The sequence below is a fragment of the Pseudoflavonifractor sp. SW1122 genome (genome assembly GCF_012027765.1).
Taxonomy (GTDB): domain Bacteria; phylum Bacillota; class Clostridia; order Oscillospirales; family Oscillospiraceae; genus Enterenecus; species Enterenecus faecium.
Window position 1 is genome coordinate 1 of the sequence record NZ_SJOS01000014.1, and the last position, 51,399, is coordinate 51,399.

Genomic DNA, 51,399 nt, shown 5'->3' on the forward strand with positions numbered 1-51,399 from the left:
CCGCCTGCTGCTCATAAGGGGTTGGTGCAGGGGTCGCCGTTGCCTCCGGTTCCTCCTCTGCGGCCCCACCGTGACCACTTATGTAGGACTGCCCCAGGTCCTGCTGCTGGCTCAGAAGGGTCACCTGCTGACCGGCTGCGCTCCCGCTCCCCTGGTTGGTTCCCTCCACCAGCTGCTCCAGCCATGCCGCTCCGGGCAATTTCTCCCCTGCCCAGGCCGCTGCCTGCTGCATCCAGCTCCCCAGGTCCATGTCCGCTTGCAGCATCTGGCGCACCGCCTCTGCCTGGCCGGGAAACACTCCTCGCCCGATAAACACCAACAAAAATAGCATACCGCTGGCCATCAGCTGAATCCCCCAGCGGGCCGCTCCCGGCGCGGCCGCAGGCTTTCCCCGCCGCGCCCCCGCCGGAGTGGAACGCCGTCTCACCCCTGTGTCCATACGCTCCCTCCCTTGTCCAAATCAACCTAATGCACCCTATGCTCCGGTGAGCTGGAATATTCCCCCGGTGATTTTGTCGATTTTGTGAACTTTTTGAAAAGCCATTGACAACCGGGAGTGACGCGCCTATAATTCCTTATGTTTCTTAATTATGTTACTTAACCTTTTTGAGGGTTCAGTATCAAGATGGGAGGTTATAACAGTGAAGGATCAGCAATACCCACGTGCGCTGGAGCTGCTGCGGGAGATGGACCTGCTGCGCCGCACCTGGAAGCTGGCCATCCCCAACACCGGAATCAACAAGTCGGAATTTTTCACCCTGTACACCCTGCGCTGTCCCAATGGCCAGGCTCTGTCCTGGGGTGAAGACTGCTCCCAAGAGCCCGCCCCCATGACCCTGTCCACCCTGGCCAAGGCCATGAAGCAGAGTATGCCGGCGGTGAGTCAGCGCATCACCAAGCTGGAGGAACTGGGCTATGTCCGGCGGGAGCCGGACCAGCGGGACCGCCGCACGGTGTGGATTCACCTGACGAGCGCAGGCAATGAGCTGCTCCAGACCACTGGCTCTGAGATGTTGGGAAAGCTGGAGCGTGTGCTCCACCGCCTAGATACCCAGGACGGGGTCAACGCCCAGCTGCTCATCCAAGCCTTCCACTGCCTGGCCCTGGCAGTGCAAGAGGAATTTTCCCAGGGCAAACCGTAACTTCTAGGAGGGAACCAGATTTTATGCTGAAACTCAAGCGTTATTTGAAGCCGTATGCCGTTCTGTTGCTGATGGGCATTGTGTTTCTCTTTGGCCAGGCCATGCTGGAGCTGTCCCTGCCCAACTACATGAGCGACATCGTCAATGTGGGCCTGCAACAGGGAGGCATCACCTCCCCCGCTCCCCAGGTGATCTCCGCCGACGCCTTTGGCCTCATGGAGCAGTTCATGTCCCAGGAGGACCGGGATGTGGTGGAGGAGGCCTACGTGGCCCTGGCAGACCACCCGGACTATGAGGACCTGTCTGCCACCTTCCCCCAGGCTGCAGACACCGACCTGGCTCTGAACACCCAGGACACCCAGGCCGTGGAAACCGCCTTTGGCCGGGCCAGCTACGCCTTGACCCAGGTCATGAGCCAGGCCTCTGGCTCCAACGAGGACGACCAGGCCTCCATGGCCGAGGGATTCCAGGCCCTGGGGCAGATGTTGGCCCAGCCCCAGGCTCAGGCGCTCATCCAGCAAGCCATTGACGTGGCAGCTCAGACCCCTGACACCATGCTGGAGCAGACAGGTGTGGCCATGGTCAAGGCCTTCTATCAGCAGCTGGGCGCTGACACCGACGCCATTCAGACCCACTACATTCTCACCACGGGTGGACGCATGGCTGTGTTGGCGGTGCTGCTGACTCTGTGCGCCGTGGCCGCTGGCTACTGCATGGCCCGGATGGGCGCCGGGGTCGCTCGGGACCTGCGCCGGGATGTGTTCACCAAGGTCACCTACTTCAACAACGATGAGATGGACCGCTTCTCCGGGGCCACCCTCATCACCCGTTCCACCAACGACATCACCCAGGTGCAGAATTTCCTGAGTATGGGTCTTCGGCTGCTGTGCTTTGCCCCCATCATGGGCATTGGTGGCCTCATCATGGGCCTGTCCACCTGCGTCAACCTGGCCTGGGTGCTGGCTCTGGCCCTCATCGTCATGCTGGGCCTGCTGCTGGTGCTCTTTGCCGTGGCCATGCCCCGCTTTAAGAAGATGCAGGCCCTGGTGGACCGGCTCAACCTGGTCAGCCGAGAAGAGATCGGCGGCCTGATGGTGGTGCGCGCCTTCTCCAATCAGAAGTTCATGCAGGATCGGTTTGAGAAGGCCAATGACGACCTCACCTCCAACACCCTCTTCGTCAACCGGGCCATGGCCACCATGATGCCCGCCATGACCCTGGTGATGAACGGCCTGTCCCTGCTCATCGTGTGGTTCGGCGGCAAGCAGATCGCCGCCAGCAACTTGCAGGTAGGCGACATGATGGCCTTCATCCAGTACGCCATGCACGTGATCATGAGTTTCTTGTTCATCAGCATGATGTTTATCATGGTGCCCCGGGCCTCCGTGTCCACCGAGCGTATCAACGAGATTCTCCAGACGGAGGTGCAGGTCAAGGACAGCGACCACCCCACCCACCTGAGCCAGCCTGTGAAGGGCGTGGTGGAGTTCCGGGATGTGTCCTTCCGCTACCCCGGTGCCGACGCCGATGTGTTGGAGCACGTGAGCTTCGTGGCCCGGCCCGGACAGACCACCGCTTTCATCGGCTCCACGGGTTCGGGCAAATCCACCCTCATCAACCTCATCCCCCGCTTCCACGACGTCAGCGAGGGCAGCATCACCCTGGATGGAGTGGACATCCGAGATCTACCCCAGAAGGAACTGCGGGACGCCATCGGCTACGTCCCCCAGAAGGGTCTGCTGCTCCGGGGCACCGTGGAGAGCAACCTGCGGTACGGCAATCCCGACGCCTCCCAGGACACCATCGACACCAGCGCCCGCATCGCCCAGGCCTCCGAGTTCATCTCCCACCTGGACCAGGGTATGCAGACCCCCATCAGCCAGGGCGGCACCAACGTCTCCGGCGGACAGCGGCAGCGTCTGTCCATTGCCCGGGCTCTGGCCAAAGAGGCCCCGGTGTATATCTTCGACGACACCTTCTCCGCTCTGGACTTTAAGACCGACGCCCAGCTCCGGGCCGCTCTGAAGGAGTACACCACCCAGGCCACCGTCCTCATCGTGGCCCAGCGGGTATCCACCATTCTGGACGCCGACCAGATTCTGGTGCTGGACCAGGGCAAGGTGGTGGGCTGCGGCACCCATCAGGAGCTGATGCGCACCTGCAAGACCTATCAGGAGATTGCCCAAAGTCAGCTTTCAAAGGAGGAATTGGCATAATGGCAGGACCTATGAGACACGGCCCCATGGGCGGCCGTAACCCGATGGGAGAAAAGGCAGCCGATTTCAAGGGCACCATGATCAAGCTGCTGGGCTACATGAAGCGCTATCTCCCCATGCTCATCATCGCTCTGGTGTGCGCCATTGCGGGCACCGCATTTTCCATCCTTGGTCCTAAGATTCTGGGCCAAGCCACCACCAAGCTGTTTGAAGGCTTGATGGCTATGATCGCCGGCACGGGCTCCATTGACTTTGACGCTCTGGCCCAGATTTTGCTGTTCCTGGGCGGTCTGTACCTGTTCAGCGCCTTGCTCAACTACGTCCAGGGCTGGCTCATGGCGGGTATCGCCACCAAAGTCAGCTACACCATGCGCACCGACATCAGCCAGAAGATCGACCGTCTGCCCATGTCCTACTTTGACAAGGTGTCCCACGGCGAAGTGCTCAGCCGTATCACCAATGACGTGGACTCCGTCACCCAGACTCTGAACCAGAGCCTGTCCCAGGTGGTCACCCAGGTGACCCTGCTGCTGGGCGTGCTCATCATGATGCTGTCCATCAGCCCCTGGATGACCCTGGTTGCCCTGTGCATCCTCCCAGTGTGCCTGATCATCGTCACCAGCGTCATTCGCCACAGCCAGAAGTTCTTCCGCAGCCAGCAGGAATATCTGGGCCATGTCAACGGCCACGTGGAGGAGATGTACGGCGCCCATGTGGTGGTCACCGCCTTCAACGGCCAGGAGGACTCCATCCGAGACTTCAACGAGATGAACGAGAAGCTCTACCACAGCGCATGGAAGAGCCAGTTCCTCAGCGGTCTGATGATGCCTTTGATGAACTTTGCCAGCAACCTGGGCTATGTGGCTATCTGCGTGCTGGGCGGCTTCCTGGCTCTGAACCAGGCCATCACCGTGGGTGACATTCAGGCCTTCATCCAGTACGTGCGCCAGTTCACCCAGCCCATCAACCAGCTGGCCAACATCTCCAACCAGCTCCAGCTCACCGCTGCCGCCGCCGAACGGGTGTTCCTCTTCCTGGAGGAGCCGGAAGAGGAGGCCGACCCGGTGCCTGCTGTAGACCCTGAATCCATCGACGGCTCGGTGCAGTTTGCCCACGTAAACTTTGGCTATCTGCCGGATAAGACCATCATCCACGACTTCTCCGCCTCCATTCAGCCTGGCACCAAGGTGGCCATCGTAGGTCCCACCGGAGCCGGTAAGACCACCATCGTCAAGCTGCTTATGCGCTTCTATGACGTCAATCAGGGAGCCATTCTCCTCAGCGGCTACGACGTGCGCCAGTTCGCCCGGGGTGAGATGCGGGACGCCTTCGGCATGGTGCTCCAGGATACCTGGCTGTACAACGACACCATCATGGAGAACATCCGCTTTGGCCGTCTGTCCGCCACCGACGAAGAGGTGCTCCAGGCCGCCAAAGCCGCCCAGGTGGACCACTTTGTGCGCACCCTCCCCCACGGCTATGACACGGTGCTCAACGAGGACGCCAGCAACATCAGCCAGGGCCAGAAGCAGCTGCTCACCATCGCCCGCACCATCCTCTCGGACCCCAAGATTCTCATTTTGGACGAGGCTACGTCCAGTGTGGACACCCGCACCGAGGTGGCCATCCAGACCGCCATGGACCGCCTCACCCAGGGCCGCACCAGCTTCATCATCGCCCACCGGCTGTCCACCATCCGCAACGCCGACGTCATCCTGGTGATGAAGGACGGTGACATCGTGGAGACTGGTACCCACCAGCAGCTGCTGGATCAGAACGGCTTCTACGCCAATCTGTACAACAGCCAGTTTGCCACCACCTAACCCAAGCAAAAAAGAACGGCACAGGTTTTCTCAAAGAAACCTGTGCCGTTCTTTGTATCCATCAATATCCCAGTTCCTCGCCCACCAGGATCACCTTGATGCGGCCGGGCACCCGCTGCTGGCGGTGAATCACCGTGGTGCAGCAGATGCGGTCCGGGCTGTGGCAGTCCTCACAGCGTCCGGTGACGGTGCAGGGGGTCTTTCTGTGCAGCCGTACCGCGTTGGCCGGAGCGGCCACCTGCTCCACCCGGGCCACTGCCGCTTCCAGATCGGGCACAATCTTGTTGTACCCCACCACACAGATGACGCTCTTGGGACCATAGGTCATGGCGGCTACCCGGTTGGCGTTGCCGTCCACATTGTACAGCTCTCCCTGCTCGGTTACGGCGTTACAGCTGGTGAGATAACAGTCGGCAAAAAAGGCCTTGCGCAGGACCAGGTCGATCTCCTCCTGGGGCACCGCCTCCCGGTCATAGAACTCGTAGTCACCGCTGCGCAGAAGGTCCATGATGCCCGCCTCACTCAACGTCATGCTGCCTCCACAGGCAACCGTGCACCCCTTGGGCAACAGCTCCTGCACCAGCTTTCGGGCATCCTCCAGGGTAGGCACATAGTAGGCAGTCATCTGGTTCTCTTCCAGCTTCTTGGCAGTGCGCTCAATGAGCTTCTCCCGCACCAGAGCCATAGGTTCGTGATTGGTCATGGCGGCCTCTCTCCTTTTTGTCAAATAGATAGTTCTATTGTACTCCATTTCCCCCAGGGTGTACAGGGTCTTTTCTTCTCCGCTCGTCTTTCAAAATTCTTAATAAAACCTTGATGATATTCTCAATCCCCCATGGTATACTCAGGGAGAATTTGATAAACCTGCTTTCTTTTTGGAGGTGGCAGCCATGACGGATTCCTTCACCTTTTCTCTCTCCCCCCTGGACACCGAAGCCCTGCTCCCCCAGCTCGCCGCGGCGCTGGAAAAGCGAGTGGAGCTCCACTCCCGTCAGCGACTTCCCGGCCTGTGGCAGGTCACCGACAAGCTCTCGAACGCAGAGCGTGGCTCCCAGCCTGTGGCAAACCATCGCAAACGTCTGCGCCAGTTTTTAGGGCTCCTACTCTGGGTGCTGGGCCTACTGATGTTGGCCCCCGGGCTCATCGACCCCCAGGAACTGTTTGTCCCGCTGATAGCAGGAGCCTGTGCCTTTTTCTTGGGCCAGCTGACCCTCTGGCTCTACCAGCGCACCCTGCTGGCCATTCTGGACTTGGCCTGCGGTCTCTTCCTGTGCATGTCTGCCCTGGGCGCTCCCAATCAGATGCTGGGTTTGCTGTGGGCAGCGGTTCCCTGCCTACTGGTAAGTGTCGCCGTCCTGCCCTCTCGGCGGCGTCAACGCACCACCCCCTTTGAGAAAGAGGCACGGAACCTTCTTGCCAAGTACCAGGACCTCAAGCCCCACACCATCCAAGCCGTGTTTGACCATCAGGGCCTCACCGTGTCTCTGCCAGAGGGCGACCCCAGCGTATACCCCTATTCCACTGTGTCCTTCTTTGTGGAGACCCCCGATCTGCTTCTCCCCTTTTTCCAGGATACAGTGCTTCTCCTGCCCAAGTACGATCTGACCACTGGGACCATGAACCAGCTGCGCACCCTGCTGGCCCAACAGACCCCCTATGAAATTCTGGAATAATCCCTGGATTTTTGGCTCTCTCCCTAGAGCAATTGGAGCAAGGACACGCAGAGCCATCCATGGACTATGCATATTACTTTTCCGTGGTCTTCTCATAATGATCATACACGTTTTCAAGCCACCTGCCCTTCTCTCTGGGGCAGGTGGCTCGTTCTATTTTTCTATCTACTCTCTCCCCTGATACTCGCTTTTCACAATTTCAAACATCTCCTCTGGGGTCTCCTGGCATCCCCCTTCCAGCCACAGCTTGATGATACTGGTCAGACCGCTTTTGAAAAACTCCATGTGATAGCGAATAAAGCGGTTTTGGAAATGTCTTTTTGCCAGCTCCATATCATAGGCAATGATTTTATAGTTATTGTCATACCCCAGTTTAAAATAGGTGCGGTAGAAAATCTGGTTGGCCTGAATGTGGCGGAACAGTTTGAGATAGTCATTGCTGTTGACACCTGAGGTAATCTCCTCTTGATACAACTCGGCCAAGTTGGTCTCCAGTTTGTCCCGGATGGAGTCTGCCAGGGCGTAGATGTCCGCAAAATTGGCATAGAAGGTAGTGCGGTTCACCCCTGCCCGCTTGCACAGCTCAGAGACGGTGATCTGGCCCAGTTCCTTGGTCTGTAACAGGTCCAGGAACACCTTCTCCATGCGTTCCACCGACTCCCGCCTGCGCTTATTGTTGGGTGTATTCATATGCCCTCCTTTATCTCAACACTTGTTGTGACATTGATGATTGTTTTCTCCTCTGGCGGAAATTATACTACACTTAGACCGAGGCAACAACTGTTGTGTTAATGATTTTTGGAGGTGCGAACCATGAAGAAAAGTACTTTTGTGGCCATGCTGCTGGGAACCATAAGCGGCGTACTCTTTGCCCTTGGCATGTGCATGGCGCTCATTCCAGACTGGTATTCCTTTGGCCCCGGTGTGGCTCTGGGTTGTGCCGGCATTGTGCTTGGACTGGTCACCGTGGCGGTATGGCAGCACATGGAGCACAAACAGCCCATCCAGATTTCCCGGAAAGCAGTGGCATCCGTGGCCGTGGGCATTGTGGGGGCCTTGACCCTGGGAGTGGGTATGTGCTTTACCATGGTATGGAATCAGCTGGTTCTGGGGATTGGCATCGGCCTTGTGGGTATTGTGGTGCTGCTCTGCCTGCTCCCCCTGACCAAGGGCATCCGGGCTTGAGACCCCTACGTCATCGTTTCTATACGGCCCCCTTTTTTCGTTCCGCCGTGCTCCCTCTGGTGGGAAACTGCCTGTATGCCCTGTACCACGGTATCTTGGGCTTTGTCTATGCCTCGCTTTGGTATCGGTCGATGTGTACCTTCTACAGCATCTTGGCTGTGGCTCGGTTCTGTGCTCTGTTAACCGGACGGGCAAGTGCAGGAAGAAATTGCATCGTATCCTGGCGATTTGTGATGGTGGTATGCGGTATTCTGCTCCTTGTACTCAGTGGCAGCCTGACCTGGATCATAGAGATCAGCCTCTCTCAGCACATTGCCACCGCCTATGACACGGTGACGATGATTACTATAGCCACCTATACCTTCTATAAAATTACGGTGGCCGCGGTCCAAAGGGTTCGGCATTGGGACACCTCTCCCCTGTCGGTGGTCATCCGCAACATCCGATATGCGGAGGTGGCGGCTTCGGTATTGACGTTGCAGCGGTCCATGTTGGTCTCCTTCGGCACATCGGAACACACACCTTCCCAGTGGATGAATGCCCTGACCGGTGCTGCCGTATGTGCCTTCATTCTATCTCTAGGCATTTATCTAATCTGGAAATCAAGAAAGGAAGTTAAACCATGGCAAAATCCAAACTTGTAAACGCAAATGAAAAAATCGCAGAAAAAGTCACCGCCACCTTTGGCGCCATTCAAGACCGCGTGGTAGGTGGCTACACCAAAATGGAGGACGCCTTTGTGGACCGCTATCTCACCCGGGGCGGGGAGAGCGTGGAGGAGGCAAAGGCACGGCTGAAACGGGAGCTGGAGGAGTCGAAGCGGTAAGTTGCCCCGCCCCCCTCTCCATTCCGCCTGGAAATTTAGGATGAAACCAGGGCCCTGATGTGGTACAATACCTGTATCCTGCAACAGAAGGGAAATCATTGAAATGACAAAGATCTTGTTTGTATGTCACGGCAACATCTGTCGAAGCCCCATGGCGGAATTCGTGATGAAACATCTGGTCAAAGAGGCCGGGGTGGCGGACCAGTTCTCCATTGCCTCCGCTGCCACCAGCACCGAAGAGATCGGCAACCCCGTCTATCCCCCTGCCGCCCGCACCCTGGCCGCCCACGGTGTCCCCTGCTCCGGCCACGCCGCCCGCCAATTGCGCAAAGCGGACTATGAGGTCTATGATCTGCTCATTGGTATGGACGACGCCAACATCCGCAACATGCAGCGCATGTGCGGCGGCGACCCCCAGGGGAAAATCCACCAGCTTCTGGACTACACAGACCGTCCAGGAGAGGTGGCAGACCCCTGGTACACCGGCAATTTCGAGGCCACTTGGCGGGATGTATGGGAGGGCTGCAACGGCCTTCTGGCACAGCTGCGCCAGCACTAATATCACCTGGGCAACGTAAAACCGGCTGCGGAGAGTTCTCCGCAGCCGGTTAATTTCATCTTATAGGAGTTGGTTTAGCCCTCGTCCTCAATGAGGCCGTATCCGCCGTCGTTGCGCTGATACACCACGGAGAAGGCACCCGTGTCGTCATTCTTGAAGGCGAAGAAGGTGTGGCCCAGCAGATCCATCTGCAAGATGGCCTCGTCCACCGTCATGGGCTTGATGGGGAACTTCTTGGTGCGAACCACCTCGAACTTGCTCTCCTCCACCACGTCGGGAACAAAGGTGGACTGCTCCTCCTGGGGAATCACACGGGTGAAGGCGTCCTGACGCAGACGCTTCTCCAGACGGGTCTTATGCTTGCGCAGCTGACGCTCCATGGACGTGACGGCGGCATCCACCGATGCGAACATATCGGAGGTGCTCTCCGCCACACGCAGAATTGTGGCCCCGGAGCGGATGGTCAGCTCTACCTTGTTCCGGTCCTTCTCCACCGAGAAGACCAGATTGGCCTCGCTGTCCGTCTTGAAGTAACGCTCCAGCTTTCCCACCTTTTTCTCTGCATAGTTGTGCAGAGCCTTGGGCAGATGGACCTTCTTTTCCGTAAAGGTAAACTTCATGTGCTTCAGCTCCTTTCGCCCCCCACCAGGAGGGCGTATCATTGGGAGATTCTCTCCTTGTTAAAGAGTATAACACATTTCCTTTGCGGACGCTATACCTTTATGAAAATTTCACAATTTCTTTTTCTCGTTACAGTGTGCCACAGGCATGGCGGGTGACATGACAGCCCAGGTTCACCACACAGGGCAGCCCGGCAATGTGGGTGCCAAAGGGCTCGATGGCCACCGTGAGAGCGGTGGTGGTGCCACCCATGCCCTGGGGACCAATGCCCAGACGGTTGATGCGCTCCAGCAGACGCTGCTCCATCTCCCGGTAGAAGGGGTCGGCGTTCCACTCCCCCGCCGGGCGCAGCAGCGCCCGCTTGGCCAGAATGGCGGCCTTCTCTGAGGTGCCGCCCAGGCCCACGCCCACCACCACAGGAGGACAGGGGTTGGACCCAGCCTGAGACACGGCCTCCACGATGAAGTCCTCCACCTGCTCCTGGGTTACAGAGGGATTGAACATCTTCATCTTGGTCATGTTCTCGCTGCCAAAACCCTTGGGCGCCACGGTGATCTCCACCTGGTCTCCAGGCACCATCTGCAAATGAAGGATGGCGGGGGTGTTGTTCTGAGTGTTTACCCGGCGCAGGGGGTCCTCCACCACAGACAGGCGGAGGTGGCCCTGGACGTAGCCCTCCGCCACGCCCTGGTTCACCGCCTCCTCCAGGCTACCGCCTGTGAGGTGGCAGTCCTGGCCCCAGTTGACAAACACCACGGCCATGCCAGTGTCCTGGCAGATGGGCAGCCCCTTCTCTTGGGCAAACTCGTAGTTCTCCCGCAGGTCGCCCAGAATAGCCTGTCCCACGGGAGAGGCCTCCGCCTTGCACGCCTCACAGATGGCGTTGCGCAAATCCTGAGGCAAAATGGTATTGGCCTGAATGCACAGCTCCCGCACCAATCGGGAGACCTGCTCATTTGTAATTTCTTTCATCATCTCTCCACCTCTCGTCCGTCAATGAATACATGGGTCACCTGGCTGCGCCAGTCCAGGGGAGGACCGTCCAGCACCACCAGGTCCGCATCCTTGCCCTGGGTGATGGACCCCATGCGGTGGTCCACCCCGGCAATACAGGCGGCGTTGATGGTGATGGCCGCCAAAGCGTCCCCCTCTTCCATCCCGTGTCGGGCTGCCATAGCCGCACACAGCAGCAGCTGGGGCGCTGTGGTCTCCGGGTGGTCGGTGCAAATGGCTACCCGTACACCTGCCTTGGTCAGAAGCGCCGCGTTCTCCAAAGTCATCTGGCGCAGCTCCCCCTTGGAGCGGTCGGTGAGGATGGGACCGGTAATCACCGGCACCTCCTCCCGAGCCAGGTAGTCGGCAATCAAATACCCCTCGGTGCCGTGGACGATGGCGTAGTCCAGCCCGAACTCCTTGGCAATGCGCACCGCCGTGGCGATGTCGTCGGCCCGGTGCACGTGGAAGTGAGCGGGCACCTCCCCCGCCACCACCGGGCGCAGGGCGTCCAGACAGGGGTCAAAACTGGGCATCTCCTCCTGAGGGTCGGCCTGCGCCGTGGCCCACTTCAACTGATACTCGGATGACCGGGCCAGCAGCTCTCGGATGACCGCCGCCGTGCCCATACGAGTGGCTGGCCATCCGTCCCGCCCCTTGGGGTTTTCCCCCAGGGAGAACTTCATGGCCGCCGGGGCCTGCACCACCATCTCGTCCACAATACGGCCCGCCGTCTTCATCAGCACCGCCTGGCCTGCAATGGGGTTGGTGGAGCCGGGGTGCACCATCACGCAGGTCACCCCTGCCTCTCTGGCCTCCTTCACATAGGGGTCCATGGGGTTGACCCCGTCCAGCACCCGGATGTTGGGGGTACACACCTGGGAGGTCTCATTGAGGTCCTCCCCGTCGCACCCACATAGCCCCAGGTGGCAGTGGATGTCCATCAGTCCCGGCAAAATATGCCCCCCTCGGGCATCCACAGCGTTCTCCAGCTCTGCGCCATCGGGCAGCTGGTCCATACGCCCCACCTGCTGGATTTTCCCGTTCTCCACCCGGATATAGCCGTTGTCTATGGTCTTGCCCTCCATGGTGTGGATGACTCCGTTGAGAATCATCAAGGCGCATCCCTCCTCTCGACCGAATTTTTCCTCTGGGTTTGCTATACTCTCTTGTGCGGTATCACCGCAGCATGGGAACCCCCATGCAGTCATTCCATTCTCCCGCGCAGCAAAACCTCTGGGCTTCCCCTCTCCGGGGGAAGCCACTTTTTATGCAAAAAAACAGGGCGGGCTTTGGCGCCCGCCCCTATGAGAGCATGGAATCAGCGGCGGCCTCGACGGCTGCTGCGCTTTTCATTCATATGCAGCTCAGACAGCTTGCTGTCCGAACTGGCCATAAACTGTTTGAGCTGATCCTCAAAGCTCACGGGCCCCTTGGGCTGAGGCGGTGCTGCCTGGAAGCTGCTCACGCCAGGTCGGCGGCTGGGACGGCGCTCCCCACCGTTCTCACTCCGATGCCCCGCAGGCCGGGCGTTGGGACGGCGCTCCGGACGGGCCGGAGGAGGAAGCACTTGCTTCATCGACAGGTTGATACGATTGTTTTCGTCAATGCCGATGACCTTCACCGTTACCGCCTGGCCCTCATTGAGATGCTCGTGAATGTCGTTGACATAGGTGTAAGCAATCTCAGAAATGTGGACGAGGCCGGAACGATTCTCCGGCAGCGAAACAAATGCGCCAAACTTGGTGATCCCAGTCACCTTTCCTTCCAGAATGGATCCAACTTCAAACCCCATAAACTTTTCTTTTCCCTCTCCCTGTGATTTCAGGACGCGGGTTTGCGCCCCGTTTTTATTTGGACGTATCCACAAAGCAGATCTCGCCCGGCTCCATCAGCCCCAACATGGCTCTGGCAATGTCCGCCAAGTAATTGGGGTCACTGCTGTGCTGAATGTCGTCGGTGAGCGCGGCGTTTTCCTCTTTCTGCTGCTGTACCTGCTGGGCCAGCTCGTCTCTTTTGTCCTGAGCTGCCATCAGCTGGCTTCTCATGGACAGCAGTCCGATGGCGCCAGCGACCAGGAGCACCAGCACCAACAGCTTTGTACCAATGCCTGCTCGTTTGACTTTCACTATGGTCGGCCTCCTTTTCTGCCTGTGCATCAACGTCATATACAATGTTTATTTTATACCATTTCAACCATTTTTGAAAGCCCTTTTTTTGATTTTTCAAAACTTTTTTTGTTTTCCCAGCCGCACACACGGCAGGTGTCAAAAAAAATCGAACAATCCCGTGAATCCACCGAAAACTTCGAACAAAAATGGGGAGCAAAATGCGACTGGCCGTGGTCAGGTACACTACGCCGCCCAGCAAAAATGCCCCGCCATGGTAGATGCGCACCACCCCATTGCCCAAAACCAGGGCGTGGACAAACACCGCCACCGCCGTCCCAATCCAGAATGTGACATCCAACAGAAACCACAGCCAGCGCCACGGACAGCTCCGGCGTATCCCCCGCATGGCGTCATATAACACACCCAGGCCCAGGCCCAACAAGAAACCTTGTCCGAGCACCTGGGCCTGGGTCATGACATTGATCCCCATACCTTATCGCAGCAGCCGGGAGAAAAAGCCTCCTACATTTCGCTCTGTCCGCTCCTCATAGCTCAAGGCGTCGATCTTCCCTTCCACCTTCAGATCGCCGCCGTCCAGGGACAGCTTTTCAATGTGAAGCCCTTCTCCACTGACCACCAACATCCCCTGGGTGGTGGAGAGCACGATGTTGGTGTCGTCAAACCGCTCCACATCCTCCACCCCGGACACAGTCAGGCCTCTGCGGTCCTCCATCGTCACGTGATGGCGGGCCGCTGCCGCTACCTCATACCCCATGCAACCACTCCTCTTTCCTTGGATGGTTCATGTATATGGGGTTTGTCCTGGGATTATGCCTCTCCAGACTCCTGAGGATCTTCCACTTCTTGTAGCTCCTTCCCCGGCAGACGCTGGCGAAGGTCGTACTTCAAAATGGTGTACACCACCGCCGTGAGGGGGACACTGATGACCAGGCCGATAAAGCCCAGCAGGCTGCTGCCCACTGTCACCGCGGCCAGCACCCAGATGCCGGGCAGGCCCAGAGAGGTACCCACCACCCGGGGATAGATGAGGTTGCCCTCCAACTGCTGGAGCACCGCCAGGAACACCAAAAACCAGAACGCTTTGATGGGGCTGATCATGGCCAGCAGCAGTGCTGCCAGTACAGCTCCGATGTAGGCGCCTGCCACCGGAATCAGCGCAGAGACGCCGATGATCACCGAAATCAGGGGTGCGTAGTCAAAGCGGAACACCACCATCCCGATAAAACACAAGCTGCCCAGAATGCAAGCCTCAATGAGCTGACCGGAGACGTATTTGGTGAAGGTATCTGCCGTCAGACGCACTACGGCCAGCACACGCTTGGCAATGGATTCGGGCAGGTACACCACCACCAGGCGGCGGCACTGCGCAGTGAGCTTGGGGCCACCGGAGAGCATATACACGGAGAACACAAAGGAGATCACCGTGGTCACCACCGCCGACACCAGAGAGCTGGTGGCAGAAATCAGATGCGGCACCGTGCCCGTCAGGGTATCCAGCACCTGGTTGAGGGCATCGCCCAGGATATCGTTGATCTTATCCGGTAGATTCAGCTTGGCCAGATTCTCCAGCGAGAGGCGCTGGGTGATAAAATCAATCACTTCCTGCAAGTTTTCAGCATAGATGTTCATGTTGCCCACAAAGCGCTGGATGCTGCGGGTCAGCTCCGGCACCACCAGGGAGATGAGCACACCGATGACGGCAAACAGCATCACATAGGCGGTGACCACCGCCAAAGGCCGGGCCAGCTTCTCTCCCCGCTTGCCCAAACCCTTGGCATAGAGGCGGGCAAAGAAATTACAGGGGCGGCTGAGGATAAAGGCGATGGCAAAGCCGATGAAAATGGGACGGAAGGCCAGCAGCACACCGGAACACCAGTCCAGCACCACGTCGATCTTCACAATCACCACCACCAACGCTACCACATAGGTGATGAGCAACAACAATTTTCGAAACACTCCGTTGTCCAACGTCAGCACTCCTTTGCTTTCATTGTTCTCTCACAGTGTACCATTATACCTCTCTTGCGTCAATGAATACCAGAAGATGCTAATCTTGCCGTCAGAATGAGTTGTGCACGTCGTCGCCTCGGGCCTGTTCCAGGTTCATTAGCTTCTTGCGGGCTGCCGAGTGGGTGAGCATGGCGGCCAACAGCTCGTTGTCCTGGGTCTCAATGGCCCGGCGGTAGGCGGCCAGGCGGCCCTCCAGCCGTTTCACCGTCCGGCTCAGAGCCTCCCGATTCAGAGAAAACAGCTGGGTCCACAGCGCCACATCCAGAGCTGCCACGCGGGTGCAGTCACGGAAGGAGCCGCCCTCAAAGCCCCGACAGGAGAACAGCTCCTCATCGTCGCACACCGACAGGGCTATGATATGCATCAGCTGGCTGGTGTAGGCAATCATCTCGTCATGGCGCTCCGGGGTGGTGCAGATGACATCCCGGAACTGACAGAACCGAGCCATGCGCTCCACCAGGTCCACGTGCTCCTGACGCACTCCCTCCGGAGGCGTCATGATAAAGTGGGTGTTTCGGAACAGCCCCGCCTCGGCGTTGTCAATGCCGGAGACCTCCTTACCCGCCATGGGGTGGCAGCCGATGAAGTCCACGTTGTCGGGCAGACACTGCGCTCCGTCCATAATGGCCCGCTTGATGCCGCACACGTCCACAATGACACTGCCCGGTTTAAAGTGGCTGCGGTGCTCCTCCAAAAAGGACACAATGCCCTGAGGGTCCTGGGCCAGAATCACCACGTCCGCCCCGGGAAGCTCTTCCGCTGCGTCATAGGTCACACGGTCCGCTGCGTGCCGCTCCACCGCCTTCTGATAGGTGGAGGCAGAGCGCACCACGCCCACCACCTCATAGTCCTCAAATCCCTGTAAGGCCATGGCCATGGACCCGCCAATCAGGCCCAATCCCACCACCACAATTCGTTTCTCTGCCATCGGTATTCCTTCCCTTCTGATGCGTCTTCCCCATGATGGGACCATGGGTGTTTTCTTTCTTTGCAGTTTAGCACTTTCAAGCGTCAAAGTCAATGGACAATCTCACTTGCACCTCACCGTTTCCTATGCTACTATATTTGTACCCGATTTTCATAGAAAAAGGAGCGTCTTTCATGGCTTTTCACATCACCACATCCGAATTTTCTCAGACCATCCAACAGGCTCTGGACACCCTGCACCCCAACTGTGATCCTGAAAAGCCAAATCTGCACCTGTGTCCCCGCCTCGTCTCCTGCGACGGTCCCTCCCTCTCCGTGGAGTTGGAGTACGACACCAAGGCCTGGACCTCCAATCCCATGGGTATTGTGCACGGCGGCGTGCTGGCCCTCATGCTGGACAACGCTATGGGCCTGACCTGCTACTGCATCTACGGCCACTTCACCCCCACCATCTCCATGAATCTCACCTATGCCCGGCCTGTGGCCCTCAACGAGACGGTTCGGCTGCGGGTCACCACCCTCTTGGCCGGCGGCACCACCGCCCAGCTCCAGGCCCAAATCTATCTTCCCGGACAAGAGGAGCGGGTTCTGGTCTCTGCCACTGGCGTGTACTGCTCCCGGACTCGCTCATAACGTCCCATGCTGGTTATTGACTTCTCTGCACTGTGGTGGTAACGTATTTGATAAGATTATGACCATTTGTTTCAGGAGCTCTTCATATGGACAAAGAACATACACAGGGAACGTCATCCCCAAAATCAGAGGCCACCAAACAGCTTCTCTCTGAAATCTCCTATCAGTTATTTAAGGAACAGGGCTTCGCCCAAGTGGGTGTGCGGGACATTGCCGCCAAGGCCGGTATGACCACCGGAGCCTTTTACTATTACTTTAAAAGCAAAGCCGATATCCTCAATCACCACGCCAACATGCGGGCCCGATGGCTGTTCCATCAGGTCCCGGGTATGCTGGAGGGGCTCTCTCCCCTGGAAAAGATCCGACAGTTTTTAGGCAGCTATCTGTGCGAGGTCTTTTTGGATGAGGGCTGGGAGCTGTGCGAAAGTCGCATGTTTGCCCGGTACTATGACAAGCGGGAGAGCTCGGGGCTGTCCTCCACCATCCGCCTATACTGCGAAGAAGCCAAAGAGCAGGGGCTCTTAATCCCCGACTGTGACGTGGACCAGATGGCCGGCGACCTGGTACTGGCGTGCCGGGGCGTGGAGTACGACTGGTGTCTGCGCCATGGCAGCTATAACATCCATCAGCGGATGTTCCGTCTGGTGGACATGGTACTCAGCCACTACAAAAAAGCTTAACCAAAATAGACAGCACCCTGTATCCAGGAGCAATCCGGATACGGGGTGCTGTTTCATACTATCTTCTTTTTTCTGTTCGGATGCGCTCCACGTCATAGGTACGCACAAACCCCGACACGTCCGCCCCGGTCTCCACACAGCGGAAGAAGATCTCCCCGCAAGCTCTGCTGTCGCTTCCGGCGTGGTGGTGGTCCAGCTCCAGGCCGAAGTAATCGCACAGGGTATTGAGCTTGTGGTTGGGGGACTGGGGAATGAGCCGACGGCTCATCTGACAGGTGCAGGCATAGGGCACCCGCTTATGCCAAGTCAGACCATAGTCCCGCAGGCACTTGGCCAACACCGACATGTCAAAGGGCGCATTATGGGCCACCAACATCCCCTGTTCCAAAATGGGACGTATGGTCTCCCACAGCTGGGGAAAGGTGGGCTCATGGGCCACCATCTCCGGGGTAATCCCGGTGAGCTCCACGTTGAAGGGCTCAAACTCTTCCTCCGGATTGACCAGGGAATAGAACTCCTCCACCACCTGTCCCCGCTCCATCACGGTAATACCAACCGCGCTCATACGGTCGTTGAGGGAGTTGGGGGTCTCTACATCAAAGGCAACAACTCTCTGGGACATCTCTCACAGGCCTCTCTTTATGTTTTTTCACTGCCGGCCATTCTACCACAGATTTTCCGTCCCGTCTACCTCACAGCTGTTCCTGCCACTGGGCTTCCCGGAATCCCACCAGCACAAATTTCTCTCCTATCACCAGGGGACGCTTGACCAGCATGCCGTCGCTGGCCAGCAGCTGATACTGCTCCTCCTCAGACATGGTGGGCAGGCGGTCTTTCAGCCCCAGGGCTTTGTAGGCCAGACCGGAGGTGTTGAAAAACTTCTTCAAAGGCAGGCCGCTCTTCTCATGCCACGCCTTCAACTCCTCCGCTGTGGGATTCTCCTCCTTGATGTTCCGGGCCTCATAGGCCACCCCCCGCTCATCCAGCCAGGCCTTGGCCTTTTTACAGGTGGTACAGGGGGGATATTGCAAAAATAAGACACTCATAGGTTATGCTCCTTTTTACTGGCTCTCCCGCCCCTGATACGGGGGACAGAGATACCGCTGTTTGTTTCGGGTGGCCTTTCCGTACTCAATGGCCTCCACGGGGCATTTGGAGATACAGGCCATGCAGTGGGTACACTGGGCGCCCCACACAGGCTTTCCGTTCTCCAGATGGATGTTGTTGAGGGGACACACATGTTGGCACTTGCCGCAAGAGATACAGGTGTCCTTGGCATAAAACTTCTTGGCCTTGGCATAGAAGCGGTAAAACGCCTGATTGACCACGCCAGATTTCAGGCCGTCCCACTTCCCAGTGGAAATAGGCGGGAAGGACTTGCCCTCCTCCATCCACTGTTCCCCCTGCTGCAATGTGGCCACCGCCTTTTGCCGCATGGTCTCAGCCTGGGCAGGGTCGGGGGGCGTAAACATCACCAGATAGTTATCCGGCATCACCACCGGCAAGGTCCCCCGATACGTCAGAGCCTTTCGCTGGCACAGTTCCTGGAGTTTGGGCTCTGCATTCCCCACCTCTCCACCGCAGGTCATGACGAAGTAGGCGTCCCGACTGCCGCTGAAATGGCCGCTGATGATAAAATCTTCCACAATTCTGGGAATCTGCCAGCAGTAGGTGGGCATGACAAACACCCAGGGCTTCTCTGATTGCAGCTCGGCTGCCACGCCGTGGCGAATATAGTAGAAGGTGTCCAGCAGGTCATCCTTTCGGTGGTCCGCCAGCCACTCCGCACAAAATTGGCTGTTTCCTGTGGCCGAAAAATAAACAATCATATTCTTTCCTCCAAGGGATCCTTCCCTTTCTCCTTACGCACACAGTAACCGAATTTGGCCCCGGTGTCAATGTTCCAAAGAGAAAAAACTACACATAAACTCCCTGTGAAACCATGTGAAATCTGTGCGTATCGGGAGGAATATTTCCGTTTCGTTCACAACTTGGCCTGGATATGGGTTTGCAGCACCCCTGCCACCGCCGCCAAAGTGTCATCGGGCAGCATTCCATACTCCCCATACTGGGCAGCGGCGGCGTCTCCCGCCGCCCCGTGGAGGTACACCGCCCAGGCCACCAGTTCCCCGGGACAGGAAACACATCCCGTCAGCTGTTTTTGACCCAGCAGCGAGGCAATCATCCCCGCCAGAATGTCCCCGCTGCCTCCCTTGGCCATACCGGGATTCCCGGTGGTGTTGCGCCACACCCTGCCCTGAGGGTCCACGGTGAGGGTCTCATGGCCCTTGAGCACCACCACGCAGCCCGTGTCCTGAGCCAGCTCAGCCGCCTGCTCCACCCGGTCGTTAAGCGGCAGCGAACATCCGGCTAAGCGGGCAAACTCTCCATCGTGGGGCGTGAGGACGGTGAGCCCCGTTCGGGTCCTGAGCCGTTGGGTCTGTCCTTCCAGGGCGTTGAGGCCGTCCGCATCCAGCACCAGCGGCCCCTCCACCTCTTCCATCAGGCGGAAAACGATCTGCTGGGCCCGTGGGCTGCGCCCCATCCCTGGGCCCGCCAGTACCACATCACAGCTACGGGCTCGCTCTACCAGTTGCTCCGTATCGTCGAGCAGCGGGAAGGGCATGGCGCTGGAGCACCGGGTGGCTACCATGGGATACACATCTCTGGGCACACCCAGATACACCAGACCTGCTCCACTGCGCAGTGCTCCCTGGGCGGCAAACACCGGAGCCCCGGTATACCCTTCACTGCCCGCCACAATCAGAAGCTTTCCGTAGTCCCCCTTGTGGCTGTCCCGCTCCCGCCGGGGCAGCCGGACCATCTCATTTGTCACCAATCGTTCTTCTCTCACGGCTTCTCTCCCCCTTCCATGAGCTTGCCCACGATATAGGAATAGTTCTCCCGTCGGTGCGGGAGAAGGCAGGCGCTGCAATCCTTTATACCTCCGGGGGTATAGGTGAAGTTTCCTCCGCACTTCTCCCCCATGAGATACAGGGGGCAGTAGCAGAACAGGCAGTTAAAATTCTCCGGGTTTTGGGTGGGATGACAGGGAAAGAACTCACAGCTGGTATGTGAGAAAAACTCATAGTTATGCAAAGGCTTATTATTACTCATTGTAGTCCCCCAAACATCTCGCCCACCAGCTGCATCTGCTCCTGGGTAGGCTCCCAGCCGAAGGCGATCTCCACCACACAGTCCTGGTAGCACAGCAGATAGGTCCGCAGGCGTACCCCATCCGTCTTTCTATATGCTTCCTGGGCCAGCCAAGGAGCGGCGTCTACCTGCTCATGGTCTGCCCACAGCATCTCATCCCGGCACAGGTCGTACAAAATGGGGAGTTTCACCAAGGTCACCGTATACATCACGGTGTCCATGTCCTCTTCCGGCCCGGTCTCTTCCTCCGTAATCTGCCAGCCCTGATACTGCCCTAGGACCAGAGATTCCTCCCCGTCCCGGCTGACCCAAAACTCCTGGTCCCCCACATCTCCCCGCAGCTGCTCCACCGTCAGGGGCAGCCCGTCGGGGAATTGGCTCCACCAGCTGTCTGCCGCCGTGGGGGAAAACCAATCCAGGCGCATATAGCCAAAGGTTATGACACTGGTATAGGCCATAATAAGGAAGAAGTACAACGCCGATGTCACCAGCTCATTGGTACCCCAGGATGCCTTTCGCCTTCTCAGCACATCCCGCATCCACAGCACCAAATTCCACCCGATTCCAAACGATAGCGCCGTAACGAGGAAAAACAGACGGGCATTGGCCCATGGTTTCAACACCAAGGTAGCCACAATTCCAGTAAGCCACAAGACGACATACGCCACTAGGACCCAACGGACGACCTTGCCCCACGGCCCAGTATCCAGCCACTCCCCCTGGGCCGCCAGCTTCTTGGCCTTCCGGTGCCACAGTTCATATGGGACCAATTCCGCTCCGATGGCCACAAAGAGCAAAAGGTCCTCCAGGACCCACTCCGCCCGAGTGGAGAGAACCCACAAAGGCAGCTCCAAAAAACTCCAAAGGTTGAGCAGCAGTATCGCCAGCGTCAGGCCAAAACAGACACGGTAGACCCTCAACGCCCCCTGTTTCAAGGCCCGGTGCATCCCCTCCACATAGGCCACCGGATCGGTCTCCATGGGCAGAGGGTGCGCCGACCAGTTATAAAACACCTGCATGGTGGGGGTCTCCACCGTCAGCTTCCACCCCGTGTGCTCCCCCAGCTCTGCCAGGTCCTCCACCTGTTGGCTGGGCTGGGGCTCATACGCATCCTGATCGAGATAGGTAACCCACACATGCGCGGTACGGGGTTCCACTCGCCGGAACGTCCACCAAATGCCAAAGACATTCTCCAGCACCCAGCCCTCCCGGGCTTGTTTCTCCAAATAGCGAATGGTCGCACCGGAATCGAAAAACGCCAATCGCTTCCAGGTTCGTTTCCGTGTTTTCATGAGCGCTCCTCCTCTCCCATGATCTGTCGGTAGTCCCGGGCCTGGGCACAGATGCGGGCATATTCCTGGTCCAACATCTCCTGCCCCTTGGGGGTGATGAGATAGCTGCGCCGCCGCCCCTCCACTCGGGTCTCCACAATGCATTCCGCCTCCAAAAACTGCTCCAACAGATTGTACAGCGTCCCCGACCCCACATGCACCCTGCCCTGGGTCATGGCAGGCACCTGGTCCAAAATGTCGATGCCGCACCGCTCCTGGCGTAGGCAGAGCAGCACATAAAACATCTGCTCGGACAGGGTCTGAAACTTGGCCCGTGCCATCCTCTCACCTCCTTATCTCGAACATCGAGATTCCTCACCCTCATTGTATTCTCGATGTTCGAGATTGTCAAGAAGATTCTACTTGACAGGAAACCGTACTACTCATATAATACAGTTAGAAAGTGTACTACACCAATAATACAGTTGGGAAGGAAGTGATACACCATGGTGCGCTTTGACGACCTGCGCCTCCGGGATGGGACCCCCATCTACCTACAGATTATGGAGCATCTGAAGGCGGGCATTGCCGCCGGAACCGTGCAGGATGGGGACGAGCTGCCCTCCCGGCGCACCCTCTCCGCCCTGCTGGGGGTCAACCCCAATACCATTCAAAAGGCCTTTCGTCTGCTGGAGGACGAGGGGCTCATCTCCTCCCGAACGGGAAGCAAGAGCTGTGTGTCTCTCTCCGATCAGCAGTCTCAGGCCATGCAGCAACAGCTGCCCAACACCCAGACCTTGGAGTATATCGAAAAAATGCGGGCCATGGGTCTCACCCGCAGCCAAACCGTCGCCCTCATTGAGACCCTATGGAAGGAGGATGTCCCATGAGAAAAACTGGTTCCCTTCTCTATCTCGCCGCTGCCGCCTCATTTGGCCGAGTGTTGATTATTCTGGCGGGAATGGCTGTGGTCCAGCTGGGGATAGCTGTGGGAATACCCCAGTTCTTCCCCCAAATCTACGACGCCCCCCATGTGTTTTCCCACTGGGCGTTTCGACTCCCCGCCGCGGCGGCCTTGATTCTGGTGATGTACACCCTGATGCGCTCCCATGGCAGCCGCCCCACTCAGACGAGCTACACCCTGATGCGTCTTCCTGTGTCCTATACGCAGGTGTTTCTCAGCTATCTTGTGTACGCCGTGGCGGTCCTGCTGCTGTGCTGGTTTGCCCAGCTGGCGGTGGTGGTGGCAGCCACCCAGCTGCTGGCCGCCCTGTACCCCACCTTTGACTGGGGGGAACAGATGCTCTTCCTCACCAGTGTTCAGAGCGGGTATGTCCACGTCCTGCTCCCCCTGCTGGATGGGTGGAGTTGGGCCAGTACCACCATGATCTATGTGGGTCTCGGATTCATCACTGCGGTGGGCATGGTGCGGAGCTGGCAGGGCAAGCTGCTGGTGTGGTCCTTCATCTTCCCCCTGGCCTTGTCCATCACACCTCTGGAGCTGAGAAGTCATTCCTGGTCCACCGTGATGGCAGTGCTGCTCGTTGTGGGCTGCTGTGTGGAAGGAGGCCTTCTGGTTTTGAATCTGCGGAAAGGGGTGGGAGAATGAAATGGAAGCGCTATCTCCCTGTGGAGGCCAATGCCACCGTCCTTCGCCGGGGTTTTGTGGCTCTAACTGCATTCTCTCTGGTGTGCAGCCTGTCCTTTTTCAACGCTTACGCCCGCGCCCTTCCAGGCATCGAGCAGATTGCCGTCTCATTCCCCGGTGTCCAAATGCCCCCCTTCTCCCTGCTGCTGGGGCCCAGCCTCTACGGCTTCTGGGTCTCCGCCCTAGCTATGGTGCCCCTGGCCGGGTACTTCTGGGCTCTGCACACCCGTCTGAGCCACAGTGTATACCTCATGCGGCGGCTCCCAAACCGCTGGGAGCTGGCCCGCCGCTGCCTCACCCTCCCTGTGTTGGCGGCACTGTTCTTCCTGGGTCTATCCCTGGCGCTGTGGCTGCTGGACTTCGCCATCTATTGGACTGTTACCCCGGACCGTTTTCTCCCCTCCTCCCTCTGGGAGGCCCTGTGGAGCTAAGGAGGTTATCGTCATGCTGCAACTGAACCTTGTAAGTAAGACCTATCATCTGACCACCCATGCCCTGCACCAGGTCAACCTCTCCATCGCCCCCGGCGAAATCGTAGGGCTGTTGGGGGAGAACGGAGCGGGCAAGACCACCCTGCTCAAGTGTATGCTTGGCCTATTGTCCTATCAGGGCTCCATCACCCTGGACGGGGTACCCATCGGCCGGGACAACATCGCCCGTCTCAGCTTTGCCACCTGCGAGCACTCCTTTTTCCCCACTCTCACCCCCCAGGAGCACCGGGTCTTCTACCGGGAGCACTTCCCCACCTGGCGGGATCAGCGGTTTGAAGCCCTCATGGACTTCTTCCGCCTGCCGGGAAACCGTCCCCTGCGTGCCATGTCTGTGGGCCAGCAAAACCAGGTGGAGGTGATTTTGGCTCTGTGCCAGGGGGCGGACTACATTCTCATGGATGAACCCTTTGCCGGAAACGATGTATTCAATCGAGAGGACTTCTACAAAGTGCTGCTGGGGATTCTGGAACCCACCGAAACGGTCATCCTCTCCACCCACCTGCTCTCCGAGATCAACCACTTTGTCAGCCGGGCGGTGCTGCTGTGGGATGGTCAGATTGTGGGGGACGTCTCCACCGCCGACCTGGATGAACAGGGATTGACCGTTCTGGACTATGTGAAAGAGAAGTACCACTATCAAACGGATCGGGTGAGCAACGCTCTTTCCCAGCTCAGCGGAGAGGAGGATGACCTATGCGGAAATCGTTAGCGGCTTTTGGCCTGGTATTTGCCCTGTTGGCTGGATTCTTCGGCTACACAGTAGTGGAGGCCCTGGATGCCCAGGACGCTGTGTCCTTCACCGTGGAACAGCAGATAGGGGACCCTGCTGCTGCCCAAGGAGTCCAGTTAAACATTCCTACCGTTCAAAATTATGATATGGCCTGGGACACCACGCTAACCTTGGGCTCTACCCCCACCTGGAGCACAGACTATCGCTATGACCCCGGAAATATCAGCTGGTATACACCTCAAGATAGTTCTCCTATGCTGTCCATTGCTGTGGGAGACACCTCCATGTTCTATATTTCCGGTGACGATTGGTCCACCAACGTCATCGGCCAAGCCTATCGCGAGATCATTGAAGACGTGTCCAGCCGAGCCCCTGCCAAGGGAAGCTACTCTGAAACCGTAGTACTGAGCGACTATCTGGATTATTATCCTGTGATTTTGTCTGATATCCCCCTGCCCGACTCTTACAGTTCCGGCTGGGAAACCTGGGATTTGACCCAAGCCCTCCGCATTCCTGTGGGCCAGGGAGATACCATACAAGTGGATTTGGAACTGGACCAGAATTTTGTCATCTCCTCTATTTACCTCTCCACGCCTCAGGCTCCCTCTCTATACAGCGAAGCAATCCTATCCAACGGCTATTATTATGTGCTTTTTAGCCCCGAACAACAGGATGGCACTCCGGTATCGGGTGCCTCTTCCTATGGGCTATACCGCATCCCCGCCTCTGGCGGCCAGGCTTTAGCTGCTCAAAACTGCACCCTGTGCTACCAAACCAGCGGCAAACCCCAACACCTGGCTTTGTCAGACGGCGGATACCACCTTCTCCTCATGGAGAACCTGGCGGAAAACAACTATCAATTTCTTCTTCTGGACACCCTCACCTATCAGCCGCTGCAGGAGATCCCCATCCAACTCCCAGATGAAAACCATACCTTTATCATCCAAGATTCGTATCTGGGGGTACTGTCCTTATCCGACGATTATCCCGCCCCGCTGGTTCAATCCCTGAAGCTGTGGGCCAAAAATGACTTTGGCCTGTATGTACCCGTATTGGACTGCGACCTGACCCAGGCTCAATTTCCCCTCGGTGTATCGTTCCAAACACACTACGATGGAGAGCGCCTGGTGATGGCCTCCTACCTTCAGACCTCTCCCTCTGGCTATATGGTCACTCCATCTGTGTCGATAGCAGTATGTAACTCGGACGGCCTGGCGTATTCTGCCCGCTTTATCCACAGCCAGAGCATCACAGGATTGATTCAGGTCCAGGACTATCGGCTCACCCTGACTCCGGTGTCCTGAAAAAATTTCCCCACACCGCTGTTTTTCTTCGGCAAGACGTGGTATAATAACAGCGGTACCAAAGGCACCCAATATACATGAATCGGAACAGGAGGTTTTCCCATGAACACTCGATTCCTGCGCTGCAAGCACTGCGGCAACATTGTCGGCGTCATCCACGATGCTGGTGTCCCCATCTTCTGCTGCGGACAGCCCATGGAGGAGCTGACCCCCAACACCGTAGAGGCCAGCGGCGAGAAGCATGTGCCCGTAGCCAATGTGGAAAACGGCGTTCTCACCGTCCAGGTGGGTTCTGTGGAGCATCCCATGGCCCCTGAGCACTTCATCATGTGGATCTATGTAAAAACCGAGAACGGCGGCCACCGCATCCAGCTCAAGCCCGGCGACACCCCCCGCGCCGTGTTCCATCTGGGTGACGAGAAGCCTGTGGCTGTGTACGCCTACTGCAACCTCCACGGCCTGTGGATGACCGAACTGTAACAGATACTCTCCCCCCTTAGATAAAAGAAGCGTGGACTGGCAGTTTCCTGCTGGTCCACGCTTCTTTTTTATCATTGTCCCGTCATAATCCGCAGGATTTCCCGGTCTGTCTCCCGCATACCCAGGCGCCCCAGGCGGGCCACCATGTTCAGAGTGTTCTCCACTCCTTTTTTCACAATGCCGTCCCCATCGTAAAACTCGTGTCCGGCCTTGTACATCTCATAGCCCATCAGCCCCGCCTCCAAGGCCAGAGAGATTTTCGCCGCACAGGAGGCCTTGGCCCCGTCGCACACCATGCCGGACACCACAGCCAGAGAATTGACCAGGGTGTGGGCCACCCCGTCCAGGCCCATGCCGTCCAGATAGGCAATGGCGGCGGCAGCGGCACAGGCCGCATTCACCGCCCCGCAAAAGGCGGACAGGCGGCCCAGGTTGGTCTTTTGGTGGACGGTGAGCAGATTGGATACCACCATGGCCCGGTACATCCGCTCCTCCCCAATGCCCTTCATGGCCGCATATTCCATCACAGGCAGGGAGGCGGTGAGGCCCTGGTTTCCACTGCCCGAGACAATGACCACCGGCAACTCGCAGCCGCTCATACGGGCGTCAGACCCGGCCGCCGCCCGGGCACGCAATCGAGCTTTCCAGTCGTTTCCCGCCTGGGCCATCAGCTCTTTTCCGATCATGGCCCCGTAACAGCCCTCCAGTCCCTCCTGGGAGATGGCCCAGTTCAGCTGGGCCTGCTGCTGGATGGGCTGGCGGATGTCCTCCAGGTCCACGCTGTCGGCGAAGTCCAAAATGCCCTCCACCGTGAGCAGCTGCTGCAAGGGGTTTTCCTGCATTCCTTGGGGGACCTCCCGCTCTTGCAGAACCTCCCCGTTGCGGCTGACATGCACCAGGTTGGTGTGCTGGTCCACCATCCGCACTCGGGCCACATCGTCTCCCGTTCGGACCTCCACCAGGATGTCAAAGGGGTGGGTGGTGTCCAGAGGCAAAATGGTCACCCGCTCCTGGGCCAGATATTCCTCCACCGCCTCCATATCCTGATCGGTCACATGGGCGATGCACTCCAGCTGGGCCTGGGCCTGGGCGGCCACGGTTCCCACCGCTGCCGCCACCTCCAGGCCACGTCTGCCCCCGGTGTTGGGCACCACCACGCTCTTGACATTCTTAATGATGTTGCCGCTGACGTGGAGCTTCACCTGCTGGGGCAGCTTCCCCAGGGTCTGGCGAGCCACCGCACAGGCATAGGCCACCGCAATGGGCTCGGTACACCCCATGGCGGGCTTTAATTCCTCTCGGAGGATTTGCACATACGCTTGATATCTCTCATCGGTCCGTTGCATGGAGCTGTCTCTCCTTATCTGGTGTTTTTCTTCATTCTACCACAGGTCCCGCTCCACAGGAAGGGGCATTTCCCAATCACTCCATCAGCAGGCCGTACTTCTTGCGCATGCGTCGAATCTTTTTCAGCATGGGCTTGGCACAGAGCGATAAAAACACCACGGTGGACACCCCGTGGGTGATGTTCACGGGCACCCCTGCCACGTAGCAGGCCAGCACCGACTGCCAGGTCAGCCCCTCCAACACAGATAGGGCGGTGGAGGTGTCCAGCAACAGGCCGTAAATGACCACCGTGGCCAAAAAACCATATACGCACACCCCCACCAGAGGAACATTCCCCCGCCGCATCCGCTTTTCAAAGAGCAGCCCCGCTAAAAAGCCTATGACGCCAAAGGCAAACATCTGCCAAGGGGTCCAAGGCCCCTGCCCAAAGAAAAAGTTGGACACAAACCCGGTCATGGCTCCCGTGAGGAATCCCGCCTCTGCCCCCAGCCCAATGCCCGCCACGATCACCAAGGCAGTCACCGGTTTGAAATGGGGGAGCATGAAAAACACCGCCCGCCCTGCCGTGGCGATGACCACCAGAGAGGAGATGAGCACCAATTCCCTGGCCTGGGGTCGGCGGTCCTCAAAGGCAGCAAAGAATGGGAGCATCGCCGCCACAATGACACAGATAGAGATAAAATAGTAGCTACGCCCCTTCAAAAACACAATGCCAAAGGCGATAAGCAGCGGGATGAGCACCAAAATCACCCCAGCGGCCAACCTGGTCCGCCGTCCCATGCCCCGGACGGTGGGCACCGAGGCCAACTCCACCCGCTGGGTGTTCAGCAGCCGCCCCGCTCCCAAAAGAAGGGCCAACCCTGCCGCCCCTTGGCCGCAGGCAAACCCGGTCAGCTGCATGTGGCTGAACACCGTCAGGTCCCAGAAGGTGTTTCCCTGGCCCAGAGCGGCGTTGAGTATCTCACTCAGGCGGACGAGCACCACCGCCGCCCCCGCCACTGAGAGCAGGGCCAGGAGGGCAGATAGCCGCACCGCCGCCGTGGCGCATTTCTTGCGCCGCCAAGCTAGCACAGCGGCGAGGAGCAGCGCAGGAATGGACAGCCCCGCTGCCAACTGGGTAACCCTCAGTCCCACCAGCGTCCCCCCGTCCAGGGTCAGCAGCTCCGGGGCCTGCACCAGGTACAGCTGTCGGGCCAACTCCACGCTCTCCCCTACCCGCCACAGGGTGAACTGGTCGGTCAGGCCCTGATAGGCCAGCTCCGGGATAGAAAACCAGGGGGCAAAGGCCGCATTGGCCGCCATGGCCACACACAGCCATACCGCCACCATCACCCAGCTGTCCGCCCCGGTGCCCGTCTTCACTTTGTCTGTGTACATGCCCGCACCACATCCTCCACCGTCACCGCCTGGGGAAAGACCTCCCGTGCCATCTGATTGGCGGCGGTGGTGTAAAAATGATTGCCCAAGAAGAAGTCCCGGGCGGGCTTCTGGCACACCAGCTGGCCCCGGAACAGTAGCCCGCAGGTATCCGCATAGGCGGCGCAGAACTCCACATCGTGGGAGACCATGAACACCGTCTTGCCCTGTTCGGTAAGCGCTCCCAGCACCTGGGCCAAGGTCTGTTTATAGCACCCGTCCAGCCCCTTGGTGGGCTCGTCCAACAGGAGAATCTCTGGGTCCAGCAGCAGCACCTTGGCCAGAGCCGCCCGCTGCTGCTCTCCCCCGGACAAATCATAGGGGTGCTGACCCAGCAGGCCCTCCAGCTGGGTCACACGGATGGCCTGGGCCAAGCGCTCCTCCCGCTCCGTTCTGGACAGGGGCAGCTCTTCCAGCAGCTCCTCCAGGTCCGCCCTCACCGTGTCCTGGACAAAGAGGCACTGGGGATTCTGAGGCAGAACCCCCAGCACACCCCGCTTTCTCACCTGGCCGCCGATGCGGATTTGGCCCCGATAGGGCCGATGTTCCCCAGAGAAGAGGGAGAGGGCCGTGGTCTTGCCCCCTCCGTTGCCACCCATGAGGGCGTACAGCTGCCCTCTGGGCACCTGGAGGTTGAGCCCCTGGAGCACATCCGCCCCGTGGCGGTCGTAGCGGAACCACACCTCCCGGGCCTCCAGGGCCAAATCCCTGGGAGCGGGCTGGGCGGGGGTCTCTACGGGGAGCTTGGGCTTGTCCCGGTACTGCTCCAGCCAGGTCCGCCCCTCCTTCACTGTCATGGGGCAGGCCTCTCCCCCCTCCACCCGGTTGTAAATCTGCATGGGCACCGGGCAGCACATCCCCAGGGGGTGTTGGGCCAGAGCCTGTCCCACCTGCCGGGGAGTGCCGTTACAGAGGACTTTGCCCTCCTCCAGCACCACCACCCGGTCCGCCATGGGGAACACCTGGTCCAGGCGGTGCTCCACCACCACCACGGTCAGCCCCAGCTGCTGGTTGAGCCGCTGGAGGGTGTGGAGAAAGTCGGTGGCCGCCATGGGGTCCAACTGGGAGGTGGGCTCGTCCAGCACCAGCACCTGGGGGTGCATGGCCATCACCGAGGCCAGGTTGAGAAGCTGTTGTTCCCCGCCGGACAACTCCTCCACCTTCCGGTCAAACCAGCCCTGGAGGCCAAAATAGCTGGCCATCTCCGCCACCCGAAGCCGCATGTCGCCCAGCTCCAGCCCCAGGTTCTCCAGGCCGAAGGCCATCTCGTGCCATACCTTATCGGTGACCATCTGCTGCTGGGGATTTTGCATCACAAAGCCAATCTCCCCCGCCTGGGTGCGCAGGTCCACCTGGTGCAGCGGAGTACCCTTGTAGAAGATCTCTCCGGTCCGGGTTCCGTGAGGGGTCAGGGCGCTTTTGAACTGGCGGATGAGGGTGGATTTTCCACACCCGGACCGCCCGCAGATCACCACGAATTCCCCTGCCCCAATTTGGAGGTTCACCTCTCGCAGCGCGGGGACTGACGCGTCGGGATAGGAGAAGGTCAGATTTTGCACATCCAATAACGCCATTTCAAATCCTCCACCAAGTTGAGTATCAAAGGCAGGGCGCACAGCACCCCGTAGAGGGTATAGCACACACAGGCCGGGACGGTGGCCCCGTGTAGCCGCCACACCGGGAAATACAGCATGTTCAGCTGTCCTGTGACCACCCCCGCCACCACACAGCCAAAGCACAGGGCCATGCCTGCCGCCAAGGCGGTGGAACGCCCATCCCATCGGAAGGGGTGGTATAGGGTGCGCCCCCGCAGGCCATAGCCCCGGGCCCGCATGGAGTCAGCGGTGTCCACCGAGTGTTCCAAAGACCATGTGACTAGGATGGACAGCACCCGCACCCCCTTTTTCAGCCGTTGCCATGGGGTGCCCTCCCCCACGTCCCGGCCCACGCACCGCTGGGCTGCCATCACCCGCTTGGCCTGGGTCAAAAACAGGGGAAGAAAGCGCAGCACCATGGAGAAGATGAGGGCTAGGGCGGGAAAGCCCTTACCAAAGAGGTACACCACCTTGTCCTCCGTCATCACGTCCTGCCAGGTGGCACACCACAAGATCACCACCCCCATCATCCCCCCGGTGCATAACCCGTACACCACAGACTCCAGGGTCACCGGGTTCCCCGAGGGCAGATAACCCAGAATGGTGAGGCCCTGGTGGGAGAAGAGGGGATTGATCACCGCCGAGAGCACCACCACCGGAAGGGCCAGCAGGCACACCCGAAGAAGCCCCATCCCGCCCCGCAGGCGGAACAGATAGGCAGCGGCGGCGACTCCCGACAATACCAACAGCACCGGGTGCATATAAAAGAGGGTAACCCCCAGCACCATAAGGTAAAAGATGAAATTGATACCCGGATGACAGCGGGAAAACTCGTCCTTCACGCCGCCCAATCCTCCTCTCTTACAAATCAAAGCCCAGATCGCAGGTGTACTTAAACTCGATGACGTCCCCGTTCTTCACCGTGTACTTGCTCACTCCGTAGTTGGGCTTCACCCCGTTGACGTAGTACATCCAGCCAGACCCGGCTCCACAGTCGAACTCATAGAGGTTGTTGATGCCCTCAATGTAATGGCTGCCAAAGCCGGGGGTGTACTCATACTCCATGTGGATGCCATAGGTCTGGGTGGCTCGGAGGAGCACGTCAAACACCGACTCCCCCTCCTCAAAGGAGATGGCCTTGCGGGACAAAATCACCCCGTCCGAGGGCACCAAACTCTCCTTCCCTGGGGTTAAGTCCTCCATACGGCCCAAAATGGTCTTGCACTCAATGGAGAGATAGCAGGTGTTGACCTTGGGCGTGGGGGTCGGTTTGGGGGTGGGAGCAGGCGTGGCCTTCACCGCCGGCTTCTGAGTGGGCTTGGGGGTCGGCGCCGGAGTGGCTGCCGCTGTAGACGACTCCCCCCGGTCCTGACTCTGGGCGGGCTGCTGGGTCGCCGCCGGGGCCTCACTGGCCTGGGGTTCCCCAGAGGGCTGCTCGCTGGGGGCGAGGCTCTCCTCCACCCCCACGGTGGGGGACACTGTGGGGGTGACCACAGCGCCCTGCTCCCCCGTGTTTCCACAGGCCGCCAAAGTCAGCAGCAGCAACAGGGAAAACAGGCACATCCATCGTTTCAAATGCTTCATAGGCTCTCCTCATACGCCGGAGGCTTTTTAGCCCCGGCTCTTTCTCTTATGGTCGGTCCAAACAGCGGCACACAGCCCCGCTGCGCTCATGCCCAGAATCACCAGAGATTCCACCAGGGGGCTGGCATCTCCGGTCTGGGGCACCTGGGAGTCCTCCTCCCCGCTGCCCGGATTCTCTCCGCTGCCTCCATCCTCTGTGGGGGGCGCGGGGGTCCACTGGGTCAGGTCAAAGAGGGTGTTCTCCCCTGCCACAAAGCGGCGGTAGGCCTCCAGGGCGTAGCCGATCTGTACCGTGCCCATGCCGTCGGGCTGGTCACTGCTCATAAAGGTGGTAAAGCCGGACTCCCGCTTGAACTGGTCCAGCTTGGTGACCAGATTGTAGTTGCCGTGGGTGAACCCGTTGTCCGGGTCCAGGGGGTCGATACCCGCCACCGCCAGGGCGGTGAGCACCTGGGCGGCGGTACAGCCGTTGTCGTCTCCCTCATTGATGTAGCCGCAGTCGCTGGTCATCTGGCTGCGCAGGTACTCCAGGGCGCGGTCAAAGGCCAGGCCAACTTGCTCCATGTCCCGGTAGGGGGCCAGGGCCTGGAGGGTCATGGCGGTGACGTCCACGCTCACCGTGTCCGCCGAGGACAGGCCAAACCCGCCGTTGGCATTTTGGAAGGTGAGAAGTTTCTCAATGAGGGTCTCCCGGGTCCACCGGGCATCCTGGGGCACCTCATAGTCCTTGGTATCCAGGGCCAACAGGGTGTAACTCATCATGTTGGAGGTCATGCGGTCCAGATTGGGGTAGTTGTACAGGGTCTCAATGAGGTCCACCCCCGCCACATCGGTGGGGTCCTTCCCCACGGCCAGCAGCGCCACCACCACGCGGAAGTAGTCGGTGGGCAGCATTCTCCCGCCGCTTTCCAGCTGCTGGGTGATACTGGCGTAGTAGCTGTCCAAATCGCTCTGGCTGAGGCTGGCCCCGGCCCGGAGCAGCGTAAACAGGCTCCACTCGGCCCCATAGGTGTAGTTCCCCTCCAGCTGGCTGTCCAGGTAGGACAGAGCGTGGCGGATGTTGCCCGTGACATATCGGTCAAAGTCCAGGTCCTCCACAGCGTCCGGCTGGGTCACCGTCACGGTGAACTGGATGGGCTTGGCTCCCTTGGTGTCGTCCAGGGGAGTGCCCGTCACCGTCACCGTGCCCTGCTCCAGGGCGGACAGGGTGTGAGTGGTGGTCATGGTGCCGGGGGTGCTGGTGACATAGTCGTTGACCTTCACAATTCCTTCCTGGCTGTAGGTCCAGGTAAACCGCTGGTTGGTGGCGTTGGAAGGAGTCACCAGCAGGTCCAGGTTCATGGACTCATACTGGGCCAGAGTGAGGGCGGTCTCCTCCATCTCCACCTTCTCCAGGGGGTATTTATACTCAAAGCGAATGGTGAGGTCCTGGGTGGCTGCGGGGTTGTCCACGCTGGTGACGGTAAACCGGGCCGTGCCCGCCTTCTTGGGAACAATGCCGTTGCCGTAGGTGGCCTGGAACTCCGCCACATCCGGGTCGTGGGACACCCACACCACGTCCTTGACGGTGGCGTTGTGGGGCTCAATGTTGATCTCATACCGCCGTTCCGGGTCGGTATCATGGGAGGTAATGCCCACGTACTGGTTGCCCAGGCCGTTCCACCCCTCAATGTAGAACACCTCAGGATAGGTCACCGTCAGACCGATCACGTCAATGCGCTGGGCGGTGGCCTGGAAACTCACGGTGACCTGGGGGCTATCCGCCAGGGACACGGTAAAGGTGTGCATGGACTGGTCCTCGGCAAAGAACTCCAGGCCGTTCTCCCCATCCAGGGTATAGATATAGGAGCCCTCAGTGGAGGTCATCTCCAGAGCCTGATTGGGGATGGTGATGTACACCCCGTCCAGGCAGCCCTTCACCGTCAGCTGCTGGGGCTGGGTGCCGCTCAAATGGAGGGGCTCCTCCCCGGTGACAGGCCAGCCATCCTGGTACAGCTTCAGGTCGGTGACCTGGGTGGGCACCACCTTCAAGGTGAAGGTGGCCAGCTCCTGAGCCACATACCAGTCGGGGTTCTTGTCGTAGACATGGGCCTGATATTCGCCCACCGAAGGATAAAACTTACCGCCGGAGGAAATGTGGATGGTGGAGGACTCCGAGCCTCCGTTCTGCTGGCTGCAGCTCCAATAGGTGCTCTGTCCCTCGGCTACGCCCTCCAGCACAAACCGCCCCTCATCCAACGCGGAGAGGGTGAAGGTGTGGGTGTCGTCCCACTGGGTGATGCGCCCGTCCGTGTGGTAAAACACCACCGTGGGAGTGGTGGGCACTTCTCGGGGGGTAACGGTGACGGTGCACACGGCACTACAGCTGCCAGCCGTCACCGTAATTTGAGCGCTTCCCGCCTGGTGGGCCACCACCAGGCCGCTGTCATCCACGCTGACCACGTCGGGGTTGCTGCTCTGCCACACCACAGCGTCGGTGGAGTCGGCCGGGGTTACCGTGGCGGTGAGCCGCACCCCCTGGCCCTCCTCCAGGTCCAGCTTGGTCTCACTCAGGGTAACGGACTGGGCGGCAATGCCCGTCACGGTCACCATCACCGTGGCCTTCACCGTCTCGTTGGCCTGGGCGGTGATGACGGCGGTGCCCTCTCCCACAGCCCGGACCACGCCCTGATCGGTGACCTGGGCCACATGGGTGTCCTCACTGTACCACACCACGGTGTCGTTGCTCTCCTCCGGGGTCACCGTGGCGGTGAGGGCCTGGGTCTGTCCCACCATCAGGGTCACTTCCCCGGGGGTCACGGTGATGTCGGTGGCGGGGACCTTCTGGGCCAGCAGTTGGGAGACAATCTGGGTCTGCTCATTCACCTGCTCCTGGGTGGCCGTCCCATCCACCGCCACCTGCAACGCCTGCTCATAGACCTGGGCGTTGGCATCAATCTGGGCCTGGGTCAGCTGGGCCAGGCTGGACACCAGCTTGTCCTTGTTGATCCCCAGAGCACCCTGTCCGCCCCCTGCGGCAGGCGGGATGTAGTCGGGGGTGCCCTGGGCGCTGTCCTGAACGTAAATGAGGCGAATCACTTCTCCCGCCTGCACCTGGTACTTGTTGCCCACCTTGACGCTGTCCACAAAGGGCCACCAGGCTTTTTCACCCCAGTTCACCTCACCCACCGCTGGGCCATCGTTTGGGGTGACAGTAAAGCCGTATAGGGTGCTGTAGGTCACACTGCCCCGGTCCTGATAGCCTCGTTGCAGCACGTCCACCAGGATATCTCCCTCCTCCAACTCCACCTGGGTGGGAGGCAGATAGTACATGGTGTGGCCACTCTCGTCGGCGTACTCCATGGTCACCGTCACGGTCTGCACTCCGCTCCGGCTGGTGTTCAGGGCCAACGCCCCGGACACCAGGGTCCACACCATGGCCAGGGTCAGCAGCAGACTCAGCCACCGCCGCCCCCTTCTTCTCGCTTCTGCTCTCATGTTCTCAAGTCCTTTCCTGGGAAATGAATATCAAAAAGCGGCTGCAACCCATGGTTGCAGCCGCTTTCAGGCAACACAAAAGGAAGGCCCGCCCATCGCCTTGGGCGCACCTTGGTCCCATCATATGCAGGTCTTCTGGCTCTGGCCTCATCGCCCTGGCCGTCTTCCCAGAAACTTCCGTTTCCAGTGACATATTGGCCAGCACTCTTCCATTACAGCGGCGGCTCCGCACAGGTTTTGCACCTGTTTCCCTTTTCAATCTGCCCGATCACAGATCACACATGTGGTTTATGCAATTATCTCTATTATACATGGCAGGCAGGCAAACGAAAAGGGGAATTTTGCACCCAGGCCATTTCTAGTGATTTTATCCCCATACTCTCCGTTTACCTGGACCAAACTGTTCTATTTCCACATAATATATTTTTCCATGACATTCTCCTTTTCTCTTTTGCAAAATTCCGGTATACTAAAAGCAAGAACCATACACTTCACGAGCTACAGAAAGAAGGTCACTGTATGCCATCTTATTTGGCTGACTACCATACCCACACCCACCTGTCCGGCGACTCCAAATCCCAGCTGTTGGAAAACCTCAACGCCGCCTGTCAGGCGGGGATTCCCGAACTGTGCATGACCGAGCACTGGAACCTCTTAAATCAGAGAGGGGAACGCCTTCCCACTCACTATGACTTTGATGCCGTACTGAATCAGTGGGCAGCGCTCAAAGACGACTGGGCCCACCGGGTGGAGGTACGGGTGGGCATCGAGCTGGGCAACAGCACCGTGGACACCGCCGCCGTCCAGGCCTGTCTGAACTTTCCCGAGCTGGACTTTGTCATCGGCTCCCTCCACTCCGTGAGCCTGGACCTGGGGGGCATCGGTATTTTCACCTATGCCAAGTCCTGCACCGACCCCCAACGGGCCAACGCCGTTTTGGAGGACTACATCCGGCAGATGGAGGAGCTGGTGGAGGTCGGCACCTTTGACGTACTGGGCCATATCATCTATCCCCTGCGCTATTTCTCCCCGGACTTCCACCTCACCCTGGACCCCTGGCAGGACCGGCTGGACGAAATTCTCCGCCGGGTCATCCACAGCGGCAAAGGAATTGAGCTGAACACCACCCAGGGCACCACCGTCCGCCAGTGGCTGCCCCTGCTCACCCGCTACCGGGAGTTGGGGGGAGAAATTCTCACTTTGGGTTCGGATGCCCACCGCCCCCAGTTCATCGGGGCCGGCTTCCAGGAGGCCGCCCAGATGCTCCAACACCTGGGCTACCGCTATGTGTGTACCTATCGCCAGAGAAAGCCCCAATTTCACTCCATCCGCTGACCTCACCCCTACCATCAGACAAAAAGGAGGTATCTTCATGGAACTCAAGGAAATCATGGCCCTGTCCCGCTTCGCCGTTTTGGGCGATACCCTCAACCCGGAAAAATACGCCTATAAGATCAAGCACGCCCTTCTGGAGAAGGGCTACACCGTCTATCCTGTGGGCAAGGAGCTGGCCTCCCTCAACGACATCCCGGACGACATCGATGTCATCGACCTGTGCATCCACCCCACCAAGGGTCTGAACCTGCTCCAGGAGTGCAAAAAGCCCTTCCGCTGCGTGCTCATCCAGCCCGGCGCTTCCGACGAGGCCCTGCTGGCCTACCTCCAGGAACACCACATTCCCTACCTGGATGGCTGCGTGCTGGTGGGCCTCCGGCTGTACAGCAAATAAGCCCCATCCCCATGACAACAACCGCCCCGGCTCTCGTTTCTCAAGAGCCGGGGCGGTTTTCGCATCTTCATTCATCTGTCAGAGGGAGCAGTTGGGAGGGCGGCAGCTCGATCCACACCCCCTGGGCATGGTCCACGGCCTGCCAGTCCCAGTTGGATACCTCTATTTGCAGCGCTCCCGCTCCACATGCCAGGGACACAGACACCGAGAAGGGCCCCTGGTCCACCTGGGTACAGGAACAGAATAGCCGATGGTCCCCGGGGCCATCCACCAGACGGATGTGGTGGGGCTGGATCGCCACATAGGCGGCAGTTTGGGGCACCTGCACTGGTAGTCCCCAGGCTGTGGCATATACCCCTCCATTTTCTCCATGCTCCACCGGGGAGATGTTAGGGCAGCCCATGAGGCGGCAGGCCGACAAGGTGCGGGGATGGTTGAAAAACTCCTCCGCGGTCTGCATGGGCTGGGAAACTCCGTGGTGGACCACACACACCTGATGACACATCCGCCGCACCTCATCCCGGCTGTGGGTGACCAAAAGGCAGGGGCCGGAGAACTGCTCCAGGAACCGGGACAGTTCCCCCTGAATCTCCCCCCTCAAGTGGGTGTCCAGGGCGGAAAAGGGCTCATCCAGCAGCAGAACCTGGGGCTGGGCGGCCAGAATCCGGGCCAGGGCCACCCGCTGCTGCTGTCCCCCCGAGAGCTGACGAGGGCGCTTGTTCCGGTGCTCCTGCAACTGAAAGCGGTGCAGCAGCTCCTCCACCGCCGTTTGGTCCCGAGTGGCCACGGCGATGTTCTGCTCCACGGTGTAGTGGGGAAAGAGGGCGTACTGCTGGAAGAGATACCCCACCTTCCGCTGCTGGGGCGGCAGGTTCACCCCCTGTCTGTGGTCAAACAGCACTCGACCGTCCAGTTCGATGTGTCCTGCGTCCGGGGTGAGCAGTCCGGCAATACACCGCAGGGTCACCGTCTTACCGCTGCCTGAGGCGCCCAGCAGTCCGGTCACCTCCCCCAGAGGGGCGGTAAAGGAGACCTGGAGCCGGAATTTCCCCAGCTGTTTTTCCATATCTACCGTCAGGGACATGTCCGTCACCTCTCCTTGCGCTCCAACAGATTGATGGCCAGCAGCACCACCCCGGAGATGGCCAGATTCACCAGCACCCACCGCAGCGCCATAGTATCGTTACCCGTGCGCCAAAACTGGTAGACCGTGGTGGAAATGGTGGCGGTCTTTCCCGGGGTATACCCTGCGATCATGGCGGTGGCCCCGTACTCCCCCAGAGCCCGGGCGAAGGCCAGCACCGTTCCCGCCAAAATTCCCTGGCGGCAGCAGGGCAGCTGAATGTGCCAAAAAATCCACACATTTCCCCGCCCCAAGGTGCGGGCGGCATCGGTGAGGGTGGTATCATAGCTCTCAAAGGCCCCCCGGGCGGTGCGGTACATCAGGGGAAAGGCTACCACCGCCGAGGAAAACACCCCCGCATACCACACCATGGTCAGGCGTACATCCAGCAAGCGGGCCACCACACTCCCCACTGTCCCGTTGGGCCCCAACAGGCACAGCAGCAGATAGCCCACCACTGTAGGGGGCAGCACCAGGGGCAGGGTGAGCACCACGTCCAGAACGCCCTTCACCACCGGATGGCACCGGGAGATTACCTGGGCCGCCCACAGGCCCACAAAGAAGATGAGGACGGTGGACAGGACGGCAATGCGCAGAGAGTTGAAGAGTGGATACAGGTCCATCAGTTCTCCCCTTGGGCAATCAGGGTGAAGCCCACATCCTTCCAGACTGAGATGGCCTCCTCATTGGTGTAGAGGTAGGTGAGGAAGTCCTCCGCTGCGTCATAACTGTCCGCCCCTCCGCTCTTCATCGCAGCGGCGGGATAGATCACCTGCTGGCACATCTCCGGCGTGGCGGCATCCACCACGTTGAGGCCATAGGTGCTGGCGTCGGTGGCATACACCATACCGGCGTCCACCACCCCCTCCTGCACCTGGCGGGCCACCTCCGAGACGTTGGAGGCGTAGGTCACCTTGCCCTGGTCCTCCAGCTGGTCCAGAGAGTAGCCCAGGTGGTCCAAAATCTCCAGGGAGTAGGCTCCCACCGGCACGTCATCGTTGCCAATGCACAGCAGATCGTCCCCGGACGCAAGGTCGCTAAAGGAGTTGATCTTGCCGGGGTTCTCCGGGGGCACCGCCAGCACCACCTGATTTTCCAGCAAGTCGATGCGGGTGTCCGAGTAGACAAAGTCCAGGCCGTCGGTGTTGGCCCCCGTGGTGTCCTGGCTGTCCAGCTGATTCATCTGCTTCTGGGCCGCCGAGAGGAACAGGTCACACACCGCCCCCTCCTCAATCTGGGTCTTTAAGGTCCCGGAGGAGTCAAAGGTAAAGGTGAGTTTGACATCCTCATGCTGGGCCTCATAGGTCTGAGCAATCTGGGTCAGGGCAGATTCCAGAGAGGCAGCGGCAAATACCACCACCTCCGTCTGCTCCGAGGTGGTGGGAGTAGAGCTACAGCCCCACATGGGCAGCAGCAGGGCACTTATGAGACAGGCGCATACCAGTGGTTTCCGTTTCATGTTCTCTCCTCCGTTCGGGCACAGTTTCCACTCTGCCCTGTCAAAATTTCCAGCCCATGGGCCAGGGGCGGCAGGATATACTCCAGGCACTCCCCCACCGCCTTGGGACTGCCCGGCAGATTCACAATCAGGGTCTGGGCTCGGATGCCCGCCGTGGCACGGCTGAGCATGGCCTTGGGGGTGATTTGCAGGGAGTGGTAGCGCATACCCTCTGCAATCCCCGGGGCGGAGCGCTGAATGGCCCGGGCCGTGGCCTCTGGGGTCAGGTCCCGGGGAGAAAATCCGGTGCCCCCGGTGGTGAGAATGAGGTCTGCCCGGTTCTCATCGCACAGCTGACACAGGGTGGTGTACAGGGGCTCAATCCCGTCGGGGAGCAGCTGGGTATACACCACCTGGTGTCCCGCCTGCTCCACCATGCGGGCAATGAGGGGCCCGCTCAAGTCCTCCCGTGTCCCGGCATAACCGGAATCACTGAGGGTCAAAATGGCAACTCTCATGCTTCTCCCTCCCAGATGGTCAGCGCATCCCCCACAGAGATGGTCCCCCCGTGGAGCACCCGGGTGAAGACACCCTCCCGGGGCATGATGCAGTCCCCCATGACCTTGTAAATTTCGCAGTGGGCGTGGCACTCCTTCCCCACCTGGGTCAGCTCCAGCACCACGTCCCCACAGCGAAACTTAGTGCCAATGGGTAGGGTCTTGAAATCAAAGCCCGACACCACCAGGTTCTCTCCAAAAGCTCCGTGGTCCACCACAGCGCCCCGGGCCCGAAAGGCCTCCACCTGCTCATGGGACAGAAGAGACACCTGACGATGCCACTTCCCGGCGTGGGCGTCCCCCTGGATACCCCAGTCCTCCACAAAGGTGGCGGTGTTCACATTTTTCTTCTGGGTCCCCTTCTTCTCGCTGATACACACAGCCATCACTTGTCCCATGGGCCTCATCCTCCTATTTGGTTCATGTTATGTTTCTCGTCTCCCGCCTGGGTCTGGGTGGAAAAGTGGTGCCCGACGGGTTTGTGGTACATGGCCTGTTCCAGAGCCCCCTCCAACGCCGTGGGGGAGACTCCATCCGCCAGATACGGCTTCAAGTCCACCCCGTCCTGATATTGCAGGCAGGTTTTCAAGTGACCATCGGCGGTCAATCTCACCCGGTTACACTGGTGGCAAAACTGGTGGCTCAATGCACTGATAAATCCCACCCGTCCTGCAAACCCGGAGAAGGTGACATAGGTCCCAGGCCCCGCTCCCTTGGGGTTGGCACAGGGCACGGGAGTGCCAAAGGCGTCGGTCAGCCGCTCCATCACCTGCTCCTGGGATAATCCGTGGCGGTCCCGGCCCAGTCCGATGGGCATCAACTCAATAAACCGCACGGAGATCTCCCGCTCCTGGGCCAGTCTGGCCAGAGGCACCACCTGGTCCTCATTGAACTGGGTGGGGACACAGTTCACTTTCACCGTCAAACCGGGGGTATCCGCCGCAGCCTCCAGCCCCTCCAAAACCTGGGGCAGCAGCCCCTCCCGGCGAGTGATGGCTGCAAACTGCTGAGGGTCCAGGGTGTCCAAGCTCAAGTTCACCCCGTCCAGCCCCGCCAGGCGCAGCTGGGACAGCTGCTGGGCCAACAGCACCCCGTTGGTGGTGAGGGATACCGATTCAATCCCCGCTACCCCTTTGACCATCTCCACCAGGCGGTACAGCTGGGGGCGCACCAAGGGCTCTCCTCCGGTGAGGCGGATGTGGCGCACGCCCAAACGGGCCGCCGCCTCCACCACCTGGGTGATCTGCTCATAGGTGAGGATCTGGCTGTGGGGCATCCACGCCACCCCCTCCTCCGGCATACAGTACACACACCGCAGGTTGCACCGATCGGTGACGGAAATCCGCAGATAACAGATGTCCCGCCCGTACTGGTCTCTCATGTGCTCCGCCCCCTCTCCAGGTATTTCATCAGAAAGTCCGCCACCTCCGCCGGGTCATTGAGGGACAGGGTGGGTATCCCCTGCAAACACAGATCGGTATCCGTGACCAAGGCCAGCAAGGTCGCAGGGTCGCACACCGACTGGATAGAGTTGCCCGCCCGCACCAGCTCCACCTTAGGCCAGGGGCTGTGCTTCCCCCCTTCCAGCAGAATGAGGTCCGCCTGGGGAAAGAGCTCCAACAGCCCAGGCAGGTCTGGCGTCTGACGCCAGATCACCTTGGTGGTCTCCCCGTCGTAAATGGCGGCCCCCATAGCCCCAGCCTGGAGATATCGTCCCGTGTCCGTGTTTGGCGGCTCGGGCTGGAAGGTGTGGCCGTCGTGCTTGATCACCGCCACCTGTACCCCGGCCCGGTGAAAGTGGGGGAGCATGGCGGTAATAAGGGTGGTTTTTCCGGAGTTTTTCACCCCGGACACCGCCACCACTGTGGGCTTACTGGCCACGCTCATATACCCCCGACTTGCCCCCCTCTTTGTGCACCAGGTGGATGTTCCCCAGCTCCATACTCTTATCCATGGCCTTGCACATGTCGTAGACGGTGAGCAGGGCCACACTGACCCCGGTGAGGGCCTCCATCTCCACCCCAGTCTTTCCGGTGAGCTTGGCAGTACACCGGGCCTTCACGGCGTTTTGCTGGGGCATCAGCTCAAAGTCCACGCTGACGTGGCTCAGCGCCAGGGGGTGGCATAGGGGAATGAGGTCGCTGGTGCGCTTGGCGGCCATAATTCCTGCCACCCGAGCCACACTCAGCACGTCCCCTTTGGCGGCAGTGCCGCCGGAAATGGCCTCCAGCACCGCCTGGGAGACCCGGATGGTGCCCTCTGCCACAGCGGTACGCAGGGTGGGCTGTTTTTCTGAGACGTCCACCATAATGGCGTTGCCGTCGTTGTCAAAGTGATTGAATTTGGGTTCCATGGTATCTTCCTCCCGGATTCAAAGATAGACGGTGTACTTCTCCCCTGCCTGCAAGTTTTGGCTTCCAGCGGGCACCTCCAACAGGCAGTTGCACCCCACCAGGGAGCGCAGCGACCCGGAGGAGTGATCCTTGGGCAGTCTCACATGCCCGTCCTGATACACTCCACGCAAAAATCGCCGCATACCGCTGGGGCGGTCAAAGGGGGTATCCAACACCGCCCGGCGTGTCTCAAGCTCAAATTGAGGCGCAGGGCACAAGGCGTGGAGCATAGGCCGCCCCAACAGCTCAAAGGTGGCAACCGCGGCAAAGGGATTGCCGGACAGGGACAAAACGGGTTTTCCCTCCACCAGAGAATACATGGCCGGGGTGCCCGGCTTCATCTGCACCCGCCAAAACACTTGCTGTGCCCCGGCCATGGGCAGGGCTTGGTGCAGCACATCCCGCTCCCCCACCGACACTCCACCGGTGGTAATGAGACAATCACTGTCCTCCAGCACCCCTCGCATCTGCTGGGCAGTCTCCTGGGGATCGTCCCCCACGGTGGCACAGGTCACCGCTTCTACCCCTAACTGGCGCAGCCGGGCGGAGAGCAGATAGGAATTGGCGGTGTAGATTTTCCCCGGCGGGAGCGGGCGTACCTGAGGCGACACCACCTCGTCCCCCGTGACCAGCAGAGCCACCCGGGGACGGCGGTACACCCACACCTGGTCACACCCGGCGCTGGCCAACAGGCCCAGAGTGGCGGCGTCCAACCGGGTTCCAGCAGAGAGCAGACAGGTCCCGGCGGTATAGTCCTCCCCCCGCCCAATGAAATTCTGATAGGCCCCCACGGAGGCATAGACCTGCACTACTGTCTCTCCCAGGTCGGTGTCCTCCTGGCGCACCACACAGTCACACCCCTGGGGCAACGGGGCCCCGGTCATGATGCGCACAGCGGTGCCCGGGGTGACCCGCTGGTGGGGCACCTCTCCGGCACACACCCGCTCCACCACACGGAGAGAGACCGGGTGCTCTGGACATGCCCCATGGACGTCCCGGCTTTGCAGGGCATAGCCGTCCAGGGGAGAGCGATCAAAGGGGGGCTGGTCTATGGAGGACCACACATCCCGACTCAACGTCCGGTCCAGGGCGTGGTCCAGATCCACCTGCTCCTCCCCCAGAGGACGGAGTGAGGCCGTGATCAGCGCCCAGGCCTCCTCCAGTGAAATGCGTTCCCGCATCCTATCCCCTCACAGTCCTGTGCCAAAGGGACAGATGGGATAGTGGCACTGGGCACAGCCCAAACACAGCCCGCCGTGGCCCATTTTCTTGATCTCCCGGCGGTCAATGGGCAGTCCTGCGGCAATGCGAGGGAGCACCCGGTCAAAGATGGTGGCCTTGGCATACATCACACACCCAGGCAGGCCCAAAATGGGGGTTCCATCCTGGAAATAGCCCAGCAGGAACATGGCACCTGGGAGTACCGGGGCACCGTAGGAGATGATCTTCGCTCCGGTGTCCTTGATGGCGCCGGGAGTCTTGTCGTCAGGGTCCACGCTCATACCTCCGGTGCACAAAATCATATCCACACCTTTGGCGTGGAAGTCCAGGGCGGCAGCGGTGATGGCGGCCCGATCATCGCCTGGCAGACAGTGGTGGGTGACGGTGATGCCGTAGGCAGCCAGCTTCTCCTTCACCACCGGGGTAAAGCTGTCCTGGACAAGCCCCTTTGCCACCTCGCTGCCTGTGGTGATCACCCCGCAGATGCGCACCTTCCAGGGAGTCAGAGAGAGAATAGGGGTATCTCCTGCCCCCTCCTCCACCCGGCGCAGCCGCTCTTCCTCGATGACCAGAGGGATAATGCGGGTGCCCGCCAGCTTATCCCCGCGGCGTACCGGGGTATTGGTGTGGCGAGTGGCGATGATGATGGCATCATCGTCGTTGATGGCCTCCAGTCGGGCCACGTCCACCTGGAACAGGCCGTCACAGTCGGCCAGCAACTCGATTTTCCCCTCCTTCACCGGAGTGGTGGTCATGTGCTCGTTGCGGCACAGCTTACACAGGCGCTGGGCCGCCTCATTTTCATGGAGCATCCCCTCCTGCTGCTCCCACACGTAGAGGTGCTCTTTGCCCATGGACAGCAGCACAGGGATGTCCTCGGGGGTGACGATGTGGCCCTTGCGGAACCGGGCATCCTTGGTGACACCGGGGATGATCTGGGTCAGGTCATGGCACAGCACATGGCCCACTGCCTGACGAGTTTCAATGAGTTTCATGGGGCGTACCTCCAATCAAAAAAGAGTGCCGTCTGAAAAGACGGCACTCCTCCAAAAGCACGACACACAAGCCCCTTTCTCAAGAAAGGGACTGGGGCTGGAGCAGCTTCTTTTCAAACACGGAAGGCCATTCCGTTTCCAGCATGACCCTGGCCAGCGGTTCATAGGCATATAGCCCTTAGAAGCACTGGCTCGAAGCATTTCTATGGTATTTACTCCAGTGTATCATAACAAATCAAGAAGTACAATATGTTTCTCAAGCCTCCTGCCCTTGCCTAATTGCCCATTCTCTTGTATACTGGCATAGATGCCGCTGTGTTTTAACAACCATCTCACCAATGAAACAAGGAGTGATCTGTTGTGAACCATCAAACCATTCACGCCGCCCATGCCCCCGCCGCTGTGGGGCCCTACTGCCACGCGATGCTGTGCGGCGATACTCTGTATACCTCCGGCCAACTGGGCCTGATCCCCGAGACTGGCGTCTTGCCTGAAGGCGTTGTGGCCCAGGCCAAGCAGGCGCTGGACAATTTGGGCGCTGTGCTCCAGGCCGCTGGCATGGACTACTCCCACGTGGTGAAGACCACCGTGTTCCTGGCTGACATCAACGACTTTGCCGCCATCAACGAGGTCTACGCCACCTACTTCACGGAGAATCCCCCTGCCCGCTCCTGCGTGCAGGCCGGTGCCCTGCCCAAGGGCGGCCTGTTTGAAATTGAGGCCATTGCCGTGAAGTAATCTCCCACAGGGCTCCGCCGAACAAAGGCGGAGTCCTGTTTTCTCTTTTCCTGTACTGGAATTTCTGATCTTCAGTGATATAATGAAACTAGAGCAATTTTACTAGGAGGCATGCGTGATGAAAGAGACCTTACAAGATTTGAAAGAGCGACGCAGCTGCCGGAGCTTTCTCCCCCAGCAGATCAAGGAAGAACAGCTCGACGCCATTCTGGAAGCGGGCACCTACGCCCCCACGGGTATGGGCATGCAATCCCCGGTGATTGTGGTGGTACAGAAGCCGGAGCTGGTGGCCAAACTGTCCAAAATGAATGCCGCCATCATGGGCCGGGACATGGACCCCTTTTACGGCGCTCCCTGCGTCCTCGTGGTTCTGGCAGACACCCAGCGCCCCACCTATCTCTACGACGGTGCCCTGGTCATGGGAAACCTGATGAACGCCGCTCAGGCTGTGGGGGTGGACTCCTGCTACATCTTCCGGGCCAAGGAGATGTTCGCCAGTGACGAGGGCAAAGCTCTGCTGCGTGAATGGGGGATTCCAGAGCACTATGAGGGCATCGGAAACTGTATCTTAGGTTATCGTGCCCCCGGCGGAGTGAAGGACGCCGCCCCCCGCAAGGAAAACTACATCGTACGGGTTTGACCACGATCGGTCCCAGTTGAAACGAGCCAGGGGAACCAAGTGCATGCACCGGTTTTCCTGGCTCTTGTGTAAGTTCTATTCTTTAAATCCAATTTGCCATTCTCTTGGGCATATCTTGGTCTTCCAGTATTCTCCTCGGATTCTTCTCCAGCAATGCATACGCCACTTCCTGGGAAAATTCCTCCTCCAGCATCTCTCGTACATCTGCCATCCACGGAGTTCTATGGGTCGCTGAATGGGCGTCGCTGGCCACCACATCCGCATACCCTCGGTCCACCATAGAATAAGAGAGCTCTTCTGCGCGGTGTCCAAACCGCCCCAGCAAACTGCCCCGGTTAATTTGAAATAAACATCCCATTTCCCCCCAAGTGTTTAGGAGTTCTGGCTGCTCCTGTACATAGAGATAGCGTTCAGGATGCGCCACGATGGGACGATAACCATGCCGCAGAATCGAGTCAAGAATCTCAGTCTCTTCCTGACCACTTCCCGTAAAATGGAACTCTACCAGAGGATAGCGGGAATCATTCAAGGTCGCCAGCCTACCTGCTCTCAGCTGTTGACCCACATCATAGCTTCCCATAATCTCCATTCCAAAGTACAGTTTTAAAGGAATCTGGTATTCTCGGAGCATGTTCTGGAAGTGGCGTTTGTGCTCAATCAAATCTGGCGTGTAGAAATTCTGGTATCTCATGTTACAATGCGGCGTGACAATCATGGCAGATACGCCTCCGTCCACTGCCATCTGTGCCATATGCACAGCCTCATTCCAATCCAACGCCCCGTCATCTACACCTGGCAAAATATGTGCATGAATATCTATCATATCTGTTTTCACTCACTCTACTCCCCCAGGCAATTGCGAAAACCATCCAAATCGGTTGATTCTATTTGCAGGGAATTCCTACTCAACACGCTATTTATTCTTTGACTATCCGACCTGTTGTCCACTTGGCTCGCCCAGCCGCTGAACTGCCTCACGGTTCACCTCTTCCGGGTCTCGATAGGTGGGCACCAGGTACCGCATCAAAGCCACTAATTCCTCTTTGGGCCGCTGGGCAGAGACAAAGTTATCCAGAGACTTCAACCCGCACCGAATTTCATAGCCCGAAATCACTTGCTGCTCTTCCACAAATATTTTTTTGTTTTCCGTGGTGAGCAAATGCTCGCTTTTCATCAAAAGCTCCTCGTATAATTTCTCACCAGGTCGCAGGCCAATTTCCTTGATTTCAATGTCTTTATAGGGCTCCAGGCCAGACAGGCGAATGAGATTTTCCGCCAGCGTGAGAATTTTCACCGGCTGTCCCATATCCAGCACGAAAATCTGGCTCTGTTTGGCCATAGCGCCAGCCTCCAGCACCAACATGGCTGCCTCAGGAATGGTCATAAAGTAGCGGATGATCCGTTTATCCGTAATGGTTACTGGTCCACCATTGGCAATCTGCCGTTTAAAAAGCGGAATCACGGAGCCGTTGGAGCCCAAGACGTTTCCAAAGCGCACTGCACAGTACTCTGTTTGACTTGCACGCTTGCTCTGCAAAATCATCTCACAGAATCGCTTGGTGGCCCCCATCAGATTGGTGGGATTCACCGCCTTGTCGGTGGAAATCATTACAAACTTCTTCACGCCATACTTCTCGGCAGCACGCACCACATGATAGGTACCAAAAACGTTGTTCTTGATGGCCTCGTCTGGGCAATCCTCCATCAAAGGCACATGCTTATGAGCCGCAGCATGGAACACCACATCCGGGTGATACCGATCAAAAATCTGATAGATGCGTCTTTTGTCTCGGATCGAACAAATTTCCACTCTCAAATCCAGTTTTACCCCATACAGTCGCTTTAGCTCCTGCTGAATATCATAGGCGTTATTTTCGTAGATGTCCAAAATGATGAGGCGTCGAGGATGACAGGTGGCGATTTGCCGACACAACTCGCTGCCGATGGACCCACCGCCACCGGTCACCATGACCACCTTGTCCTCCAGGAAGTCGGATACCACCGCTTTGTTCAGCTGCACCGGAGTGCGTCCCAACAGGTCCTCTACCTGAACATCCTTCACGGCGGAAAGGCTAACCTCACCGTTGAGCATCTGGTAAAGGCCAGGGAGCACTCGAAGGCGGCAGCCCGTCATCTTACAGATATTGAGAATTTCAGACTTCTGGTCCGGCTCAATCGTAGGGATAGCAAAAATAATCTGAGTAATGCCATACTGTTTTACCGCAGACTCAATCTTATCTCGTCCCCCTACAACGCGCACACCGTCTATATATTTTCCGTGAATTCTGGGATTGTCGTCAATGACGCAGCACAGTTTTCCCTCTACCCGGCTGCTTTGACGCAGTTCACGGGCTAGAATTTGACCTGCTTGCCCGGCTCCAATCAGCATAATGCGCTGTCCATCTGGCCCGTGTGACCGAAAGAAATGATAGCATACCAGGAAAAATCGCAGCGAGCAACGCATTCCCACCAAAAACACCAGTTGGAAGATCAGCATCAAAAACCAAATGCTGCGGGACAGCGGCAGCTGTATAAAACTACAGCATACAAAACTCACAGCATACGCAATCAGCACTGACACACACATCTGTGTTACGTCCAGCACATTGATGCTGCGCCACACATACTGGTACATGCGCCGCCACGCAAATACAGCAATGGTAACCACGATCTGTACCAGTAGACAATACCCCATTTTGTCCAGATACTCTGGAGGCACTTGGCTGAGGGCGAAATCAAATCGGACCAAAATGGCCAGTCCAGCTGCTGCTCCCAGCGACAGGGCATCCATCACCGCAATCACCAGCATACGCCAAAGCTTGTGCAAATTCATATTCATCTCTCATTTCTCTATCATTTTCTCGTTTTCCTACCGAATTTCTAGATATTTTATCTCTTTATCGGTTATTAGTATACGCTTCACGCCCCACAACTGTCAATTCCCTGTACCTATTTTTGGGGAGTTTACCTCAAATTCTCCACCCGGCATTGCGGTTTGACCAATTTTGTACTATAATGATCCAAACCGCTTTTGCTTCCCTGTTCTACACCACAAATATATACACAAGGGGATGACAATACTATGAATCAGCGATTTTTTTCTCGCTCTGAAAACCAAGAGGTAAGCTGCATCATCAACCGTATCTTTTTGGTGCTATTCACGCTCCTCTCTCTTGCGCTTGTGTTTGTCGCCATCACCAGTAAGATGCTCACACCGCTGCTCACTGGAGTCCTCATCGGTACGGTGGTGATCTTGCTGCTGCTGGTCTGGCTTTTGAGCCTTCTCCACCCCACCAAGGTCCGCCGCACCATAGCTACCATACTGGCTCTCATCCTATCGGCTGCTTTTGCTGTCGGCATCTACTATGCTCAGATTACCGTCAATGCCCTGAAAAACATTACCTCCGGTGGTGTGGAAACCGCTGAGATGGTGGTGTGTGTCCGAATTGACGACCAGCGGGAACTGTCGGACTTGTTGCGGGAGCGGTTCGGTGTACTGGAGGAGTTGGACCCCCACAACACCAAGGCGGCCCTGCTCAAGATTCAGGACGAGTTCTACGTCACCGCCAACACCAAGTCCTACGCCTCTGCCTCGGAGCTGGTAGACGCCCTACTCAACTCAGACATCAATGTCATGCTCATCAACCGTGCCTATTTGGACATGCTCTCTGAACTGGACGGCTACCAGGATTTAGATACCAAGATTCGGGAAGTACGCACCATCTCTGTCACCAGCGAAGATGATACAGATACGCCTTCCCCGGTACCTCTGCCGGAGCACTCCAAAGACCCGGAGGAGGACGACGAGGTCTTTACCGTCTACATCAGCGGCAGCGACTCCCGCAGCAGCGATGTGCTGGCCACAGGCCGCAGCGACGTGAATATCATTGCCACCGTCAACCCCAACACCCGTCAAGTACTTTTACTTTCCACTCCTCGTGACTACTATGTACCTCTGTCCATTGCCGATGAGGGTGATCTCCCCGACAAACTCACCCACGCCGGTATTTATGGCATTGATGTCAGCAAGGACACCCTGGCCCAGTTCTACGACATTGATATCGACTACTACTTCCGGGTCAACTTCACCGGCTTTGAAGACATCATTGACGCTCTGGGCGGGATCGAAGTGAATTCCCAGTATGATTTCAAATCGGGCGGATATCACTTCACACAGGGCATCAACCATATGGACGGAGCCATGGCCCTCTCCTATGTTCGAGAGCGGTACGCCTTCCCCAATGGGGACTATCAGCGCGGCATCCATCAGATGCAAGTGATCACTGCCGTCATTCAGAAGGCCATGTCCCCCGAAATCCTCACCAACTATAATTCTCTCATGAACGCCGCTCAGAATAGCTTCGTCACCTCGGTCCCCTATGACCTCGTCGGCACTCTGGTGCGCAGCCAGCTGTCCAACGGCGGAGCATGGACCATCAACAGCTACTATGTGTCCGGCACCGGGTCCAGCGATTACACCTACTCCATTCCCAACCAGAAGGCCTATGTCACCATTCCCGACTACTCCACGGTGGATACCGCCAAGGAGATGATGCAGAAGGTGCGTCTGGGTCACTCCCTGGCTACCTCCTGATCCCCTACCATTTTACACGGCGCCCATCCCGATTTTCTCAGGATGGGCGCTA

58 protein-coding genes and 2 riboswitches are annotated in these 51,399 nt (G+C 58.7%); of the genes, 21 read left to right on the plus strand and 37 right to left on the minus strand.

The window, feature by feature from the left end; translation table 11 throughout:
- The coding region (locus E0L15_RS04995; protein ID WP_168124750.1) for a hypothetical protein at positions 1-439 on the minus strand (439 nt) is incomplete at its 3' end.
- A gap of 202 nt (positions 440-641) precedes the next feature.
- Between E0L15_RS04995 and E0L15_RS12535 the strand changes: the two genes are divergently transcribed.
- Genes E0L15_RS12535 through E0L15_RS05010 form a run of 3 tightly spaced genes read left to right on the plus strand, consistent with a single transcriptional unit; the run spans position 642 to position 5,181 of the window.
- Positions 642-1,142 carry a MarR family transcriptional regulator gene (locus E0L15_RS12535; protein ID WP_168124751.1) on the plus strand — a complete coding sequence of 167 codons (501 nt, stop codon included), beginning with the start codon at positions 642-644 and terminating at the stop codon, positions 1,140-1,142.
- Positions 1,143-1,165: 23 nt separating this feature from the next.
- Positions 1,166-3,358, plus strand: a complete 2,193-nt coding sequence (locus E0L15_RS05005; RefSeq protein ID WP_168124752.1) for an ABC transporter ATP-binding protein — start codon at positions 1,166-1,168, stop codon at positions 3,356-3,358.
- On the plus strand, positions 3,358-5,181 hold the full coding sequence (locus tag E0L15_RS05010) for an ABC transporter ATP-binding protein (RefSeq protein WP_087391601.1): 1,824 nt from the start codon (positions 3,358-3,360) through the stop codon (positions 5,179-5,181). The genes E0L15_RS05005 and E0L15_RS05010 overlap by 1 nt, the downstream gene beginning before the upstream one ends.
- 61 nt (positions 5,182-5,242) lie before the next feature.
- Here E0L15_RS05010 and E0L15_RS05015 read toward each other — a convergent pair whose 3' ends face one another.
- On the minus strand, positions 5,243-5,884 hold the full coding sequence (locus tag E0L15_RS05015; protein WP_206020569.1) for a lactate utilization protein: 642 nt from the start codon (positions 5,882-5,884) through the stop codon (positions 5,243-5,245).
- 187 nt (positions 5,885-6,071) lie between these two features.
- Here E0L15_RS05015 and E0L15_RS05020 point away from each other — a divergent pair, with 187 nt between their 5' ends.
- Positions 6,072-6,854, plus strand: coding sequence for a YcxB family protein (locus E0L15_RS05020; RefSeq protein ID WP_168124753.1), 783 nt, complete (start codon positions 6,072-6,074; stop codon positions 6,852-6,854).
- Between the two features lie 165 nt (positions 6,855-7,019).
- Here the strand turns inward: E0L15_RS05020 and E0L15_RS05025 are convergent, their stop codons facing one another.
- Positions 7,020-7,544: a TetR/AcrR family transcriptional regulator gene (locus E0L15_RS05025; RefSeq protein ID WP_168124754.1), complete on the minus strand. Its 525-nt coding sequence runs from the start codon at positions 7,542-7,544 to the stop codon at positions 7,020-7,022.
- A gap of 123 nt (positions 7,545-7,667) precedes the next feature.
- On the opposite strand from E0L15_RS05025, the gene E0L15_RS05030 reads away from it, so the two are divergent.
- From E0L15_RS05030 to E0L15_RS05045, 4 genes are all read left to right on the plus strand, one after another.
- Positions 7,668-8,039, plus strand: a complete 372-nt coding sequence (locus E0L15_RS05030) for a hypothetical protein (protein WP_168124755.1) — start codon at positions 7,668-7,670, stop codon at positions 8,037-8,039.
- Complete coding sequence (locus tag E0L15_RS05035) at positions 8,036-8,683, plus strand: hypothetical protein (RefSeq protein ID WP_168124756.1); 648 nt, start codon at positions 8,036-8,038, stop codon at positions 8,681-8,683. Before E0L15_RS05030 ends, E0L15_RS05035 begins: the two co-directional genes overlap by 4 nt.
- Positions 8,662-8,865 (plus strand): hypothetical protein, encoded by a 204-nt coding sequence (locus E0L15_RS05040; protein WP_168124757.1) that lies wholly within the window; start codon positions 8,662-8,664, stop codon positions 8,863-8,865. The genes E0L15_RS05035 and E0L15_RS05040 overlap by 22 nt, the downstream gene beginning before the upstream one ends.
- A 103-nt stretch (positions 8,866-8,968) precedes the next feature.
- Complete coding sequence (locus E0L15_RS05045; RefSeq protein ID WP_168124758.1) at positions 8,969-9,424, plus strand: low molecular weight protein-tyrosine-phosphatase; 456 nt, start codon at positions 8,969-8,971, stop codon at positions 9,422-9,424.
- Positions 9,425-9,498: 74 nt separating this feature from the next.
- On the opposite strand, the gene raiA is transcribed toward E0L15_RS05045, so the two are convergent.
- From raiA to E0L15_RS05090, 9 genes are all read right to left on the minus strand, one after another.
- The gene (raiA, locus tag E0L15_RS05050; RefSeq protein ID WP_087228489.1) at positions 9,499-10,044 is read right to left on the minus strand and encodes a ribosome-associated translation inhibitor RaiA; all 546 of its coding nucleotides are present in this window, start codon (positions 10,042-10,044) and stop codon (positions 9,499-9,501) included.
- Positions 10,045-10,174: 130 nt separating this feature from the next.
- Positions 10,175-11,017 (minus strand): fumarate hydratase, encoded by an 843-nt coding sequence (locus E0L15_RS05055; protein WP_168124759.1) that lies wholly within the window; start codon positions 11,015-11,017, stop codon positions 10,175-10,177.
- Entirely contained in the window at positions 11,017-12,153 is a 1,137-nt protein-coding gene (locus E0L15_RS05060) for an amidohydrolase (protein WP_243155387.1), read from the minus strand. Before E0L15_RS05060 ends, E0L15_RS05055 begins: the two co-directional genes overlap by 1 nt.
- A 206-nt stretch (positions 12,154-12,359) precedes the next feature.
- Positions 12,360-12,833: a S1 RNA-binding domain-containing protein gene (locus tag E0L15_RS05065; protein WP_087228495.1), complete on the minus strand. Its 474-nt coding sequence runs from the start codon at positions 12,831-12,833 to the stop codon at positions 12,360-12,362.
- Between the two features lie 55 nt (positions 12,834-12,888).
- Positions 12,889-13,167, minus strand: a complete 279-nt coding sequence (locus E0L15_RS05070) for a septum formation initiator family protein (protein ID WP_087228497.1) — start codon at positions 13,165-13,167, stop codon at positions 12,889-12,891.
- A 53-nt stretch (positions 13,168-13,220) separates the two neighbouring features.
- Entirely contained in the window at positions 13,221-13,529 is a 309-nt protein-coding gene (locus tag E0L15_RS05075) for a hypothetical protein (protein ID WP_168124749.1), read from the minus strand.
- A 113-nt stretch (positions 13,530-13,642) separates the two neighbouring features.
- On the minus strand, positions 13,643-13,924 hold the full coding sequence (gene yabP / locus E0L15_RS05080) for a sporulation protein YabP (RefSeq protein ID WP_087370654.1): 282 nt from the start codon (positions 13,922-13,924) through the stop codon (positions 13,643-13,645).
- Between the two features lie 53 nt (positions 13,925-13,977).
- On the minus strand, positions 13,978-15,147 hold the full coding sequence (locus E0L15_RS05085; protein WP_168124761.1) for an AI-2E family transporter: 1,170 nt from the start codon (positions 15,145-15,147) through the stop codon (positions 13,978-13,980).
- A gap of 82 nt (positions 15,148-15,229) precedes the next feature.
- Positions 15,230-16,108, minus strand: a complete 879-nt coding sequence (locus tag E0L15_RS05090; protein WP_168124762.1) for a prephenate dehydrogenase — start codon at positions 16,106-16,108, stop codon at positions 15,230-15,232.
- A gap of 173 nt (positions 16,109-16,281) precedes the next feature.
- Between E0L15_RS05090 and E0L15_RS05095 the strand changes: the two genes are divergently transcribed.
- Together E0L15_RS05095 and E0L15_RS05100 are read left to right on the plus strand one after the other, a co-directional pair.
- A complete protein-coding gene (locus tag E0L15_RS05095; protein WP_158099807.1) occupies positions 16,282-16,740 on the plus strand; it encodes a PaaI family thioesterase in 459 nt (152 codons plus the stop codon).
- Between the two features lie 86 nt (positions 16,741-16,826).
- Entirely contained in the window at positions 16,827-17,420 is a 594-nt protein-coding gene (locus E0L15_RS05100) for a TetR family transcriptional regulator (RefSeq protein WP_168124763.1), read from the plus strand.
- Positions 17,421-17,478: 58 nt separating this feature from the next.
- On the opposite strand, the gene E0L15_RS05105 is transcribed toward E0L15_RS05100, so the two are convergent.
- From E0L15_RS05105 to E0L15_RS05135, 7 genes are all read right to left on the minus strand, one after another.
- Complete coding sequence (locus E0L15_RS05105; protein WP_087370669.1) at positions 17,479-18,042, minus strand: 3'-5' exonuclease; 564 nt, start codon at positions 18,040-18,042, stop codon at positions 17,479-17,481.
- A 70-nt stretch (positions 18,043-18,112) separates the two neighbouring features.
- The gene (locus tag E0L15_RS05110) at positions 18,113-18,466 is read right to left on the minus strand and encodes an arsenate reductase family protein (protein ID WP_087228511.1); all 354 of its coding nucleotides are present in this window, start codon (positions 18,464-18,466) and stop codon (positions 18,113-18,115) included.
- A gap of 15 nt (positions 18,467-18,481) precedes the next feature.
- Positions 18,482-19,249, minus strand: coding sequence for an EFR1 family ferrodoxin (locus E0L15_RS05115; RefSeq protein ID WP_087228513.1), 768 nt, complete (start codon positions 19,247-19,249; stop codon positions 18,482-18,484).
- Positions 19,250-19,404: 155 nt separating this feature from the next.
- Positions 19,405-20,274, minus strand: a complete 870-nt coding sequence (locus E0L15_RS05120; RefSeq protein WP_168124764.1) for an NAD(P)H-hydrate dehydratase — start codon at positions 20,272-20,274, stop codon at positions 19,405-19,407.
- Entirely contained in the window at positions 20,271-20,537 is a 267-nt protein-coding gene (locus E0L15_RS05125) for a cysteine-rich small domain-containing protein (protein WP_087228517.1), read from the minus strand. The genes E0L15_RS05120 and E0L15_RS05125 overlap by 4 nt, the downstream gene beginning before the upstream one ends.
- Entirely contained in the window at positions 20,534-21,868 is a 1,335-nt protein-coding gene (locus E0L15_RS05130; RefSeq protein ID WP_168124765.1) for a DUF2812 domain-containing protein, read from the minus strand. Before E0L15_RS05130 ends, E0L15_RS05125 begins: the two co-directional genes overlap by 4 nt.
- Positions 21,865-22,188 (minus strand): helix-turn-helix transcriptional regulator, encoded by a 324-nt coding sequence (locus tag E0L15_RS05135; RefSeq protein ID WP_087228521.1) that lies wholly within the window; start codon positions 22,186-22,188, stop codon positions 21,865-21,867. The genes E0L15_RS05130 and E0L15_RS05135 overlap by 4 nt, the downstream gene beginning before the upstream one ends.
- 165 nt (positions 22,189-22,353) lie before the next feature.
- On the opposite strand from E0L15_RS05135, the gene E0L15_RS05140 reads away from it, so the two are divergent.
- From E0L15_RS05140 to E0L15_RS05165, 6 genes are all read left to right on the plus strand, one after another.
- Entirely contained in the window at positions 22,354-22,737 is a 384-nt protein-coding gene (locus E0L15_RS05140) for a GntR family transcriptional regulator (RefSeq protein WP_168124766.1), read from the plus strand.
- Entirely contained in the window at positions 22,734-23,456 is a 723-nt protein-coding gene (locus E0L15_RS05145) for a hypothetical protein (protein ID WP_168124767.1), read from the plus strand. Before E0L15_RS05140 ends, E0L15_RS05145 begins: the two co-directional genes overlap by 4 nt.
- Positions 23,453-23,926, plus strand: a complete 474-nt coding sequence (locus E0L15_RS05150; protein ID WP_168124768.1) for a hypothetical protein — start codon at positions 23,453-23,455, stop codon at positions 23,924-23,926. Before E0L15_RS05145 ends, E0L15_RS05150 begins: the two co-directional genes overlap by 4 nt.
- 13 nt (positions 23,927-23,939) lie before the next feature.
- Positions 23,940-24,695: an ABC transporter ATP-binding protein gene (locus E0L15_RS05155; RefSeq protein WP_168124769.1), complete on the plus strand. Its 756-nt coding sequence runs from the start codon at positions 23,940-23,942 to the stop codon at positions 24,693-24,695.
- Complete coding sequence (locus tag E0L15_RS05160) at positions 24,680-26,020, plus strand: hypothetical protein (protein ID WP_168124770.1); 1,341 nt, start codon at positions 24,680-24,682, stop codon at positions 26,018-26,020. The genes E0L15_RS05155 and E0L15_RS05160 overlap by 16 nt, the downstream gene beginning before the upstream one ends.
- 102 nt (positions 26,021-26,122) lie before the next feature.
- Positions 26,123-26,500, plus strand: coding sequence for a desulfoferrodoxin family protein (locus E0L15_RS05165; RefSeq protein WP_168124771.1), 378 nt, complete (start codon positions 26,123-26,125; stop codon positions 26,498-26,500).
- 71 nt (positions 26,501-26,571) lie between these two features.
- On the opposite strand, the gene E0L15_RS05170 is transcribed toward E0L15_RS05165, so the two are convergent.
- From E0L15_RS05170 to E0L15_RS05195, 6 genes are all read right to left on the minus strand, one after another.
- Positions 26,572-27,846, minus strand: a complete 1,275-nt coding sequence (locus E0L15_RS05170) for an L-serine ammonia-lyase, iron-sulfur-dependent, subunit alpha (protein ID WP_168124772.1) — start codon at positions 27,844-27,846, stop codon at positions 26,572-26,574.
- Positions 27,847-27,922: 76 nt separating this feature from the next.
- The gene (locus E0L15_RS12335) at positions 27,923-29,224 is read right to left on the minus strand and encodes an ECF transporter S component (protein ID WP_243155389.1); all 1,302 of its coding nucleotides are present in this window, start codon (positions 29,222-29,224) and stop codon (positions 27,923-27,925) included.
- Entirely contained in the window at positions 29,206-30,837 is a 1,632-nt protein-coding gene (locus E0L15_RS05180) for an ABC transporter ATP-binding protein (RefSeq protein ID WP_168124773.1), read from the minus strand. Before E0L15_RS05180 ends, E0L15_RS12335 begins: the two co-directional genes overlap by 19 nt.
- On the minus strand, positions 30,810-31,700 hold the full coding sequence (locus tag E0L15_RS05185; RefSeq protein WP_168124774.1) for an energy-coupling factor transporter transmembrane component T: 891 nt from the start codon (positions 31,698-31,700) through the stop codon (positions 30,810-30,812). The genes E0L15_RS05180 and E0L15_RS05185 overlap by 28 nt, the downstream gene beginning before the upstream one ends.
- A gap of 19 nt (positions 31,701-31,719) precedes the next feature.
- Complete coding sequence (locus E0L15_RS05190) at positions 31,720-32,442, minus strand: DUF4430 domain-containing protein (protein WP_168124775.1); 723 nt, start codon at positions 32,440-32,442, stop codon at positions 31,720-31,722.
- Positions 32,443-32,469: 27 nt separating this feature from the next.
- Positions 32,470-35,919, minus strand: coding sequence for an Ig-like domain-containing protein (locus E0L15_RS05195; RefSeq protein ID WP_168124776.1), 3,450 nt, complete (start codon positions 35,917-35,919; stop codon positions 32,470-32,472).
- A 107-nt stretch (positions 35,920-36,026) separates the two neighbouring features.
- A riboswitch (cobalamin riboswitch) is annotated at positions 36,027-36,217 on the minus strand.
- A 221-nt stretch (positions 36,218-36,438) separates the two neighbouring features.
- Between E0L15_RS05195 and E0L15_RS05200 the strand changes: the two genes are divergently transcribed.
- Both E0L15_RS05200 and E0L15_RS05205 read left to right on the plus strand, forming a co-directional pair.
- Positions 36,439-37,254 carry a histidinol-phosphatase HisJ family protein gene (locus tag E0L15_RS05200; RefSeq protein WP_168124777.1) on the plus strand — a complete coding sequence of 272 codons (816 nt, stop codon included), beginning with the start codon at positions 36,439-36,441 and terminating at the stop codon, positions 37,252-37,254.
- 37 nt (positions 37,255-37,291) lie between these two features.
- Positions 37,292-37,648, plus strand: a complete 357-nt coding sequence (locus E0L15_RS05205; RefSeq protein WP_168124778.1) for a CoA-binding protein — start codon at positions 37,292-37,294, stop codon at positions 37,646-37,648.
- 67 nt (positions 37,649-37,715) lie between these two features.
- On the opposite strand, the gene E0L15_RS05210 is transcribed toward E0L15_RS05205, so the two are convergent.
- Genes E0L15_RS05210 through E0L15_RS05255 form a run of 10 tightly spaced genes read right to left on the minus strand, consistent with a single transcriptional unit; the run spans position 37,716 to position 45,375 of the window.
- Entirely contained in the window at positions 37,716-38,732 is a 1,017-nt protein-coding gene (locus E0L15_RS05210) for an ATP-binding cassette domain-containing protein (protein ID WP_168124779.1), read from the minus strand.
- Between the two features lie 5 nt (positions 38,733-38,737).
- The gene (gene modB / locus E0L15_RS05215) at positions 38,738-39,394 is read right to left on the minus strand and encodes a molybdate ABC transporter permease subunit (protein WP_168124780.1); all 657 of its coding nucleotides are present in this window, start codon (positions 39,392-39,394) and stop codon (positions 38,738-38,740) included.
- On the minus strand, positions 39,394-40,230 hold the full coding sequence (gene modA, locus E0L15_RS05220) for a molybdate ABC transporter substrate-binding protein (RefSeq protein WP_168124781.1): 837 nt from the start codon (positions 40,228-40,230) through the stop codon (positions 39,394-39,396). The genes modB and modA overlap by 1 nt, the downstream gene beginning before the upstream one ends.
- Complete coding sequence (locus E0L15_RS05225; protein ID WP_168124782.1) at positions 40,227-40,727, minus strand: MogA/MoaB family molybdenum cofactor biosynthesis protein; 501 nt, start codon at positions 40,725-40,727, stop codon at positions 40,227-40,229. The genes modA and E0L15_RS05225 overlap by 4 nt, the downstream gene beginning before the upstream one ends.
- Complete coding sequence (locus tag E0L15_RS05230; protein WP_168124783.1) at positions 40,724-41,164, minus strand: MOSC domain-containing protein; 441 nt, start codon at positions 41,162-41,164, stop codon at positions 40,724-40,726. Before E0L15_RS05230 ends, E0L15_RS05225 begins: the two co-directional genes overlap by 4 nt.
- A 5-nt stretch (positions 41,165-41,169) precedes the next feature.
- Positions 41,170-42,147, minus strand: coding sequence for a GTP 3',8-cyclase MoaA (gene moaA / locus E0L15_RS05235; RefSeq protein ID WP_168124784.1), 978 nt, complete (start codon positions 42,145-42,147; stop codon positions 41,170-41,172).
- A complete protein-coding gene (gene mobB, locus E0L15_RS05240) occupies positions 42,144-42,653 on the minus strand; it encodes a molybdopterin-guanine dinucleotide biosynthesis protein B (protein WP_168124785.1) in 510 nt (169 codons plus the stop codon). The genes moaA and mobB overlap by 4 nt, the downstream gene beginning before the upstream one ends.
- Positions 42,637-43,119, minus strand: a complete 483-nt coding sequence (gene moaC / locus E0L15_RS05245; protein ID WP_168124786.1) for a cyclic pyranopterin monophosphate synthase MoaC — start codon at positions 43,117-43,119, stop codon at positions 42,637-42,639. The genes mobB and moaC overlap by 17 nt, the downstream gene beginning before the upstream one ends.
- An 18-nt stretch (positions 43,120-43,137) precedes the next feature.
- On the minus strand, positions 43,138-44,340 hold the full coding sequence (gene glp, locus E0L15_RS05250; protein ID WP_168124787.1) for a gephyrin-like molybdotransferase Glp: 1,203 nt from the start codon (positions 44,338-44,340) through the stop codon (positions 43,138-43,140).
- Between the two features lie 9 nt (positions 44,341-44,349).
- Complete coding sequence (locus E0L15_RS05255; protein WP_168124788.1) at positions 44,350-45,375, minus strand: molybdopterin-binding protein; 1,026 nt, start codon at positions 45,373-45,375, stop codon at positions 44,350-44,352.
- A 91-nt stretch (positions 45,376-45,466) separates the two neighbouring features.
- Positions 45,467-45,585, minus strand: a riboswitch (molybdenum cofactor riboswitch).
- Positions 45,586-45,735: 150 nt separating this feature from the next.
- On the opposite strand from E0L15_RS05255, the gene E0L15_RS05260 reads away from it, so the two are divergent.
- On the plus strand, positions 45,736-46,113 hold the full coding sequence (locus E0L15_RS05260; RefSeq protein WP_168124789.1) for a RidA family protein: 378 nt from the start codon (positions 45,736-45,738) through the stop codon (positions 46,111-46,113).
- Between the two features lie 118 nt (positions 46,114-46,231).
- Entirely contained in the window at positions 46,232-46,753 is a 522-nt protein-coding gene (locus E0L15_RS05265) for a nitroreductase (RefSeq protein ID WP_168124790.1), read from the plus strand.
- Positions 46,754-46,835: 82 nt separating this feature from the next.
- Here the strand turns inward: E0L15_RS05265 and E0L15_RS05270 are convergent, their stop codons facing one another.
- Positions 46,836-47,588: a CpsB/CapC family capsule biosynthesis tyrosine phosphatase gene (locus E0L15_RS05270; protein WP_168124791.1), complete on the minus strand. Its 753-nt coding sequence runs from the start codon at positions 47,586-47,588 to the stop codon at positions 46,836-46,838.
- Between the two features lie 93 nt (positions 47,589-47,681).
- Positions 47,682-49,586 carry a nucleoside-diphosphate sugar epimerase/dehydratase gene (locus tag E0L15_RS05275; protein ID WP_243155390.1) on the minus strand — a complete coding sequence of 635 codons (1,905 nt, stop codon included), beginning with the start codon at positions 49,584-49,586 and terminating at the stop codon, positions 47,682-47,684.
- A gap of 249 nt (positions 49,587-49,835) precedes the next feature.
- Between E0L15_RS05275 and E0L15_RS05280 the strand changes: the two genes are divergently transcribed.
- Complete coding sequence (locus E0L15_RS05280) at positions 49,836-51,347, plus strand: LCP family protein (protein WP_168124793.1); 1,512 nt, start codon at positions 49,836-49,838, stop codon at positions 51,345-51,347.
- The last annotated feature ends 52 nt before the right edge of the window (positions 51,348-51,399 follow it).

Bases quoted from the DNA above. Each gene is read 5' to 3' on its own strand.
- E0L15_RS05005 (WP_168124752.1), top strand. From the start codon at position 1,166: ATGCTGAAACTCAAGCGTTATTTGAAGCCGTATGCCGTTCTGTTGCTG.
- E0L15_RS05010 (WP_087391601.1), top strand. From the start codon at position 3,358: ATGGCAGGACCTATGAGACACGGCCCCATGGGCGGCCGTAACCCGATG.
- E0L15_RS05015 (WP_206020569.1), bottom strand. From the start codon at position 5,884: ATGACCAATCACGAACCTATGGCTCTGGTGCGGGAGAAGCTCATTGAG.
- E0L15_RS05020 (WP_168124753.1), top strand. From the start codon at position 6,072: ATGACGGATTCCTTCACCTTTTCTCTCTCCCCCCTGGACACCGAAGCC.
- E0L15_RS05025 (WP_168124754.1), bottom strand. From the start codon at position 7,544: ATGAATACACCCAACAATAAGCGCAGGCGGGAGTCGGTGGAACGCATG.
- E0L15_RS05030 (WP_168124755.1), top strand. From the start codon at position 7,668: ATGAAGAAAAGTACTTTTGTGGCCATGCTGCTGGGAACCATAAGCGGC.
- E0L15_RS05040 (WP_168124757.1), top strand. From the start codon at position 8,662: ATGGCAAAATCCAAACTTGTAAACGCAAATGAAAAAATCGCAGAAAAA.
- E0L15_RS05045 (WP_168124758.1), top strand. From the start codon at position 8,969: ATGACAAAGATCTTGTTTGTATGTCACGGCAACATCTGTCGAAGCCCC.
- raiA (WP_087228489.1), bottom strand. From the start codon at position 10,044: ATGAAGTTTACCTTTACGGAAAAGAAGGTCCATCTGCCCAAGGCTCTG.
- E0L15_RS05055 (WP_168124759.1), bottom strand. From the start codon at position 11,017: ATGAAAGAAATTACAAATGAGCAGGTCTCCCGATTGGTGCGGGAGCTG.
- E0L15_RS05060 (WP_243155387.1), bottom strand. From the start codon at position 12,153: ATGATTCTCAACGGAGTCATCCACACCATGGAGGGCAAGACCATAGAC.
- E0L15_RS05065 (WP_087228495.1), bottom strand. From the start codon at position 12,833: ATGGGGTTTGAAGTTGGATCCATTCTGGAAGGAAAGGTGACTGGGATC.
- yabP (WP_087370654.1), bottom strand. From the start codon at position 13,924: ATGGGGTATGAGGTAGCGGCAGCGGCCCGCCATCACGTGACGATGGAG.
- E0L15_RS05090 (WP_168124762.1), bottom strand. From the start codon at position 16,108: ATGGCAGAGAAACGAATTGTGGTGGTGGGATTGGGCCTGATTGGCGGG.
- E0L15_RS05095 (WP_158099807.1), top strand. From the start codon at position 16,282: ATGGCTTTTCACATCACCACATCCGAATTTTCTCAGACCATCCAACAG.
- E0L15_RS05100 (WP_168124763.1), top strand. From the start codon at position 16,827: ATGGACAAAGAACATACACAGGGAACGTCATCCCCAAAATCAGAGGCC.
- E0L15_RS05105 (WP_087370669.1), bottom strand. From the start codon at position 18,042: ATGTCCCAGAGAGTTGTTGCCTTTGATGTAGAGACCCCCAACTCCCTC.
- E0L15_RS05110 (WP_087228511.1), bottom strand. From the start codon at position 18,466: ATGAGTGTCTTATTTTTGCAATATCCCCCCTGTACCACCTGTAAAAAG.
- E0L15_RS05115 (WP_087228513.1), bottom strand. From the start codon at position 19,249: ATGATTGTTTATTTTTCGGCCACAGGAAACAGCCAATTTTGTGCGGAG.
- E0L15_RS05125 (WP_087228517.1), bottom strand. From the start codon at position 20,537: ATGAGTAATAATAAGCCTTTGCATAACTATGAGTTTTTCTCACATACC.
- E0L15_RS05130 (WP_168124765.1), bottom strand. From the start codon at position 21,868: ATGAAAACACGGAAACGAACCTGGAAGCGATTGGCGTTTTTCGATTCC.
- E0L15_RS05135 (WP_087228521.1), bottom strand. From the start codon at position 22,188: ATGGCACGGGCCAAGTTTCAGACCCTGTCCGAGCAGATGTTTTATGTG.
- E0L15_RS05140 (WP_168124766.1), top strand. From the start codon at position 22,354: ATGGTGCGCTTTGACGACCTGCGCCTCCGGGATGGGACCCCCATCTAC.
- E0L15_RS05145 (WP_168124767.1), top strand. From the start codon at position 22,734: ATGAGAAAAACTGGTTCCCTTCTCTATCTCGCCGCTGCCGCCTCATTT.
- E0L15_RS05150 (WP_168124768.1), top strand. From the start codon at position 23,453: ATGAAATGGAAGCGCTATCTCCCTGTGGAGGCCAATGCCACCGTCCTT.
- E0L15_RS05155 (WP_168124769.1), top strand. From the start codon at position 23,940: ATGCTGCAACTGAACCTTGTAAGTAAGACCTATCATCTGACCACCCAT.
- E0L15_RS05160 (WP_168124770.1), top strand. From the start codon at position 24,680: ATGCGGAAATCGTTAGCGGCTTTTGGCCTGGTATTTGCCCTGTTGGCT.
- E0L15_RS05165 (WP_168124771.1), top strand. From the start codon at position 26,123: ATGAACACTCGATTCCTGCGCTGCAAGCACTGCGGCAACATTGTCGGC.
- E0L15_RS05170 (WP_168124772.1), bottom strand. From the start codon at position 27,846: ATGCAACGGACCGATGAGAGATATCAAGCGTATGTGCAAATCCTCCGA.
- E0L15_RS12335 (WP_243155389.1), bottom strand. From the start codon at position 29,224: ATGTACACAGACAAAGTGAAGACGGGCACCGGGGCGGACAGCTGGGTG.
- E0L15_RS05180 (WP_168124773.1), bottom strand. From the start codon at position 30,837: ATGGCGTTATTGGATGTGCAAAATCTGACCTTCTCCTATCCCGACGCG.
- E0L15_RS05190 (WP_168124775.1), bottom strand. From the start codon at position 32,442: ATGAAGCATTTGAAACGATGGATGTGCCTGTTTTCCCTGTTGCTGCTG.
- E0L15_RS05195 (WP_168124776.1), bottom strand. From the start codon at position 35,919: ATGAGAGCAGAAGCGAGAAGAAGGGGGCGGCGGTGGCTGAGTCTGCTG.
- E0L15_RS05200 (WP_168124777.1), top strand. From the start codon at position 36,439: ATGCCATCTTATTTGGCTGACTACCATACCCACACCCACCTGTCCGGC.
- E0L15_RS05205 (WP_168124778.1), top strand. From the start codon at position 37,292: ATGGAACTCAAGGAAATCATGGCCCTGTCCCGCTTCGCCGTTTTGGGC.
- E0L15_RS05210 (WP_168124779.1), bottom strand. From the start codon at position 38,732: ATGTCCCTGACGGTAGATATGGAAAAACAGCTGGGGAAATTCCGGCTC.
- modB (WP_168124780.1), bottom strand. From the start codon at position 39,394: ATGGACCTGTATCCACTCTTCAACTCTCTGCGCATTGCCGTCCTGTCC.
- modA (WP_168124781.1), bottom strand. From the start codon at position 40,230: ATGAAACGGAAACCACTGGTATGCGCCTGTCTCATAAGTGCCCTGCTG.
- E0L15_RS05225 (WP_168124782.1), bottom strand. From the start codon at position 40,727: ATGAGAGTTGCCATTTTGACCCTCAGTGATTCCGGTTATGCCGGGACA.
- E0L15_RS05230 (WP_168124783.1), bottom strand. From the start codon at position 41,164: ATGGGACAAGTGATGGCTGTGTGTATCAGCGAGAAGAAGGGGACCCAG.
- moaA (WP_168124784.1), bottom strand. From the start codon at position 42,147: ATGAGAGACCAGTACGGGCGGGACATCTGTTATCTGCGGATTTCCGTC.
- mobB (WP_168124785.1), bottom strand. From the start codon at position 42,653: ATGAGCGTGGCCAGTAAGCCCACAGTGGTGGCGGTGTCCGGGGTGAAA.
- moaC (WP_168124786.1), bottom strand. From the start codon at position 43,119: ATGGAACCCAAATTCAATCACTTTGACAACGACGGCAACGCCATTATG.
- glp (WP_168124787.1), bottom strand. From the start codon at position 44,340: ATGCGGGAACGCATTTCACTGGAGGAGGCCTGGGCGCTGATCACGGCC.
- E0L15_RS05255 (WP_168124788.1), bottom strand. From the start codon at position 45,375: ATGAAACTCATTGAAACTCGTCAGGCAGTGGGCCATGTGCTGTGCCAT.
- E0L15_RS05265 (WP_168124790.1), top strand. From the start codon at position 46,232: ATGAAAGAGACCTTACAAGATTTGAAAGAGCGACGCAGCTGCCGGAGC.
- E0L15_RS05275 (WP_243155390.1), bottom strand. From the start codon at position 49,586: ATGAATTTGCACAAGCTTTGGCGTATGCTGGTGATTGCGGTGATGGAT.
- E0L15_RS05280 (WP_168124793.1), top strand. From the start codon at position 49,836: ATGAATCAGCGATTTTTTTCTCGCTCTGAAAACCAAGAGGTAAGCTGC.